This window comes from Pseudomonas sp. AL03 (assembly GCF_029960815.1).
Lineage (GTDB): Bacteria > Pseudomonadota > Gammaproteobacteria > Pseudomonadales > Pseudomonadaceae > Aquipseudomonas.
On the sequence record NZ_JASBRE010000032.1, the window covers coordinates 1 to 49,879 of the forward strand.

A 49,879-nucleotide genomic window follows, 5' to 3' on the forward strand; every position below is an offset into this window, starting at 1 on the left:
ACCTCTCTCGTTGGAATCAGGGTCAACATACAAGGAGCGAGGCTTGCCCGCGAAGCTTTTAGGCTTCACTCCCGCTGCTCAAACCCTTCCCCGATACACCCCAGACACCGCACGAACGCCGCTTTCGCCGGGTCGACCACCAACGCCTGCCCCGCATCGCCAACGCCGCCACCCAGCGCGGTAAACGGCAATGACACCACAAACGCCCCCGCACCGATCACCGTCGCCACGACCAGCAAGGGTCGGGCAATCAGCAAATCGCCGAGCATGGCGTACGCCGGGGGATTCTGGATGGTGTAACGCGGGTCGCCGCTGCCGGTGTTTGCCGCCAGCACTGGCGCGCCGATACTCAGCAGCAACGCGACGACAAGGGTTCGAAACAGGCTCATGACACGGTCCTTCGGCTAGGCAGTGAGCACTGACTATAGACCGCGTGAGGTATCAGCTCTGACAGCGCGGGCAAAAGACGCTGGCGCGCTGCCCGAGTTTCACGTCCCGCAGCTCCGTCCCGCAGACCTTGCACGGCTCACCGCCGCGGCCATACACGAACAGTTCCTGCTGGAAATAACCCGGCTGACCATCACCGCCGATAAAGTCGCGCAACGTGGTGCCGCCGCGTTCGATAGCGGCAGTCAGGATGCGTTTGATCTCGATCGCCAATTTCAGATAACGCGCCCGAGAGATGCTCTTGGCCTCACGACGCGGGTCGATACCTGCCGCGAACAACGCTTCGGTTGCGTAGATGTTACCCACGCCGACCACCACCGCGTTGTCCATGATGAACGGTTTGACCGCCATGGATCGACCGCGGGACTGCTGGAACAAGCGCTCACCGTCGAACAGGTCAGTCAACGGCTCCGGCCCCAGGCGAATCAGCAACTCGTGGTTGAGCGGGTCGAGGCTCCAGAGCATCGCACCAAACCGTCGCGGGTCGGTGTAACGCAAGGCCAGGCCGGATTCCAGCTCGATGTCCACATGCTCATGCTTGGCCACCGGCGTGCCGACTGCCACCAGACGCAGATTTCCCGACATGCCTAGATGGCTGATCAGCGTGCCGACTTCGGCATTGATCAGCAGGTACTTCGCGCGTCTTTCCACCAGCACGATGCGCTGACCCGACAGCCGCACATCCAGGTCTTCGGGAATCGGCCAGCGCAAGCGGCGGTCACGCACGATCACCCGGCTGACGCGCTGGCCTTCCAGGTGCGGCGCAATTCCGCGGCGAGTGGTTTCGACTTCAGGCAGTTCCGGCATGGTGCTCTCGAATCAGGCTGTGCACGCTCAGCGGTGAGTGCCAAGGTCGCGAATCGTTTGTTTGAGGGTCTCGAAGTCGTAGTCCGAGAGGCCGACATAATCGAGAACCAAAGGCCCGATGCTGTTCCACTCATGATCCTCGGTCTGATTGCCCAGTACTCGATAGGACCCACAAATGTGCTCGGCCATCTTCAGGATCGCCAGCAGATTTTTCAGCTGGCTGTTGCGCAACGACTCATCGCTGAAGATCGCCAACGCATTGTGGTGATTGGCGATGGCGGCGGTTACAGGCTCCGGCAGGCGCCAGGATTTGGCGGTGTAATAACCCACCACCGCGTGGTTGGTATTGAACACCCGATTCTCCGTGTCCACCACCCGGCATTCAGCGCTGGCGCTGGCATAGGCCTCTTCCAGAACGGTCATGTAGTTGGGAAAACGCTGGAGCATCAGTGGCACCCCGCAGTCATGGAACAGACCCAGGGCGTATGCTTCATCGCCGGCCTGGGCACCGATGCGCTTGGCCAGGGTCAGGCAGGTCATCGCCACGTCCTGAGCGGTGTCCCAGAAACGATTCAAGGTGACGATGGTGTCGTCATTCATCTCGCCCTTGATCGACTGCGCGTTGATCAGGTTGATGATCGAGCGGCTGCCCAGCAGATTCACCGCACGCTGAATCGAGGCAATCTTGTTGCTCAAGCCGTAATACGGCGAGTTGACGATTTTCAACAAGGCGCCAGAGAGGCCCGGGTCCTGGGAGATCAGCTTCGCGATCACCTCCAGATCCGGATCGGGCATGTACTGCTCCATCTGCAAATCCACCATGATCTGCGGCTGGGCCGGCACGCTGATGCCTTGCAGGGACTGTTGAATCTGTTCGGAAGTCAGCTCTTGGGCCATAAGTACACACTCTGGGACAGGCGGCGATTCTAACCCTTCTAAAGTTAGATCCGACACCTTGGCCGGTACATCGTCTGAAGTTTCATCAAAGCCCGGGCGTTCCTCACCGCATGTCTATCCGCCAAACCGTGGCCTTGCGCAACACGCTATACTCCCGCTCTTTTTTCCGGAGCGACGTCATGTCCCTGCCTAGCCTGCGCCTCAAAGCCAACGCCGACCGTCGCCTGCGAAATGGCCATTTGTGGGTCTATAGCAACGAAATCGATGTAGCCGCTACTCCTTTGCACGGTTTCAAGGCCGGCGACCAGGCGATCCTCGAAGCTGCCGGCGGCAAACCGCTGGGCATCGTTGCCATGAGCCCGAACAACCTGATTTGTGCCCGTCTGCTGTCGCGCGACATCAAGTTGCCGCTGGACAAGTCGCTGCTGGTGCATCGCCTGAACGTTGCCCTGTCCCTGCGCGATCGTCTGTTTGACAAGCCGTTCTATCGCCTGGTCTACGGCGACTCCGACCTGCTGCCAGGCCTGGTGGTTGACCGTTTCGGCGACATTCTGGTGGTACAGATCGCCTCGGCAACCATGGAAGCTCATAAAGAAGACGTGATCGCGGCCCTGACCCAAGTGCTCAAGCCTAGCGGCATTCTGTTCAAGAACGACTCCGCTGCCCGTGATGCCGAAGGCCTCAACCGCTACGTCGAGACCGTGTTCGGCCTGGTGCCGGAGTGGGTCGCGCTGGAAGAAAACGGCGTGAAATTCGAAGCGCCCGTCATCCAGGGACAGAAAACCGGCTGGTTCTACGACCACCGCATGAACCGCGCGCGTCTGGCACCTTATGCCAAAGGCAAACGCGTGCTGGACCTGTACAGCTACATCGGTGGCTGGGGCGTGCAAGCGGCTGCGTTCGGCGCCAGTGAAGTGTTCTGCGTCGACGCGTCGGCCTTCGCCCTCGACGGCGTGGAGCGCAACGCCGCGCTGAACGGTTTTGCCGACAAAATGACCTGCATCGAAGGCGATGTGTTCGAAGCCCTGAAAGAGCTGAAAGCCAGCGAAGAACGCTTCGACGTGATCGTTGCCGACCCGCCGGCATTCATCAAACGCAAGAAAGACATGAAGAACGGTGAAGGCGCCTACCGTCGCCTGAACGAGCAAGCCATGCGCCTGCTCAGCAAGGACGGCATCCTGGTCAGCGCTTCGTGCTCGATGCACCTGCCCGAAGACGATCTGCAAAACATCCTGCTGACCAGCGCCCGTCACTTGGACCGCAACATCCAGATCCTGGAGCGCGGCGGTCAGGGCCCGGATCACCCGGTTCACCCAGCCATCGCCGAAACCCGCTACATCAAGAGCATCACCTGCCGTCTGCTGCCAAACAGCTGATTACGCCGGTTTGACGGGGGGCCAACCGGCTCCCCGTTCTATTTCCGTTATTGAATTTTCCAACTTCCTACTCCCGCCGTCTTACTGACTTGCAGGACGTTTCGCGCTGTCTTTTATTTTAGCGGACAAGACTTACAAGATTCATCCAGCCCCACGATTGATCCGACAAAATTACTGGAACATTCCTACCCAATATCCCCTTGATAAGAACTCATTACAAACTATGATTAAGGTGTCACAAAGGAGTGACACTCACTATCAATTACAAGGAGTTCAAAACATGAAAGCAATTACTCTGGAAGCAAACAAAATCGCCAACCTGTCTTTTCTGGTTGCTCCAAAAGCCCGCTAAGTAAATGAGACGCTGGGGAGTGCCGGCTACCCAGCGTTTTCTAGAGTACGGACCAGAGTGAGTTGCAAAATATGCAGATTAACCCTTATATATTCATACTGCCTCGTTCGCCCGGCCAAATAGTCTGGGATTACAAGAATCACAAACAGTTCGAATTGAACCTGGAATATTCAACCCGCCTCGCACACCTTATCGACAAGCCTGAAAAGTTTGACAATAACAATACAATAGACAATCAATTTGTAAGCGCAGGAATACTAACACCCTTAATGCATGAGCCTATTGAATGGGGCTGGGATGAACTGTCGAAAATATTTCATATCGGCACCAAGAACATCCCGTGTGAATATGTTCCCCAAGATATTAATGAATGGTCAAGACACTATATGGACCATTGCGCCGAAGTACTGGCCACCCCTACTCCAGAGAGCAGCCTCACGGAGCGCCCGACAAGCGCGCGGATTACCCTGCCCCAACCTTCCTGCTTCCCGGTAAACGCTCTTGTAAAGACGTTGATCGAGCGAAAGACCTGTCGCACCTTCACGGGCGAAAGGGTTTCCCTCGATGATTTGAGCACTCTCCTGTATTTGTCCCTTGGCTATCTGCGTGAGCGCGAAAACGATATCGACGAAACCATCGCAGAAGGTCATGGCGCCCGGCGTAGCAGTCCATCCGGTGGCGGGCTGAATGCCTGCGAAGGTTTTCTTCATGTTCAGAACGTCAGCGGCCTGAATCCCGGGCTCTACGCCTACCACCCCACCGAACACGCATTGAGCTTCGTCAATCCGCTGCCTGACTCGCCTTTGGGGCAGTTGTTGTGTGGGCAGCATTTCATCAACAATCTGCCAGTCGGCCTGTTCATCACCGCTCGCTTCGACAAACTGTGGTGGAAATATGAACACTCGCGGGCGTACCGAATGGCCTACGTGGAAGCCGGTCATATTTCCCAGACCTTTCAACTGGTGGCCACCGCACTTGGGTTGAACACCTGGCTGACCGGTGCGTTGGCAGACGATCAGGTCGAAACGTTGCTGGGGATCGAGGACAGCGCCGAACAGCCGTTGTTTTTTGTTGCCTGCGGCCAGAGTGACGGACAAGCAATGTGCAAAGAATTGAAAGCGCTGCTGAACAACCGAGGCTCACACCAATGAGCGAGCCCCGCACAGACGACCTTTCCCTTCCCGACGCCTGGGCCCAGCGCTTCACCCTCGGCGACTGGAACACTCGAGCCTCGGTACGAACCAGCCAGCACTGCTATCAATTGCCATCAGACCTGGAACGGCAACTGGAAACACGACACTGGTTCCCGCCGGCCTTCCTGCCCTACCTGAGCCACCCGGCAATCGAAGCAGCAGGCAGCGCGATCGTCCATCGATTATCGGCCAATCATCTGGTGTATTTCCTCGACTACACCACCCGACTCGAACATCGGATCGTCAACCGCTCCGTGGAAACCATCGTCCACGATGAGCTCGGTGCGTCCATCCCCCGACGAATGAAAACGGCCGCCCTCCAGCTCTATACCGATGAGGGTTATCACGCCCTGTTTTCCAATAGCCTCGCCGAGCAGATAGCCGACCTCTACGGCATGACCCAACGCCCAGCGATGCCGCACCGCATTACCCGACTGAACGCCCTCATCGACCACACCCCCGACAGGCATAAGGCGCTGGCCTGGTTTCTCGTCGGCTTCGTGTCCGAGACAATCATCGCCAGTGAACTGCTCGAGGTTTGCCGCAACGGGCTGGTGTCCAGCGTCCAGGAAATGCTCAGGGACCACCTCACGGACGAGGCCCGACACAGTCGCTACTTTTCCGAAGTGTTTCATTATCTGTGGCTGACACTGAACAGCAGCCAACGCACCTTCGCCGCAAAGTTGCTGGTAGACGTCATCCCGATGTTCTTTGGGGTCGATGAGCGATGGCTGAAGGAAAGCCTGAACAGTGTGGGACTCGGCGAGAATTGTGTCGCAGAAATCCTCAATGCCCTGACAGGCCCGCAAGCCTGCCTTCAGCGCTCCCGATCGGGCGCAGGCGCGACGTTTCAGGCAATGGAAAAGGCAGGTTTTTTCGACCTGCCTTCCAACCAGCAGCTCTTCGTAAAGGCAGGACTTGTCGATGGATGAAGGAAAATCCGCAGTCAGTTTCAAAAACCGTCGAGCCACGGTCATTCTGTTGATGACCATGACACTGCTCGGTGTCTTCCCCCTCGATGTGGTGCTCCCGTCCTTTCCCGTTCTTTCTGACTACTTTCAGACTTCACCGTCCGAGATTGCCCTGTCCGTCAGCGTGTTCGCCATGGGTCTGGCGTTGTCCGTGGTGCTGGTCGGACCGTTGTCAGATTTGTGGGGGCGCAAGAAGCTGCTGCTGGCAGGTATCGCAATCGCGGTGGTCGGTGCGACGGGTTGCCTGGCTTCCAGCGAGTACAACTGGTTTCTGTTCTTTCGCGTGATCCAGGCGGTTGGTTGCGGATCGTTCGTGCTGTCACAGGCACTGGTTCAGGATTTGTTCGTCGGCAAGGAACAGGAGCGAATCAGAATCTGGATGGTGACGGGCGGCGGGGTGTTCATATCGATTTCGCCCCTGCTGGGGGCCTGGTTGCAATCGCAGCTAGGCTGGCAGGGCAGCTTTTATGTGTTTATCACGCTGGCCGTCATTGTCTGGCTCAAAGCCTGCTTTCTGTTCAAGGAAAACCCGCACCGTCATACGGCGTCGCACGGACGATTTTTCAGTGCCTATTGGCGGGTGTGCTCGGATCTACGCTTCATGGGTTACTGGCTAATTTCAGCGTTGGCCTTTGCCTGCCATTTTTCGTTCATCGTCATTTCACCGATCATTTTCATGGAAAGTCTGGCGTTTTCGTCATACGAATTTGCCTGGGCGTTATTGCTGTATGGCGTGGCCTATGTGTTCGGCGGGATTGTCGCCAGCGCCCTGCATCGGCACCTGCAAGCCAACACGCAGATAGCTATCGGTCTGGGTCTGATCGCGTTGTCAGGGTTGATCATGCTGTGGTTGGCGGATCAGTTCGGCCTCTCTGCTGCCGCGATACTGATACCCATGCTGATTTGTACAGCAGGCACCACCATCGCCAGACCTATCGCCAATTCCAAAGCCATGAGTCTCTACCCACAGAACGCCGGAACGTCTACCTCGGTCGGCGGCGTGCTGATTTTCATGTTCGGTGGCGTGATCAGCGTGGTGATCAATCTTGCGTACGACGACCTGACCACGGCGCTTGCCTTGTGTTTCCTGACCTTGAGTGCCGCGGGTCTTGGCTTGAATGTACTGATCACACGGCGGCATCTGGCGCTGAAGGTGGGCTGACACCTGCCGATCGTCATTCCGTACGTTGTGTCAGTACTGGATCAACACTTCCCGGCATTCCCTCCTGACGCCAGCCGTGTAGAATCGCGACATTCATCGCCAGTCATCCCCCGGCGGGTTTATGAGCTCAAGCTGAAGCGCGCGGCGATCCCGCAAAGTTATCGGCAACTTCCGGACACACGGCCATTTCTGAGTGTTCCAGACGTCAATAGAAGCTCACTTCCCTTTTGATACCTGATTAGCCGCCCGGAGTGCTTCATGCCTGATTACCGCTCGAAAACATCCACCCATGGCCGCAACATGGCCGGCGCCCGCGCACTGTGGCGTGCCACGGGGATGAAGGATGACGACTTCAAAAAGCCGATCATCGCCATTGCCAACTCCTTCACCCAGTTCGTACCGGGCCACGTCCACCTCAAGGACCTGGGCCAACTGGTCGCCCGCGAGATCGAACGCGCCGGCGGTGTAGCGAAAGAATTCAACACCATTGCCGTGGATGACGGCATCGCCATGGGTCACGACGGCATGCTCTATTCGCTGCCGAGCCGCGAGATCATCGCCGACTCCGTCGAATACATGGTTAACGCCCACTGCGCCGACGCGATCGTCTGCATCTCCAACTGCGACAAGATCACCCCTGGCATGTTGATGGCGTCCCTGCGCCTGAACATCCCGGTGATCTTCGTGTCCGGCGGCCCGATGGAAGCCGGCAAGACCAAGCTGGCCAGCCACGGCCTCGACCTCGTCGACGCCATGGTGATCGCCGCCGACTCCAGCGCTTCTGACGAGAAAGTCGCTGACTACGAGCGCAACGCCTGCCCGACCTGCGGTTCGTGCTCCGGCATGTTCACCGCCAACTCGATGAATTGCCTGGTCGAAGCCCTCGGCCTGGCATTGCCGGGCAACGGTTCGACCCTGGCCACCCACAGCGACCGCGAACAACTGTTCCTGCAGGCCGGCCGCACCATCGTCGAGCTGTGCAAGCGTTACTACGGCGAGAACGACGAGTCGGTGTTGCCGCGCAACATCGCCAACTTCAAGGCGTTCGAAAACGCTATGACCCTGGACATCGCCATGGGCGGTTCCACTAACACCATCCTGCACTTGCTGGCCGCGGCCCAGGAAGCCGAGATCGAGTTCGACCTGCGCGACATCGACCGTCTCTCCCGTCTCGTGCCGCAACTGTGCAAAGTTGCGCCGAACATCCAGAAGTACCACATGGAAGACGTGCACCGTGCCGGCGGGATCTTCAGCATCCTCGGCTCGCTGGCCCGTGGCGGCCTGCTGCACACTGACCTGCCGACCGTGCACAGCAAAACCCTGGCCGAAGGCATCGCCAAGTGGGACATCACCCAGACCAGCGACGAAGCGGTGCATCACTTCTTCAAGGCCGGCCCTGGGGGCATCCCGACGCAAACCGCGTTCAGCCAGTCGACCCGATGGGAGACCCTGGACGACGACCGTGAAAACGGCTGCATCCGCAGTGTCGAACACGCCTACTCGAAAGAAGGCGGCTTGGCCGTTCTCTACGGCAACATCGCGCTGGACGGCTGCGTGGTGAAAACCGCCGGCGTCGACGAGTCGATCCACGTCTTCGAAGGCAACGCAAAGATCTTCGAAAGCCAGGACAGCGCCGTACGCGGCATCCTCGCTGACGAAGTGAAGGCCGGCGACATCGTGATCATCCGTTACGAAGGCCCGAAAGGCGGCCCGGGCATGCAGGAAATGCTGTACCCGACGTCGTACCTGAAATCCAAAGGCCTGGGCAAAGATTGCGCCCTGCTCACCGACGGCCGTTTCTCCGGCGGCACTTCGGGCCTGTCCATCGGCCACGCTTCGCCAGAAGCGGCGGCGGGCGGCGCGATCGGTCTGGTGCAGGATGGCGACAAAGTGTTGATCGACATTCCGAACCGCTCGATCAACCTGTTGATCAGCGACGAAGAAATGGCTGGGCGCCGTGCCGAGCAAGATCAGAAAGGCTGGAAACCGGTGGAAAAACGTCCACGTAAAGTGACCACTGCACTGAAAGCCTACGCCCTGCTGGCGACCAGCGCCGACAAGGGTGCTGTGCGTAACAAGGCAATGCTCGACGGGCTGTAAGCGTCAGTCGCAGTAACAAAAATGCCCCGCCAAGTGCGGGGCTGATCGTTCCCACGCTCCTGCGTGGGAATGCCTCAAGGGACGCGGAGCGTCACGGGCTGCATTCCCACGCAGAGCGTGGGAGCGATCATCGAAGGGGTTACTGAATCTCTTCAGGCTTGACGATCACCCAGTTCTTGTCCGCCGTCACCGGCAACCCTTCCTTGGCCTGGGCCGCAGCGTGCTTGGCCATCATGCCGTTAATCTGGGTCATGTATTTGTCTTTGCGGTTGACCCACAAGTGGATGCCACCCTTGGCCACGTCTACGCTGTGGAACAGCATGAAACCATCGCTGGTCGGTGTATCGCCGCCGACCAGAACCGGTTTTTTCCACTCATCGATGTAGGTCAGAATCGCCGCGTGTTTGCCGGCCATCCAGGTCGCCGGAGTCCACAGGTACGGAGTCAGTTCGAGGCCGAGGTTAGCCTTCTCGTCATACTTGCCCGCGGTGATCTGTTTGCGCGCCGTGGTCAGCTCGCCGGTCTGGCGGTCCTTGAGTAGCATGGTCACGCCGATCACGTTCTGCGGTTTCACGTTGTAGCCGTACTTCGGATCGGCGGCGACCATCCGCACCAGTTCTTCGGAAGCGGCGGTCATCACGTAGACCTCGATGCCGTTCTCCATCAGCTTGTTGTAGAGCTCTTTCTGGCCGGTGAAGATTTTCGGCGGGTTGACGTCGAGGTTCTTGACCACGTCGCCTTCGTAGTAAGTCGCCGGCACCGGTTTACCGGACGCCATCAACTCATCGACGTAGCCTTTGAGTTCCTGGAGGGTGAAGCCGGAAAACACTTGGGCGACCCATGGGTAGCAAACCATGTCGTCGAGTTCGCAGAGGCGATAGTAGTAGCTGAACAGGCTTTCCTTGTGGTCGGCGGTGTCTTTGAAAGGCATCAGTTTCAGGGAAGGGTCGAGTTTCTCGCGGGTGATCAGGCCTTTGTTTTCCATGTACGGCAGCAACGACTCTTCGAGATCGTAGCGGTAACTGGTGTTGTCCATGTCGAACACCGCGTAGTTACCCTTGTTGGCGTTGGCGGCGATCATCGCGTCCAGCGCCTTGGCCTGATCGGCTGGCCAATGCTTCAAGTCCGTGGCGAATACCTGGCCGGCGAGGCTCAGGCCCAAACTCAATCCCAGTGCAGCAACCAGAAATTTCGGTGCGAGCTTCATCGGCATGCTTTCCTTATTAAAAGACCCTGATTCAAAGAGATCGACGCTAACAAATTAATGTGACAGTGCTCGCCTGCCCGCGACCGCTTGCGTCCCTATTGCGCCAGCTGCATCCCTGACAGCGACAGCTGCTTATTCCAAAAACGACAGTAATCAGATGTTTTGGATATTAATTCATTAGATATCAGCCTGTTACGCTCGCCGGTTCGCGGCTGCCCCGATCGTGATCCCGCTGGTGTTTTCCTCGATCCTCAGCGCCGTGGCCCACCGCACGCCGGTACTGACATTTGCCTTCACCAGCCGCTCCAGCGCCGCGACGATTCCGCTGAGCATCGAAGCGCAGACCAGCCGTTTGGGTATTCCACAGTCCATCGCCAGTTTCGCCGCGTCGTTCGGCGCGACCATTGGCCAGAATGGCTGTGCCGGTCTGTACCCGGCGATGTTGGCGGTGATGGTTGCGCCGACGGTGGGCATCAATCCGCTAGACCCGTTGTGGATTGCGACGTTGGTGGCGATTGTGACGCTGAGTTCGGCTGGTGTGGCCGGCGTCGGTGGTGGCGCGACATTTGCCGCGTTGATCGTGCTGCCGGCGATGGGGTTGCCGGTGTCACTGGTGGCGTTGCTGATTTCGGTCGAGCCGCTGATCGACATGGGCCGTACGGCGTTGAACGTGAGTGGTTCGATTACGGCAGGGGCGATTACCAGCCAGATGATGCAGCAGACGGATAAAGAACTGCTGGATGCGGATGAGCATGCGCAGTTGGCTCACGCTTAAGTCTTTCAGCGACTGAGCGGGCCTCTTCGCGGGCAAGCCTCGCTCCTACGGGATTACTGTCGAACGCAATTTTCGCAATCGACCCAATTCCTGTAGGAGCAAGGCTTGCCCGCGAAGCTTTTCAGGCCTTCTCCCAAACCTCGAAGTTGTACGCCGGCTTGTCATCCACAGCCGGATTCTCGGTGTTCGACACCAGTTTCCACGCCTTCAAATCAAACTCCGGAAACCACGCATCCCCGTCCGGACTCAACGCCACGCGCGTCAAATACAACCGATCAGCCTGAGCCAACCCTTGGGCATACAACTGCGCCCCGCCAATCAGCATCAGCTCATCGACGCCCTGCTCGCTCGCCCATTCCTGCGCCCGAACCACCGCCGCTTCAAGCGACGGATAAACCTCCGCGCCTTCCAGTTGCAGATCCGCCTGACGGCTGACCACGATGTTCAATCGGCCCGGCAGCGGACGACCGAGCGAATCCCAGGTCTTGCGACCCATGATGATCGGCTTGCCGAGGGTGGTGGCCTTGAAGTATTTGAAGTCCCCCGGCAGGTGCCAGGGCATGCTGTTGTCGACGCCGATCACACGGTTTTCACCGAGGGCTGCAATCAGGCTGAGGGGGAGTGATTTAGTCATGCCGGCGAGGATACCAGAGCCTCCCGTACCCCGATAAGCGCCACAGCGGTTATGCTCACCGTTCAATTGAGCGACGGGATGGCGCGTGACTGAACTGACTCCACTGCAAAACCTCTGGCTGACCGAGACGGTGCGCCTGCGTGAAGAACACGCCGGGCCCCTGGATGATCTGGAAGCCAACCGACTGGCCCGCAGCGCGGGCGGCGATCTGCCGACACGTATTGCGCGCCGCGCCCTGTGGCTGGCCGAACGCGATGGGCTGACCAGCGCCCTCAAACATTGGCTGCAAGGTGCGCGGCTGGCACTGTTGGTGCTGGCTGTTCTCGCCGTCGCCAGCGGCGCCGGCCTGGCGTTTGCCGCGCTGGGCGACGGACAAAACCCGGTCAATGTGTTCTGGGCCTTGGGCAGTTTGCTCGGGCTGAACCTGATTCTATTGCTGAGCTGGGCATTGGGCCTGGTCTTCGCCGGCGAACACGGCGCCACCCTCGGCCGCTTATGGTTATGGCTCAGCGAAAAGCTCGCTCGCGATGCCAAAGCCGCGCAACTGGCCCCGGCCCTACTGCTATTGCTGCAACGACAGAAACTCAATCGCTGGGCGGTCGGTGTGCTGGTCAACGGTTTGTGGTTGCTGGCGATGCTCAGCGCCCTGGTGATCCTGTTGATGCTGATGGCGACCCGGCGTTATGGCTTCGTCTGGGAAACCACCCTCCTCAGCGGCGACACCTTCGTCGTCATGACTCAAGCCCTCGGCGCCCTGCCGGCCGTGCTGGGTTTCAACGTACCGACCGTGGAAATGATCCGCGCCAGCGGCGATGCCGCGCTGAATATCGAGAGCGCCCGCCAGGCCTGGGCCACATGGCTGGTCGGCGTGTTGGTGGTCTACGGTGTTTTGCCACGGCTGTTGCTGGCGCTGTTTTGCCTGTGGCGCTGGAAAACCGGCCAGGCGGCATTGCACCTGGATTTGAACCTGCCCGGTTACACCCAGCTGCGCGAACGGCTGATGCCCACCAGCGAACGCCTGGGCATCAGCGACGCTGCGCCAGAGCAACTGCATCGTATTGAAAAGGGTGTCAGCGACCTGCCAAGCGATGGCGCGCTACTGGTGGCCATCGAGCTGGACGATCAACGCCCGTGGCCGCCGCCACTGCCGAAAACCGTGAGCAACGCCGGCATTCTCGACAGTCGCGAATCACGGCACAAACTCCTCGAACAGCTGAGCCGCTTCCCTCCTGCTCGTCTGGCCATCGCCTGCGATCCGCGACGCTCGCCGGACCGCGGCAGTCTGGCACTGATCGCCGAACTGGCGCGCAGCGCCAGCGCCACCCGCGTCTGGCTGCTGCAAGCACCGCCGGGCGAAGCGCTGGATGCCCAAAGGCTGGGTGACTGGCACGTGGCGCTGCAGCAGCTGGACTTGCCGTTTGCCGATTGCGCGCCGTTGAACTGGCTGGAGACCGGTCATGACTAATCCCTGGAAACCGCCCTTGAAGCTTGCGGTGGTCGGCCACACCAACGTCGGCAAAACCTCGTTGCTGCGCACCCTGACCCGCGATGTCGGTTTCGGGGAGGTGTCTCATCGCCCCAGCACCACACGACACGTCGAAGGCGCGCGATTGTCGGTGGACGGTGAGCCTTTGCTCGATCTCTACGACACCCCCGGTCTGGAAGACGCCATCGCTTTGCTCGACTACCTCGAGCGTCTGGAACGACCGGGTGAACGCCTCGACGGCCCGGCGCGTCTGGCGCGATTTCTTGAGGGCAGCGAAGCCCGGCAACGTTTCGAACAGGAAGCCAAGGTGCTGCGGCAACTGCTGACCTGCGACGCCGGTCTCTACGTGATCGACGCCCGGGAACCGGTGCTGGCCAAGTACCGCGACGAACTGGAAGTGTTGGCCAGCTGCGGCAAACCGCTGCTGCCGGTACTGAATTTCGTCAGCAGCGCCAACCACCGCGAACCGGATTGGCGTGAAGCGTTGGCACGCCTCGGTTTGCATGCGCTGGTGCGTTTCGACAGCGTCGCACCGCCGGAGGACGGCGAACGTCGGCTCTATGAAAGCCTCGCGCTGCTGCTGGCAAACGCCCGCCCACAACTGGAACGCCTGATCGCCGATCAGCAAGCCCAACGCCAGGCCCGGCAACAGAGTGCGGCGCGGCTGATTGCCGAATTATTGATCGATTGCGCCGCCTGCCGGCGCAGCGTGGTCAGTGAAGCCGAGCAAGAACAGCAGGCCATCAACGAACTGCGCAAAGCCGTTCGACAACGGGAACAACGCTGCGTCGAAGCGCTGCTCAAGCTCTACGCCTTCCGTCCACAGGATGCGGCGGCCAGTGATCTGCCGCTGCTTGATGGCCGCTGGGGTGACGACCTGTTCAACCCCGAAACCCTGAAACAGCTGGGCGTGCGAGTCGGTGGCGGTATCGCTGCCGGTGCGGCAGCCGGGGCCGGCGTCGACCTGTTGGTGGGCGGGCTGACCCTTGGCGTAGCAGCATTGGCCGGGGCCATTGCTGGCGGAGCTCTGCAAACCGCCCGCAGTTATGGCGGCCGGTTGCTGGGCAAGATCAAAGGCCAGCGGGAGCTGACCGTCGATGACAGCGTGCTGCGGCTATTGGCATTGCGTCAGCGGCAACTGCTGCAAGCGCTCAATGCGCGTGGGCATGCGGCGATGGACAGCATTCAGGTGGCCACGCCCCATGACAAAACCTGGCGCGAAGGCAAACTGCCCGAGCCACTGAACAAGGCGCGGGCGCATCCGCCGTGGTCATCGCTTAATCCTCATCCGAAGCTGAGCCAGGCAGAACGGCAGGAGCAGGTTGAGGCGTTGGCTGAGAAAGTGATTGAGTCTTAGCCCCCCTGTAGCAGCTGCCGAGCCTGCGAGGCTGCGTTCGGCGGCGGAGCCGTCGTAAAACCAGACAACGCGGTCTTTCAGGCAAACCGTGTACACAGGATTTGCGAGGACTTCGGTCGAGCGCGACCCCGGCTCGAACGCAGCCTCGCAGGCTCGGCAGCTGCTACAGGACCGCTACCTGCCGAGCTTCAAAAACTCCCGCGCCATCGAGGCGACTCGTCGCCGATCCGTGCGATCCGCCCGCCCGTCATTGTCCACATCCGAGCTCAATATCACTTCCAGTCCGCCATCATTATCAAGATCGTGAGCTGCTGCTTTGTAGTTAATCGTCGGCCCTTCATGAAAATGCAGGCGTACGGTTTCTGGCGTGCCGTCAGCGGATGGATTCTGCGAGAAGATTCGCAAGTGACGGTCCTCACCCTCCCCCCTGTTGTACCAGGCGCATTTCAAATACGTTTTGCTGAAAGACTTGAGCCGCTGTCGATCCGCCTCCGTCGCCTTGCGCTGCAACTGGTCATCTTCATAGAACTCAAAATAAACGATATCCGCCGCCCCCTGACCGCTTCGATCCTGTGCAATCACTTTCAAATAACGCATCCGTGCGCTTCCTTGGGAAAAGCCCAGACTGGCCCAATACTGCAAGGCAATCCATCCACCGTTTCCCTATTGCCTGTGAGACAACTCAACGCGCCTCGCCGGACAAGACAATCGCGGCCTTGCGCTTCAACACCTCAAGATCCATCACCGGCACCCCCATCTCCTTCGCCAACTCATCCCACTGCCTCATCCGCAAACTGACCGCACACAACGGATCTTGCTCGAAGGCTTCAGCCTCGGATTCGGTCATCTCCCCACCCTGATATTCCAGGGTCCGGCGACTGGCTTCGCTCAATCTCTCGTAATACCCAGGCTCTTTGAGCGTCAGGTAACGCTTGGCCTGAACGTGGTATTCCACAAGCCGCGCCATGCGCTCGCTGAAACCGGCGCGGCGCAAATAGTCCGCGCCCAACCGCTCGTGACTGACCACGCCGAAGCCGCCCATGTTCTCGGCACTCTCGGCGCAGATATGTCCGATGTCGTGGAAGAACGCCGCCAGCACCACTTCATCATCGAAACCCTCGGCCATCGCCCGTTCGGCCGCCTGTGACATGTGCTCGATCTGCGACACCGGCTCGCCGATGTAATCGCTCTCGCCAAAGCGCTCGTACAGCGCGAACACCTCGGCGACCACTTGCTCATTGCGGTCCATCAACGCTCTCCCAACACCGTCGCGACGTTACGTTCAGCCATCGCCGGCCCGACGCTCATGCCGACACCCGTGTGCATCAGTGCCACGCTCACACCCGGCATCGGACGCAGGAACGAGAACGGCCCCGGTCCCCGAGAACCATAGACACCCTGCCAGCGTTCCACCACTTGCACCTTGCAACCCAGGGTGTGTTCTGCGAGCTCAATCATCCAATGGTCCACCTGCTCGGCATTGAACGGCGACGGATCGCGGCCGTAATGGTGGGAGTCGCCGATGATCAATTCACCGTGAGGCGTCGGGCTGATCAGCAGGTGAATGCCGTTTTCATGCAGATGCGGTTCCTCTCGCAGGATTTGCGCGTGCACCGCCGCCGCTTCCGGCAGATCGGCGAAGGCGCCGTAGTGCACGCAGCTCAAACCGGTGAGCAAAGCGTGTTGCAGGTTCAGGTTGATTTGCGGTCGGGCGCGAAGCATTTGCAGGCGACAGATTTGCGGATTGAGTTCGGCGATCGGCTCGGCCAGCAGTGTCTGATAATCGTGACCGGAACAGACGATGATCTGTTCGGCGCTGAAGGATCCGGCGGTGCTGTGCAGGCGACCCGGCTCGACGTCACGCACCAGGGTGGAGAAGTGAAACGCGACGCCAAGCTCGCGGCGCAGGTAGTCGATCAGCGCCGGAATCACTTCGCGCGAATACAACTGCTGATCGTCCATCCCGAGCAACGCCGCGCGATGATGGCTGAACTGACCGCCGTAGACATCGCGTAACGCCGCACCGCGCAGCAGGTCGACGCGGTAACCGTGTTCCACGGCGCGACCCGCGCAGAAGGCTTCCAGCAGGTGTTCTTCCGCTTCGGTGCGGGCAAACAGGTACGAGCCGTTGCGCTTGAGTTGCAGACCGGCGAGCTGCGCCCATTGGCCCCAGATCTCGCGGCTGGCCTTGGCCAGTTCGAGCATCGGACCCGGTGGCTGGCCAGTGACCAGTGCCTGGCCGAAGTTACGTACCGAGGCGCCCAAAGGCGTTTCGCTGCGCTCGAAAACCGTGACTTTGAGACCGCGTATGGCGGCGGCGTAGGCGTGGGACAGGCCTAAAATTCCTGCGCCTACGATCAGCATGTCGTTGTGTTGTGTCATGGAGTTTTGTCCTGAATTCGAAGCCGCCTTCGCGGGCAAGCCTCGCTCCTACAGGGGAACGCGTATCCCTGTAGGAGCGAGGCTTGCCCGCGAAGGGGCCCTCACAGCCGATGAAGATCTTACTTGGCAACCACTTTCTCGGACTTGCCGTCATAGCGCTTGCGCCATTCGGTGAGGATTTCATCGCGATTCTTCGACGCCCAGGCGAAGTCGTTCTTGATCAAACGTTGCTCATAATCCGCCGGCAATTCGGTCTGCGGCTTGGCAATACCCGGCTGAGCGAGCACGGCGAAGTTCTCTTTGTAAAGCTCCATCGCCGCCGGACTGGCGGAGAAGTCAGCCAGTTTCTTCGCCGCCTCTTCATGCGGTGTGCCCTTGATCACGGCGGTGGCTTCGATCTCCCAGCCCAAACCTTCTTTCGGCAGGATGATGTCCAGCGGCGCGCCTTGGCGTTTCAGCTGAACGGCGGGGTATTCGAAGGAAATACCGATCGGGAATTCACCGGCCGCCGCCAATTTGCACGGCTTGGAACCGGAGTGAACGTACTGGCCGATGTTCTGGTGCAGGTCGTCCATGTACTGCCAGCCCTGCTTCTCGCCGAAGGTTTGCAGCCAGGCGCTGACGTCGAGGAAACCGGTGCCGGACGAGGCCGGGTTCGGCATGACGATCTTGCCTTTGTACTCAGGCTTGGTCAGGTCCTGCCAGCTCACGGGTTTGCTCAAACCCTGCTTCTCGGCCTCAACCGTGTTGAAGCAAATGGTCGCGGCCCAGACGTCCATGCCGACCCAGGCGGGCGGGTTAGCAGCATCGCGGTAGTTGCCGCCGATCTTGCCCAGGTCCTTCGGCGCATAGCTTTGCAGCATGCCTTGCTGATCGAGGATCGCCAGGCTCGAGGCCGCCAGGCCCCAGACTGCGTCAGCCTGCGGACGGGCTTTTTCGGCCAGCAACTTAGCGGTGATGATGCCGGTGGAATCGCGCACCCACTTGATCTCGACGTCCGGGTTGGCCTTTTCGAAGGCTTCTTTGTAGGTCTTCAGTTGTTCGGCTTCGAGGGCGGTGTACACCGTCAACTCGGTTTTCGCAGCGTAAGCGTTCAGGCTGAAAGCGGTGAGAACAGCAGCGGCCAGGGCCAGGGGCTTGAACATGTCGTTTTACCTTTTGTTTACCGGACGTTGAGTTGAGGGTGTGAATCAGTGACCGGGCGCGGTCTGCCGCCAGGCCTGGGAGCGGCGCAGCAACCCGCGCGAAGCCCAGGCCAGCAGCAGGGACACGCCCGCCGAGGTGAACAGAATCAGGGTCGACATCGCCGCCGCGCCGCCGACATTGCCGGCGTCGTCCATGTTCAGCACCGCCACTGCCGCGAGGAGGGTGTCGGGGCTGTAGAGGAAGATCGCCGCCGAGACGGTGGTCATGGCCGAGACGAACAGGTAGCGCACGATGTCCAGCAGCGCCGGCAGGCAAATCGGCACGGTGACGCGAAGGTAATGCCGATACAGCGGCGCCTTGAGCGACAACGCGGCAGCTTCGAACTCAGCATCGAGCTGACGCAGCGCGGTGGTGGCGGTCATTTGCGCGGTGGTCAAATAGTGCGCAATGGTGCAAACCACCAGCAGAGTCATGGTTCCGTAGAGCACATGCAGCGGGTTGCCGGTAAGGTTGAAGAAGAAAACGTAACCCAAGCCCAGCACCAGACCCGGCACCGCCATCGGTATGAAACTGAGCATGCGCAGGATCAGATTCAGTCCGCGCTGGCCCTTGGTTTTTTCCATCAGGTACGCGCCGGTGAAGATCAGCACGCTGCCGATCAACGCCGTGCACAGGGCCATCTTCACGCTGTTGCCATAGGCCAGCCAGCCGCCACCCGCCGTGTCGTTGAACTGGTAATGGTTGAGTGACAGCGACAGGTTGTACGGCCAGAATTTCACCAGCGACGAGTACACCGCCATGCCGAACACCAGCAGCAACACCGCGCAGATCAGCAACACGATCGTCAGGTAGCAGCCGTCCCGCAGTTTCGACGGCACCGGTTGAAAGACCTGCGCCCTACCGCTCATGGAATCGCCGTGACGCCGACGCAGCCAGGCGTCGACACCGAAGCTGAACAGCGCCGGCAGCAGCAGGACCATGCCGATCAACGCGCCGCGACCGAATTGTTGTTGGCCGACCACGGCTTTGTAGGCTTCCAGCGCCAGCACCTGATAATCGCCACCGACCACCACGGGCACGCCGAAGTCGGTGATGGTCAGGGTGAACACCAGACAGAACGCCGCGAACACCGCCTGACGCGTCGCCGGCCAAGTGATGCTGCGGAAAGCTTTCGCCGGACTGGCGCCCATGCTGGAGGCCGCATCGAAGAGCCGCGCATCCGCCAGGGAAAGCGCCGACAGCAAAATCATCAAAGCGTGTGGGAAGGTGTAGATGACCTCGCCCAGAACAATGCCCCAGAAGCCGTAGATGTTGTCCGAGAGCAAACCGCGCAGCATGCCCTGGTTGCCGAACAGATAGACCAGCGCAATCCCCGGCAACATCGATGGCGCCATCAGCGGCAACAACGACATGCCGCGCCAGATAGCTTTGCCAGGAATCAACGTGCGTTGCAGCGCGTAGGCAAACAGGTAAGCCAGCGGAACGACAATGGCCGCAACGCTGAGGGAAACTTTCAGGCTATTGCCGAGCAACCAGTGGAAATTCGCGCTGGTCACCAATTCACGGGCGGCCACCAGACCGCCGCCCTGCCCGGCTTCCGAACTGAAACCGCGCCAGAAGATCGCCAGCAACGGCATCAACACCGCAACGCCGAGCAACACCAGCAACAGGACTTTGCCGCCGACCACGAACACCCGGTCGCCGATCTCGGCACGGGAGGTCTGCCGAACCTGCTTGTGCGGTATCGGCAGCGCGAGGTTCGCGCTCATCAGGCAAACACCTGCAAGCTGCGCGGAGGCAAGGCGACCATGATCTGCTGCGCGCCAAGGCGCGGCATGGCTTCTGGCGCCAGTTCCGCGAGTAATGCGTGGCCCGGCAGTTGATCGAGCTCGAAGCTCATGCGGCAACGGTTGCCGAGGAAGGTGATCTCGCGAACCTTGGCCGGAAACAGGTTTTCTTCATGCACCGGCGGGTTGACGTTGATCGCTTCCGGACGGCAGAACAGACGACCCGATGCGGCGTTGCCCGAATCGGCGGCCAGGCGCATGTTCATCCCGCCGACCTGAGCGTGGCTGTCGCTGCTGCGGCGGAACGGCAGCCAATTGCCCTGGCCGACGAACTCGGCCACAAACGGTGTTGCCGGACGGTCGTAGATTTCCTGCGGCGTGGCGTACTGCTCAACCTTGCCGTTATTCATCACGGCGATGCGGTCGGCCATCAGCATGGCTTCGTCCTGATTGTGGGTGACCATCAGGGTGGTAACGCCAAGGTTGCGCTGCAGTTGGCGCAGTTCGGTGCACAGATGCTCGCGGACCCGGGCGTCGAGGGCCGACATCGGTTCGTCGAGCAGCAGCAACGAAGGTGCCGGCGCCAATGCCCGAGCCAGCGCGACACGCTGCTGTTGGCCGCCAGACAATTGGCCGGGGTATTTTTTCTCACTGCCGATCAGGCCGACCAGTTCCAGCATCTGACCGACGCGCTGGCGCACTTCTTCGCGACCAGTGCCAGCGAGGCCGTAGGCGATGTTCGCTTCGACAGTGAGATTGGGGAACAGCGCGTAGGACTGAAACAGAATGCCGTAGTCCCGAGCCTGAGGTGCCAGGTGGGAAACGTCGCGATCACCGAGGTACAACTCGCCGCTGTCCTGCTTCTCAAGACCGGCGATGCAGCGCAATAAGGTGGTTTTGCCGCAGCCCGACGGACCGAGCAAACACACCAGTTCACCGGCCGCCACGTCGAGGGAAACGTTATCCAGCGCGGTGAACGCGCCGAAGCGTTTCTGCACGCCGCGCACTTTCATCGGGGCGCCGGGGTTGGTCAGGGCAGTTGCGATCGAGTGGTTCATGGACAGGCCTCATCAAGCAGATGAAGGCCATCCTAGATTTGTAATGCGTCCGTGATGTGGCAGTGAGGCAAAAACGGCTGATAGTGGTATTCAAGGATTTGGGTTCATGTTCAAGAGGTGCGCTGCCTGAGCTGGCGCCTTCGCGGGCAAGCCTCGCTCCTACAGTTTTATCGCATTCCCCCGTAGGAGCGAGGCTTGCCCGCGAAGAGGCCGGCACAGTCACCGCAGGACCTAAGCAGGGGCCATTTCCTGCGCCAACCCCAGAAACGCCGCCGGCAGCCGCGCGCCTTTTCGTTCCTTGAGGCAGTACAAATACTCCGGAATCTGCGGCGCATTCTCGATGGTCAGCACGCGCAATTGCGGATCATGCGGCACTTCCTGCCGGGCAATAATGCTGATACCGATGTTGCGCAGCACCGCCTCACGGATCGACTCACGGCTGCCAATCTCCAGCAACGGCCCGAAACTCACCCCGGCACTGGCCAACAATTCTTCCGTCAAACGCCGAGTGGTCGAGCCCGACTCACGCATCAGCAAGGTATGCCCGGCCAACGCACTGAGCGGCACAGGGTCGTGGACCGCCAGCGGATGATTGCGATGCACCGCCAGCACCAGCGGATCGCTGCCGAGTACGCGGCGGATCAGCCGCGCATCGTCGAGCAACTGCGACGACGCCGCGATGTCCACACGGTACTCCTCGAGCGCCTCCAGCACTTGCTGTGAGTTGCCGATTTCTACCGATACCTCTACGTGCGGCAAGCGCTCGCGAAAAGTCTTCACCAGATCGAGGATGTAATAAGGCGCCGTGGCCGCAATGCGCAACGTGCCCTGGACCTGACCGCTGTTACGCAGGAAAAACTCGATGTCGGCTTCCTGCTGCAACAGCGCCTTGACCATCGGCAGCAACCGCGCGCCGTCATCGCTGACGCTGAGGCGACGGCCGCCACGGTAGAACAACTCAACCGAGTACTGACTCTCCAGATGCCGAATCTGGGTCGTCACCGTGGGTTGGCTCAGGCCGAGTTTTTTCGCCGCCAGGGTAATGCTGCCCAAGCGGGCCACCATGTAAAACGCCTTCAGCTCGGCACTCAGCACACCCGTCCCTCATCGTCTATTTGCGCAACAGGCGCAAACCGTTAAACACCACCAACAGGCTCACGCCCATGTCGGCGAACACCGCCATCCACATAGTGGCGATCCCAGCGAAGGTTACTCCAAGAAAGATCGCTTTGATGACCAATGCCAGGGCAATGTTTTGTTTGAGGATGCGGGAAGTCTGCCGTGACAGCCGGATAAAGGTCGGGATCTTGCGCAGATCGTCGTCCATCAGGGCGACATCGGCCGTTTCGATCGCGGTATCCGTACCCGCCGCCGCCATGGCGAAACCAATCTCGGCCCGCGCCAGCGCCGGTGCGTCGTTGATGCCGTCGCCGACCATGCCGACGTGATGGCCCTGTGCATAAAGGTCTTCGATGGCTTGCAGCTTGTCGGTCGGCAACAGATCGCCCTTGGCCTCGTCGATGCCCACTTGCGCGGCAATCGCCTGAGCGGTGTGGACGTTGTCGCCGGTGAGCATCAGGGTTTTGATGCCCAGATCGTGCAGTTGCTGGATCGCCTCGCGGCTGGACTCTTTGACCGTATCGGCGACGGCGAACAGTGCCAGCGGGCCGGACTTGTCGAGCAACAGCACCACGGACTTGCCCTGTTTCTCCAGCGCGAACAGCTTTTCCTCCAGCGCTGGAGAGCACAGGCCCAGTTCTTCCACCAGGCGGTGGTTGCCCAAGTGATACGTCTGACCGTTGATTTCGCCACGTACGCCGCGGCCGGCCAGCGCCTCGAAGTTATCCACAACGAGCGGTGCGAGTTGTTTATCCACAGCCGCATTGGCGATGGCCAATGACACTGGGTGATCCGAGCGACCAGCCAACGCCGCCGCAATCGCCGGGGCTGATTCTTCGACGGTCGGATCGAGGGACAAGTAATCGGTCTGCACCGGTTTGCCGTGAGTGAGGGTGCCGGTCTTGTCCAACGCCAGATAATCGAGTTTGTGACCACCCTCCAGGTACACGCCGCCCTTGACCAGAATGCCTTTGCGCGCCGCTGCTGCCAGGCCGCTGACGATGGTTACTGGCGTAGAAATAACCAGTGCACAAGGGCAGGCGACCACCAGCAACACCAACGCCCGGTAGATCCAGTCGAACCATACAGCGCCCATGAACAGTGGCGGAATCACTGCAACGGCGAGGGCCAGGATGAACACCGCCGGCGTGTAGATTTTCGAGAAACTGTCGACGAAACGCTGGGTGGGTGCCCGCGCACCCTGAGCCTGTTCCACGGCGTGGATGATCCGCGCCAGGGTCGAATTGTTGGACGCCGCGGTCACGGCGTATTCCAGGGACCCGGCCTGGTTGATGGTGCCGGCAAATACTTTGTCGCCGACTGTTTTCTCAACCGGCAGGCTTTCACCGGTGATCGGTGCCTGATCGATGGTCGAACTGCCCGAAACCACTTCACCGTCCAGACCAATCCGCTCGCCGGGACGTACCCGCACTCGCGCGCCCAGCTCAATGGTTTTGACGTCCCGCTCGATCCAACTGCCGTCGGCTTGCTGCACCGTGGCCTGCTCCGGGGTCATCTGCATCAACCCGCCGATGGCGTTGCGCGCACGGTCCAGCGACTTGGCCTCTATCAACTCGGCCACGGTGAACAGGAACATCACCATCGCCGCTTCCGGCCACTGGCCGATCAGGATTGCGCCGGTCACCGCGATGCTCATCAACGCGTTGATGTTCAGGTTGAGGTTCTTGAGCGCGATCCAGCCTTTCTTGTAGGTGGTCAGGCCACCGCTGAGGATCGAAATCAGCGCGATGATCGCCACCACCCAAGTCGGTGCGGCGTTAGTGAAGTGGATAACTTCGGCGGCCAGTGCGCCAACACCGGCCAGCGCCAAGGGCCACCAGTGCTTTTTCTCGGGGATTGGCGCGGGCGCTTCGGTGCCCTGCTCCATCGACTCGGCTTGCATGCCCAGGGATTTGATCGCGTCGATGATCGGCGCGGTGCTCGGCAGGTCATGGGTGACGCCCAATACGCGGTTGATCAGGTTGAATTCCAGTTGCTGCACGCCCACGAGTTTGCCGAGTTTGTTCTGGATCAGCGTTTGTTCGGTTGGGCAATCCATGGCGTCGATGCGGAAACTGCTCAGCCGCGTGCCGGCGGTCGGCTTGTCATTCAACTTGATCAGCGATGGCGCCACCACTTTGGAAGAACAGCAGGAATCACCATGTCCGCCATGCTCGTGGCTTGCATTGTCATGCTGGGGCACAGGCTGCAGTTTGTGGCTGTGATCGTGATCGTGATCGTGATCAGCCTCGGGTTTGTGCGTGTGAAGGGAATCGCTCATTGGGTCGCGTCCAGAAAGGTGCCTGTTGCCAAGTAAAGACCCTGTAGCCACTATAGGGTCAAGCACCCTTTTGGAGATTGCCGTCATGAAGATCGGAGAACTGGCCAAACTCACCGACTGCGCCGTGGAAACTATCCGCTACTACGAGCGCGAAAACCTGCTGCCGGAACCGGCCCGCAGCGACGGCAACTACCGCGTCTACACCCAGGCCCACGCCGAACGCCTGACCTTCATCCGCAACTGCCGCACCCTCGACATGACCCTGGAAGAAATCCGCAGCCTGCTGGCATTGCGCGACAGTCCGCAGGATCAGTGTGAAAGCGTGAATGCGTTGATCGACGAGCACATTTATCACGTGAAGGCGCGGATTGATGGGTTGCTGGCATTACAGGTACAACTGCTGGACCTGCGCCAACGCTGTGGCGAGGGGCCGGAAATTGATCAGTGCGGGATTTTGCAGCGGCTTGAGGTGAGCGGTGGGGTGGTGGCGACGGAGGTTGAGCATACTCATGTGGGCCGCAGTCACGGGCATTAAGGGCCTATGATCGTTCCCACGCTCTGCGTGGGAATGTATCCCGTGACGCTTTGCGTCACAGTGGACGCGGAGCGTCCATGGCGGCATTCCCACGCGGAGCGTGGGAACGATCAGATTGCGTTACGGCTTAAACCGCCATCGGCGCGGTCATTGGGGCGTGGTGCTCGTAGCCCTCAAGCGAGAAATCGCCCGGCTCGATCAACTCCAGCCACTCCGGCTGGTACACACCGGTCTTGGCAAACTCCGGCACACGCTCGGAAATCACCAGTTTCGGCATCGGGAACGGCTCGCGCTTGAGCTGTTCGTTGAGCATGTCCAGGTGGTTTTCGTAGACGTGGGCGTCACCGATGAAGTAGGTGAACCAGCGTGGCGTGTAGCCGGTCAGGCGACCGATCAGGCTCAGCAGCGCGGCGCCTTCGGTGAGGTTGAACGGCGTGCCGAGGCCCAAATCATTGGAGCGGATGTAAAGGGTCAAAGAAATCTCTTTGGTCTCGACATTCGGGTGGAACTGATACAGCAAGTGGCACGGCGGCAGGGCCATTTCATCGAGCTGGGCGACGTTCCAGCCGTGGAACAGGATGCGGCGGCTGCCCGGGTCTTTGATGATGGTGTCGACGCACTGGCGGATCTGGTCGATCGCCTTGTACAGCACCACGTAAGCCTGACCGTCCTCTTCGCCTTCAGCAATCTGGCGATACCCCTGGCTCAGGGTCTGCTCGATGGCGGCCTTGTTGCTGACCGGGATCTGCTTGTACGCCGGCCATTTGCGCCATTGCACGCCGTAGATCTCGCCGAGGTCGTCTTCGCCCTGACGGAACGGATTGGCCAGCCACTGGGCGTTTTCGTTAGCGTTCTGATCCCAGACCTTGCAGCCCAGCGCACGGAATTCGGCGGCGTTGTTCACCCCGCGCAGAAAACCACACATCTCGCCGATGGCCGATTTGAAGGCCATCTTGCGCGTGGTGATCGCCGGGAAACCTTCCTTCAGGTCATAACGCAGCATCGCGCCAGGGAAACTGATGGTGTTCACGCCGGTGCGGTTGGCCTGTTTGGTGCCGTTCTTGATGACGTGAGCGACCAGTTCGAGATATTGCTTCATGAATTACCTGTGTCCTTGAACCCGGGACCGTCGCCCCGGGGTTCGAATTTATACAGCCGCCGCTGGAGCCACCGGTGCACGGTGATACGCCAGCCAGATCAGGAACAGACCGCCGACGATCATCGGTACGCACAGTACTTGACCCATGGTCAGCCAGTTCCAGGCCAGATAGCCCAGTTGCGCGTCCGGCACCCGGACGAATTCAACGATGAAACGGAAGATGCCATAGAACAGCGCAAACATCCCGGACACCGCCATGGTCGGCCGCGGCTTGCGCGAGAACAACCAGAGAATGGCGAACAGTGCTAGGCCTTCGAGCGCGAACTGATACAGCTGTGACGGGTGACGCGCCAGTTGCGCCGGATCGGTCGGGAAGACCATCGCCCACGGCACGTCGGTCGCCTTGCCCCACAACTCGGCGTTGATGAAGTTACCGATGCGCCCGGCACCCAGGCCGATCGGCACCATCGGTGCGACGAAGTCCATCAGTTGGAAGAACGACTTACCGTTCTTTTTACCGAACCACATTGCTGCCAGCATCACGCCGATAAAGCCGCCGTGGAACGACATGCCGCCCTTCCAGACCTCGAAAATCAACGTCGGGTTGGCCAGATAAGCATTCAGATCGTAGAACAGCACGTAGCCCAGACGCCCGCCGACGATAACGCCCATCGACATCCAGAAGACCATGTCGGAGAGTTTCTCTTTGCTCCAGGTCGGGTCGAAACGGTTCAACCGGCGGGACGCCAGCAGCCAGGCGCCGCCGATGCCGATCAGGTACATCAAGCCGTACCAGTGGATTTTCAGCGGACCGATGGCCAATGCCACCGGGTCGATTTGCGGGTAAGGCAGCATTGCGACTCCTTGTTAGAGTTGAAACCAAAATTCCCGGGCGACGCTGCCACGCCAGGATTAAGCCAGGATTGCGGTACGCGTCAGAGCAAAAAGCTCAGGCCCACGCAGAACAGCAAAGCGGCAAACAGTCTTTTCAGCAACTTCGGCGACAGGCTGTGGGCCAGTCGCGCGCCGAGGCGGGCGAAGACCATGCTGGTCAGGGCGATCCCCAGCAGCGCCGGCAAATAAATAAAACCGAGACTATGGGCCGGCAGCAATGGATCGTGCCAGCCCAGAATCATGAAAAATAATGCACTGGACAAGGCGATCGGCAGACCGCAGGCGGATGAAGTCGCCACCGCTTGCTGCATCGGCACGCTGCGCCAGGTCAGGAACGGCACCGTCAGCGAACCGCCGCCAATCCCGAAAATCGCCGACGCCCAGCCAATCACACTGCCGGCCACGGTCAGACCGACTTTACCGGGCACCGTTCGGCTAGCCTTGGGCTTGAAGTCCAAGGCGAGCTGAACGGCGATGATCAGTGCAAATACGCCGATGATTTTCTGCAAGTTTGGCCCGGAGATCGCCTCAGCCGTCAACGCGCCGAAACCGGCACCGATGAGAATACCAAGGGTCATCCAGGCAAAAATTGGCCAACGCACGGCGCCGCGGCGGTGATGTTCGCGGATCGCATTGACCGAGGTAAAGATGATTGTCGCCAGGGACGTGCCGACCGCCAGGTGCGTGAGGATCGACGCATCGAAACCCTGCAAGGTGAAACTGTATACCAGCACCGGAACGATAATGATCCCGCCGCCGACCCCGAACAGCCCGGCCAGCACACCTGCACAGGCGCCGAGTGCCAGATAGAGAAGAAATTCCATGCGCATCCCCAAATGAGAGCGGCATGGTAACGGATGCATGGCCTCAAGCTCCACTGGATGGCGATGGATACCCGCACGATGACTGAGTAGAGTGGGCAGAAAACACACAAGGACCACCTTATGTGCCTGATTGTTTTCGCCTGGCGACCGGGTCACGCCCAGCCGCTGATCGTGGCGGCCAACCGCGACGAGTTCTACGCCCGGCCCAGCCTGCCTCTGGCGCAATGGCCCGAAGCACCGCACGTTCATGCCGGTCGCGATCTGGAGGCTGGGGGCACCTGGCTCGGTGTTGGCGCCAATGGACGCTTCGCCGCGCTGACCAATATCCGCGATCCGCATCAGCCACCTGCGCGCACGTCACGAGGAGAGCTGGTGGCGCGGTTTCTTAGCGGGGGTATGCCGATAGATGACTACTTAAGCGACGTTGTCGCACGTTCGCTGGAATATGCCGGATTTAATCTGTTGATCGGCAATGCCAACGAACTGTGGCACTTCAATGCCCGGGAGACTGAGGCGGTGATGCTGCCACCGGGGGTTTATGGGTTGTCGAACGCGGGACTGGATACGCCGTGGCCGAAACTGCTCAAGGCACGGGCAGCGCTGGAGGAAGTGCTGGAAGATCCGCAGCCCCAGGCGCTACTGGCGTTGCTGAATGATCCGCAGACGGCGACGTTTGCCGAACTGCCGGATACCGGGGTCGGGTTGGCAACCGAGACGCTGTTGTCGAGTGTGTTTATTGCCAGCCCGACTTATGGGACCCGGGCGAGTACGGCGTTGATTGTTCAAGCGGATGGGACGCGGTGGATGGTTGAACGGAGTTTCGGGCCGTATGGGGGGCATTTGGGGGAAGTTGAGGTCAGGGTTTAGATTTGTGGCGTATTCGAGGACGCCTTCGCGGGCAAGCCTCGCTCCTACAAGGATCACCTAATCCCTGTAGGAGCGAGGCTTGCCCGCGAAGAGGCCAATGCAGGCTTAGAGAGTTTTAGCCGAAGCCGGATTGATCATCCGCGCCAACCCAAGGTTCTTCAGCGCCAACTGCAGCGAGCTGTGGATAACTTGCGGGTTGTCGATGGTCATCAGCTCGGCCAGTAATTCCGTGGCCATGCTCAGGTTGATCTGACGCAGCATCCACTTCACTTTCGGCAAGTTGGTGGCGTTCATCGACAGGCTGTCGAAGCCCATCGCCATCAACAGCACCGCCGCCGCCGGATCGCCGGCCATCTCACCGCAGATACTCACTGGCTTGCCTTCGGCATGAGCGTCACGCACCACGCTCTGAAGGGCTTGCAGCACCGCTGGGTGCAGGTAGTCGTAGAGGTCGGCTACACGCGGGTTGTTTCGGTCCACCGCCAACAGGTACTGGGTCAGGTCATTGGAGCCGACCGACAGGAAGTCCACTTGCCGCGCCAGTTCCTTGGTCTGATAAACCGCCGCCGGAATTTCGATCATCACGCCGATCGGCGGCATAGGCACGTCGCAGCCTTCGTCGCGGACTTCACCCCAGGCCCGGTGAATCAGGTGCAGGGCTTCTTCCAGTTCGTGGGTGCCGGAGATCATCGGGAGCAGAATCCGCAGGTTGTTCAAGCCCTCGCTGGCCTTGAGCATGGCGCGAGTCTGGACCAGGAAGATTTCCGGGTGGTCGAGCGTGACGCGAATACCGCGCCAGCCGAGGAACGGGTTGTCTTCCTTGATCGGGAAGTACGACAGCGACTTGTCACCGCCGATGTCCAGGCTGCGCATGGTCACGGGTTGCGGGTGGAACGCGGCGAGTTGCTCGCGATAGATCGCCAGTTGCTCTTTTTCGCTCGGGAAGCGCTGGTTGATCATGAACGGCACTTCGGTGCGGTACAGACCGACACCCTCAGCGCCACGCTTCTGCGCCCGCGCCACATCCGCCAGCAGGCCAGTGTTGACCCACAGCGGCATGCGGTGACCATCGAGGGTCACGCACGGCAAGTCCCGCAGTGCGTCCAGCCCGAGGGACAGTTGCTTCTCTTCCTCGACCACTTCGGCGAACTGCTTGCGCAGCACTTCGCTGGGGTTGGTGTAGACCTCGCCGTGGTAGCCGTCGACGATCATCTGGATGCCGTCGACTTTCGAATACGGCAGGTCGACCAGGCCCATCACCGTCGGAATGCCCATGGCGCGCGCAAGGATCGCCACGTGGGAGTTGCCGGAACCGAGTACCGAGACCAGACCGACCAGCTTGCCTTCCGGCACCTCGCCGAGCATCGCCGGCGTCAGTTCTTCGCTGATCAGAATGGTGTTGTCGGGGTAAACCAGGGTCTGTTGACGCTCTTCCTGCAAATAAGCCAACAAGCGGCGACCAAGGTCTTTGACGTCGGAGGCGCGCTCACGCAGGTAGGCGTCGTCCATCAATTCGAAACGGTTGACGTGTTCGGTGACCACTTGACGCAACGCGCCCTGGGCCCACTGACCGGTCTTGATCACCGTGGTGATTTCGCTGCCGAGCGAGGCATCGTCGAGCATCATCAGGTAGACATCGAACAGCGCGCGCTCTTCCGGGCGCAACTGGTTCGCCAACTTGGCGGACAAGGCGCGCATGTCGGCGCGCACGCCTTCGATAGCCGTCTTGAACAGACCGAGTTCCGCGGCAATGTCGGTGATGGTCTTGTCCGGCACCACATCCAGATCGGCCGGCGGCAGCATGACCACCGCAGTACCGACCGCCGCACCCGGCGAACCCGGTACGCCGACGAACTTTGCTTCCTGAATACCTTTGCCCTGACGGCCCAGGCCACGAATCGAACCGGTGGCCTCGGCGTGAGCGATAACGCCGGCGAGCTGTGCGCTCATGGTCACGAGGAAGGCTTCTTCGCCCTCATCGAACTGACGGCGTTCTTTTTGCTGGATGACCAACACGCCGACAACGCGGCGGTGGTGAATGATCGGTGCCCCGAGGAATGAGGCGTAGCGCTCTTCACCCGTTTCGGCGAAGTAACGGTAGCGCGGGTGATCCGCAGCGTTTTCGAGGTTAAGGGGTTCTTCACGCGTGCCGACCAGGCCGACCAGACCTTCGTTGGGCGCCATGCTGACTTTGCCGATCGAGCGCTTGTTCAAGCCCTCGGTGGCCATCAGCACGAAGCGGTTGGTCTCGGGGTCAAGCAGATAGACCGAGCAGACCTGGCTGCCCATGGCCTCTTTGACGCGCAATACAATAATGCCCAACGCCGCCTTGAGATCCTTGGCGGAGTTAACTTCCTGGACGATCTTGCGCAGCGTATTGAGCATGGCTCGGGGTCGAACTCCGTCGTCAGTCGCGCGTTAAAAGGCGCGGGGCAAGCTCTTTGAGAGCGCGTCGATACACCTCGCGCTTGAATGTCACCACCTGGCCCAACGGATACCAATAACTGACCCAGCGCCAGCCATCGAATTCCGGTTTACCGGTCAAATCCATCCGCACCCGCTGCTCGTTGGAGACCAGGCGCAGGAGAAACCATTTCTGTTTCTGGCCGATGCACAGCGGTTGGCTGTGTGTCCTGACCAGACGTTGCGGCAAACGATAGCGCAACCAGCCCCGGGTGCAGGCGAGAATTTCAACATCTTCGCGCTCAAGACCCACTTCTTCGTTCAACTCGCGGTACAAGGCGTCTTCCGGCGTCTCCTGGGGGTTGATCCCGCCCTGTGGAAACTGCCAGGCATCTTGATTGATACGGCGAGCCCATAGCACCTGTCCGGCATCATTCGTGAGAATGATCCCGACATTGGGGCGGAAACCATCGGGGTCGATCACGGCAACAACCTCGCAAACGCATGTCGCCGCATTGTTCCACAAAGGTTGTGATAGCAGCAACGAACCGGTCTACCTTATGTGCACTCTTGTGAAAAGTCCGTATTCTGGACGCCTTTCTACAGACTTTTCAGCGAGTAACTGCAATGCGGCTGGCTTTATTCGACTTGGACAACACGCTCTTGGGCGGTGACAGTGACCACGCCTGGGGCGATTACCTGTGCGAACGCGGCTTCCTCGACGCCGTCGCCTACAAGGCGCGCAACGACGAGTTCTATCAGGATTACCTGGCCGGCAAGCTGGATAACGATGCCTACCTGAACTTCTGCCTGGAAGTCCTCGGCCGTACCGAAATGGCCACGCTGGATCAATGGCATCTTGATTACATGCGCGATTGCATTGAGCCGATTGTGTTGCCCAAGGCTATCGAACTGCTGGCCAAGCACCGTGAGGCCGGCGACAAACTGGTGATCATCACCGCCACGAACCGCTTCGTCACCGGACCGATTGCCGAGCGCTTGGCTGTCGAAACCCTGATCGCCACCGAATGTGAAATGGTTGATGGCCGCTACACCGGGCGCAGCACCGACGTGCCGTGCTTTCGTGAAGGCAAGGTGACGCGGTTGAATCGTTGGCTGGAAGAGACTGGGTATTCGCTGGAAGACAGCTATTTCTATAGCGACTCGATGAATGATTTGCCGCTTCTTGAGCAGGTTGCGAATCCGGTTGTGGTTGATCCTGATCCGAATTTGCGCGCCGAAGCCGAGAAGCGTGGCTGGCCGGTAATTACTCTGCGCGGCTGATACCGCCTGTAGCAGCTGCCGAGGTACGAGGCTGCGTTGCGGTCCGCAGGACCGCCCATGGGGCCGCTTCGCAGCCCATCGCAGCCTCGTGCCTCGGCAGCTGCTACCGATTCTGCGCTAAACCGGCTTCGCGCCCATCAACCCCGCAATCGCGATAAAACAGACGAAGCTGAACAGTGCGAGGGCAAAAGTGAATTTGCCGTTTCCACCAGGCGTCTTGCGCAGCTTGTTAAGCCGCACCAACAGCCAGAACCAGCCCAACGCCGCGACGGTGTAAAGCACACTGGACGCCAGCAACCAGGTCTGCCCCAGCGGCCAGCCCACCAGATGCACCATCCACCAGCCGGTAAACGGCATGCTCAGCAGCGCCAGCCCCATCACCAGCCAGATAAACACTCGCGGTCGCTGCAACGTGCGCGTGTGAGCCGTCGCATCACCGTTACGGCGCGTACGCCAGACCCAAATCGCCAGACCCAACGCGCTGATCAACAGCAGCACTGTTGCCACGATGTGAGCCACTTTCAGGGCGGTTAACGTTTCCATTGTTCGATTTCCTTATGGCTTGCCCATCAGCGTAGCCGCTCAGCCGAGAAACAACTGATAGGCCGGGTTGTCGCTTTCGTCCCAGTACGGGTAGCCGATTTCTTCCAGTGCTGCGGGCACCAGATGGCGTTCATCGTGAGGCACTTGCAGGCCCGCGACCACACGGCCATCCGCCGCGCCATGGTTGCGGTAGTGGAACATCGAGATGTTCCAGCGCCCGCCGAGCTTGTTGAGGAAGTTGAACAGCGCGCCCGGACGCTCCGGGAACTCAAAGCGCAGCACCACTTCATCGACCACATGGGCGGCACGCCCGCCAACCATGTGGCGGATGTGCAACTTGGCCAATTCGTTGTCGGTGAGATCAAGCACCGGAAAACCCTGCTCGGTCAGGCTGGCAAGCAGCGCACTGCGCGGGTCGGTTTCCGGATGCGTCTGCACGCCCACGAAGATGTGCGCTTCGCTGCCGGTGTTGTAGCGGTAGTTGAATTCGGTGATCTGGCGCTTGCCGATGGCTTCGCAGAACGCCTTGAAGCTGCCCGGTTTCTCGGGGATGGTCACGGCGATGATGGCCTCGCGACCTTCGCCCAGCTCGGCACGCTCGGCGACGTGGCGCAGGCGGTCGAAGTTGACGTTGGCGCCAGAGTCGATGGCCACAAAGGTGTGACCGGTGACGCCGCGTTGCTCGACGTATTTCTTGATCCCGGCCACACCCAAGGCGCCAGCAGGTTCGGTGATCGAGCGGGTATCGTCGTAGATGTCCTTGATCGCCGCACAGATCTCATCAGTGCTGACGGTGATCACTTCATCAACATAGTCTTTGCAGATATCGAAGGTGTGCTGACCAATCTGCGCCACTGCGACGCCGTCGGCGAAGAGGCCTACGGTCGGCAAGATCACGCGCTCGCCAGCGGCCATGGCCGCTTGCAGGCAGTTGGAATCATCCGGCTCGACGCCGATGATTTTGATTTCCGGGCGCAGGTACTTCACGTACGCCGCGATCCCGGCGATCAGCCCTCCGCCGCCCACCGGGACGAAAATCGCATCCAGACGCCCAGGGTGCTGACGCAGAATCTCCATCGCCACCGTGCCCTGCCCGGCAATGGTGTGGGGATCGTCGTACGGGTGGATGTAGACGTAGCCTTTTTCGTCGACCAGTTTCAGCGAGTAGGCCAGGGCTTCCGGGAACGAATCCCCGTGCAGCACCACTTTGCCGCCGCGCGAGCGCACGCCTTCGACTTTGATTTCCGGGGTGGTCTTGGGCATGACGATGGTCGCTTTCACGCCCAACACCTTTGCCGCCAGGGCCAGGCCTTGCGCATGGTTGCCCGCCGACGCGGTCACGACACCGCGAGCGCGCTCTTCATCGCTCAGCTGGGTCAGCTTGTTGTAGGCGCCGCGAATCTTGAACGAGAACACGGGCTGCAAGTCTTCGCGCTTGAGCCAAATATGATTGCCCAGCCGCTCGGAGAGCTGGCGGGCAGTCTGCAATGGGGTTTCTACGGCAACGTCATAAACGCGCGAGGTGAGGATCTTTTTGACGTACTGTTCGAGCATCGGAAAGCATCACTGAGCGGGTTGGGCAGGGCCAAGGAGTCTAACCCGGCTTTCGGGCGGGCGACCACACGAATCAAGAGGTTTTAGCCCGGCATGGGGCTATAATGCCGGCCTTTCCGTTCTCCCCTTGCCCGCTTCGGAGCCCGCATGACCCAGGATCAACTCAAACAGGCAGTGGCTCAGGCCGCCGTCGACTTCATCCTCCCGAAACTCGACGACAAGAGCATCGTCGGGGTCGGCACCGGCTCCACCGCCAACTGCTTCATCGACGCGCTGGCCCAGCACAAGGGCGCATTTGACGGCGCGGTCGCCAGTTCCGAAGCCACCGCCGCCCGCCTCAAGGGCCACGGCATTCCGGTGTATGAGCTCAATACCGTCAGCGACCTGGAGTTCTACGTCGACGGCGCCGATGAAAGCGACGAGCACCTGAACCTGATCAAGGGCGGCGGCGCAGCCCTGACCCGCGAGAAGATTGTGGCGGCCGTGGCCAAGACCTTCATCTGCATCGCCGACGCCAGCAAACTGGTGCCGGTGCTCGGTGCGTTCCCGCTGCCCGTGGAAGTGATCCCGATGGCCCGCAGCCACGTGGCCCGCGAGCTGGTGAAGCTCGGCGGCGACCCGGTCTACCGTGAAGGCGTGCTGACCGACAACGGCAACATTATCCTCGACGTTTTCAACATGCAGATCACCAACCCGGTGGAGTTGGAGACGCAGATCAACGCCATCGTCGGCGTGGTCACCAACGGTTTGTTCGCGGCACGTCCGGCGGATCTGTTGCTGCTGGGCACCAGCGAAGGCGTGAAAACCCTCAAGGCCTGAACCCCTGCACTTCCGTAGGAGCAGAGCTTGCTCGCGAAGAGGCCGTAACAGTCGACAGAGATGTTGAATGTTACGGCCTCTTCGCGAGCAAGCTCTGCTCCTACAGGGATTTGGGGTGTTGGTTAGGGTTGTGGTGGTTTTTTGAAGGTGTAAAACAGGTTCGGCTCGCTCACCAGGTACATCGTACCGTCGTCATCCATGGCGATCCCTTCCGCTTGCGGCACCGTCTTCTGCAACCCCTGACGGCCCTTGCTCAGTGACAGGGTGCTCAGCGGTCGCCCGTTCACATCCAGTTCCAGAATCAGTCGCGACTCATCCGACAACGCCAGCAGATGGCCGCTGCGCTCGTCGTATTGCAGGCTCGACAGGTCCGTCACGAACATCCCGGCATCGCGCTTGGGGTTGTTCACCACGTGCACCGCGTAGGATTTTTCCGGGTTGTAATGCGGAAAGCCCTGCACTTCATAGATCAGCATCGGGTCGCGTTCCTTGGCGACAAACAACCGCTTGCCCACCGAGTCGTACGCCAGACCTTCGAAGCCCTTATTGCTGCTCATGTGCACGCCAAGGGTCATCTGCTCGGCATCCGCTGCGTCGAGGAACGTTGTGTCCTTCTCCAGATGGATCTTGATCAGCCGCTGCTCGCGCTCGTCAGTGATCACGTACGTGTCGGCGCTGATGAATTCTACGGCTTCCGGATCGCCAAACCCGACCAGCGCAATGCGTCGAAGAATCTGGCCGTCCAGAGACAGCTCGATCAGCTCAGAGTTTTTGTTGGTGACGGTGAACAGGCTTTTGCGCACCGGATCGAAGGTCAACGCCGAAACATCGTCATCCAGCCCTTCAATGACTCGCGCCTCGACCGTTACCTGATAGTGATCCAGAGCGATGGACTGATCGTTCGTCGGCTGCCAGAGCGTGTGCAGATTGAACCAGCCGCGCTCGAACAGGCGCAGGTACTGGCCGACCGCAATCAGCGCGATCAGGGCAATCACCGACAGGATCAACATCAGGGGTTTGGGGCGGGCAAGTCGGCGCATTCAGGCAAGCTCGAGAACAGAACAGGCGGATGAAATACCACGCCAGCCTGAATTGAAGCTTAATGGCCAGTGGCCGCGGCCCCGCAGGTTTACCCCAACAAGCGACCGCGCGCCACCCTCACGACGGGCTTATTTCTGTTTTTCGAAACGGTAGAACAGGTTCGATTCGCTCACCATGTACAGCGTACCCGCATCGTCCATGGTCACGCCTTCGGCGCGAGGGATGGTTTTCTTCAGACCATTGAAGCCGCCCAGCAGGGTCATGAAGCTGACCTGCTCGCCCTTCTCGTCCAGCTCCAGCAGCAAGTGGGAGTCGGCGGACAACACCAGGGTGTGACCGGTGCGCGGGTCGATGGCCAGGGCCGAGAGGTTGCGGATGTCCAGTTCGTCATTGGCGAGTTTCTGCTTGTCGCCGGTGAGTGTCTGGCCATCGTTGCTTTTCCAGGTAAACAACGCCGGTGGACGCTCTTCACCCAGCAACATTTGCTGATTGCGCGAGTCCCAGACAATGGCTTCGAAGGCCTTGTTCTGGTCTTTCGAAGGGCCCAGGTCGTATTTCGGGAAGTTGGCGATATTCAGCTCGCGGGTGTCGGCGTCAACCTTGACGATGGAGAGCATGTGTTCGCGCTCATCGACGATGGCCAGCAGACCGTTACCCATCGCGGTCACCCCTTCCGGATTGCTCCAGCCCACCAGCGGCATCTTGCGCAGCACGTCACCCTGCAAAGTCAGTTCGACCAGGAACGGATTTTTGCCCATGACCGAAAACAGGGTTTTGGACTGCGGATCGTAGGCCAGGTCCGACGCTTCGTCCTTCTCCATGCCCGGCAGCACTTTGGCGTCGATCACGGCCCGGTAATCCGGCAGCCAGATGCTCTCCTGACGTTCGGTGGGGCTTTCGAAACGCTCCAGCACCCAGAGCACACCACGGTCATCCCAGTGCATCGCAAACGCGAGGCCATATGCGGCAGCGACCCCCAGCAAAAGCCAGGAATACCAACGCATGACAAAGCGCGAGCGGCGGGCAGTTTTAAGCGTGGGCAGCGGTTGGGTGACCATCGAGGGATGCGTTCCAGAAATTCAGGCTAAGGGTAATAGCATAATTGGGACCGGCTCAGACGCCGCAGGTCCCGGAATTATCCAGACGAGATGTGAAAAAAACGGGAAATGACGGGAAAGCCCTTTTACTGCCGATCACAAAAACCAATGTGGGAGCGAGCTTGCTCCCACAGGGTTTTGCGGTGTCTTGACTAGCGGACGCTGCTGGTGAAGCTGCTGGCGCCTGGCAATTCCAGCACCAGCTCATCACCGACATTCAGCGGACCGACGCCAACCGGCGTACCCGTCAGGATCACGTCACCGGCCTGCAGCGAGAAGCAGCCGGCCATGTGCTGGATCATCGGCACGATCGGGTTGAGCATCGCGCTGCTGTTGCCGTCCTGGCGGACTTCACCATTGATGGTCAGGCGGATGCCGATGTCGGTCAGGTCAGCGAACGTGCTGCCGGACACGAAGGGCGCAATCACCGCCGCACCGTCGAAGGACTTGGCGATTTCCCACGGCAGGCCCTTGGATTTCAGCTCGGCCTGCTTGTCGCGCAGCGTCAGGTCCAGAGCCGGAGCGAAGCCGGAGATAGCATCGAGTACTTCTTCACGGTTTGGCTTGGTCGACAATGGCTTGCCGATCAACACCGCGATTTCCGCTTCGTAATGCACCGAACCCCGTTCGGCCGGAATGCTGAAACCGCCTTCCAGCGGCACGACGCAACTGCCCGGCTTAATGAACAGCAGCGGTTCTGTAGGCACCGGGTTGTCCAGCTCCTTGGCGTGTTCGGCGTAGTTGCGGCCGATGCACACCACCTTCCCGAGCGGAAAGTGAATACGCGTACCGTCGACATACTGGTGCTGATAGCTCATTACCGACTCCTGTTTCGTAGCTCTTAAATTCAAAAGTCAAACAGCGAAAATCTTGCCCGGGTTCATGATGCCGTTCGGGTCGAACACCGCTTTGACGGCTTTCATGTACTCGATCTCAACCGGTGAGCGGCTGTAGGTCAAGTAGTCACGCTTGGTCATGCCCACGCCATGTTCGGCGGAAATCGAGCCGTTGTACTTCTCGACGGTTTCGAACACCCACTTGTTGACGGTCGCGCACTTGGCAAAGAACTCGTCCTTGCTCAGGTTTTCCGGCTTGAGGATGTTCAAGTGCAGGTTGCCGTCGCCGATGTGGCCGAACCAGACGATTTCGAAATCCGGGTAGTGTTCGCCGACGATCGCGTCGATTTCCTTCAGGAACGCCGGGACTTTCGACACAGTGACCGAAATGTCGTTCTTGTACGGCGTCCAGTGCGAGAGGGTCTCGGAGATGTATTCGCGCAGCTTCCAGAGGTTCTGCAGCTGGGTTTCGCTCTGGCTCATCACGCCGTCCAGCACCCAGCCCTGCTCGACGCAGTGCTCGAAGGTTTCCAGGGCGTGGTTGGCCACTTCTTCGGTGGTCGCTTCGAATTCCAGCAGCGCGTAGAACGGGCAATCGGACTCGAAAGGCGCCGGCACGTCGCCGCGCGCCATCACCTTGGCCAATGCTTTGTCGGAGAAAAATTCGAAGGCGGTCAGGTCGAGCTTGCTCTGGAACGCGTGCAACACCGGCATGATCGAGTCGAAATCGGCCGTGCCGAGGACCATGGCGGTGAGGTTTTTCGGCGCGCGGTCCAGACGCATGGTGGCTTCGACCACAAAACCGAGGGTACCTTCGGCGCCGATAAACAACTGACGCAAGTCGTAACCCGTGGCGTTCTTGATCAGGTCTTTGTTCAGCTCCAGCAGATCGCCTTTGCCGGTGACGACTTTCATGCCCGCGACCCAGTTGCGGGTCATGCCGTAGCGAATGACCTTGATCCCGCCGGCATTGGTGCCGATATTGCCGCCGATCTGGCTGGAACCTGCCGAAGCGAAGTCCACCGGGTAGTAAAGGCCTTTTTCTTCGGCGACGTTCTGCAGGTGTTCGGTGACCACGCCTGGCTGGCAGACCGCTGTGCGGTCGGTCAGGTTCACGTCGAGGATCTGGTTCATGTAGTCGAAGGACACGACGACTTCGCCATTGGACGCCACGGCAGCGGCGGAAAGCCCGGTGCGACCGCCGGACGGCACCAGCGCAATTTTATGTTCATTGGCCCAACGGACAATGGCCTGAACCTGCTCGGCGGTCTTGGGGAACACGATGGCGGTTGGGGCCGGGGCGAAATGCTTGGTCCAATCCTTACCGTAAGCATTCAGGGAGTCGGCATCGGTCAGCACCTTGCCAGGCTCAACCAGGGTCTTCAGCTCTTCAATCAGGGCAGGATTGGTCATCGACAGAACTCTCGAACAATTCATGGTCATCCTGAGAACGCTTCACGTCGCAGGAATGAGTGTTTAGCGGGGTGCATATGCTAGCATACCGACCCCGCAGCATAGTGCCCAACGGCTGTTCTGCGGCGACGGCATTCTTGTCGTCCGGGTCAGCGTTCTGTGCCCTGTTTTATACGTACGTTCCTCTTTTGACGAGTGGCTGTTGCCGTCAAGCAAGGCGCCGCGACGAGTCATAGCTGGCTATGGCGAGGAGCGGCAACGCAGCATGACGACAACAGACGCCGTCAAAAAGGAACAGTACGTATAAGACAGGGCACCCTGACTATTTCCTGCCATTTTTCTCCGGGATACAGGTTTACGCAGATGAGCAAGACTTCTCTCGATAAGAGCAAGATCAAGTTCCTTCTTCTCGAAGGCGTCCACCAATCGGCTGTCGACGTCCTCAAGTCGGCGGGCTACACCAGCATCGAGTACCTCACTGGTTCTCTGCCGGAAGCCCAGCTGAAGGAAAAGATCGCTGATGCGCACTTCATCGGCATTCGCTCCCGCACTCAACTGACCGAAGAGATCTTCGATCAGGCGAAGAAACTGGTGGCTGTCGGCTGTTTCTGCATCGGCACCAACCAGGTCGACCTCAACGCGGCTCGCGAACGCGGCATCGCGGTGTTCAACGCACCGTACTCCAACACGCGTTCCGTAGCGGAGCTGGTGCTGGCAGAGGCGATCCTGTTGTTGCGCGGCATTCCTGAGAAGAACGCTTCCTGCCACCGTGGCGGCTGGATCAAGAGCGCAGCCAACTCCTTCGAAATCCGCGGCAAGAAGCTCGGCATCGTGGGTTACGGTTCGATTGGTACTCAATTGTCGGTCCTGGCTGAAGGCCTGGGCATGCAGGTGTACTTCTACGACACCGTGACCAAGCTGCCATTGGGCAACGCGACGCAAGTTGCCAGCCTGACCGAGCTGCTGGGCATGTCCGACATCGTCACCCTGCACGTTCCGGAAACCGCTGCGACCCAGTGGATGATCGGCGAGAAGGAAATCCGCGCGATCAAGAAGGGCGGCATCCTGATCAACGCTGCTCGCGGCACCGTGGTCGAGCTGGACGCCCTGGCGGACGCAATCAAGGACAAGCACCTGATCGGCGCGGCCATCGACGTATTCCCGGTGGAGCCTCGCTCCAACGATGAAGAGTTCGCAAGCCCGCTGCGTGGCCTGGACAACGTGATCCTGACCCCGCACATCGGCGGTTCCACCGCTGAAGCGCAAGCCAACATCGGTCTGGAAGTGGCAGAGAAGCTGGTCAAGTACAGCGACAACGGTACGTCGGTTTCGTCGGTGAACTTCCCGGAAGTAGCGCTGCCGGCTCACCCTGGCAAGCACCGTCTGCTGCACATCCACGAGAACATTCCGGGTGTGATGAGCGAGATCAACAAGGTCTTCGCCGAAAACGGCATCAACATTTCCGGTCAGTTCCTGCAGACCAACGAGAAAGTCGGCTACGTCGTGATCGACGTCGACGCCGATTACTCGGAAATGGCGCAAGAGAAGCTGCAGCACATCAACGGCACCATTCGTTGCCGCGTGTTGTTCTGATAGCGACTTGAGTGACAAAAAGGGAGACTTTCGAGTCTCCCTTTTTCATGCGCGCGACAACGTTACTTGACGTTGACGGTGATTTTTTTTGAAACGATTGGCGGATCGAACGGCAGGTGACCGCTGTCGCCCAACTCGAGCTGCAAGGTGTGCTTGCCCGGTGTCAATTTGACTTCAGCCTGGGTCTGCGCCTTGCCGAAGTGCATATGGTTGGCATCATTCGGAATCGGTGCGTCTTTGGCAGGCAGCTTGTCGACATCGATCAGCAAATGGTGATGGCCGGTGTTTTTGGTGACATCGCCCGCGGGCGCCAGCGCGACGTTCTCGACGGCGAACTTGACGATGAAGGTTTGCGGGACCGTGGCACCGTCCGCGGGAGAAACGATGGACACTTCTGCACCCTTGGGAGCCGGTGTGGCAGCCGTTGCCAGCATCGAAGCCCCCAGCAACAGGCCAGCCAATGCTGCTCGTGACATAAAGGTTTTCATTCTCTTCTCCAGTTTTTTCGTAAAATCCGCGTGACCATGACAACTTCACGGCCATTCGTTGTCGAAGGTATTCGACAACCATAGCAAAGCGAGCCTGAACCAGAGCATCGCGATAATGAATCCAAAGGAGTGACCATGCGTTTTTTGCCTGGCCTGATCTGCCTGCTACCTCTTTTGAGCCCTTTGGCTCATGCCGAACTGATTGACGATGTAAACGACCGTGGCGAATTGCGCATTGCTCTTGAGGCTAATACACCGCCGTTCAATTTCAAGGATGATGGCAAACTAACGGGCTTCGAAGTCGAATTGGGCCAACTGCTGGCCAACGAATTGGATGTACGGGCCGACTTCGTCATTACCGACTCCAGCGATCTGTTGCAAGGCGTTGAAACCGGCAAGTACGACGTCGCCATCAACCACATAGCAGTGACCCCGGACCTCAAGGATCGTTTCGACTTCAGCGAACCTTACAGCTACACCCATGCGCAATTGATCGCGCAGAAGGAAGAGCAACCGCGCTCGATGCTGCTGGTGCAAGCCTTGACCGAAGAGAAGCCGAAAGTCGGCCCGACCGTGAGCCTGGCGATTCCGTTTCAGAAGGGTAACCCGGCGTTTCATGCCAGCCTGGAAAACGCGCTGCAGCGGATCAAGGCGGATGGGCGACTGGAAGCGTTGTCGCAGAAGTGGTTGGGGGCGGATACGAGTGTGGCGCCCAAACCCTGATTTCAGGCTGGCTCCCACAGTGGTTTGTGCAGGTTGTTAGCTGAGTGTTGCCAGAGCCTGCGACGCTTCAGCCAACTCCAGCTCGCTGAAAACCTGGACACCGTGACGCTTGAGCAACGCCGCAGTAACACCTTCACCACTGACCTTCACACCACTAAACGTCCCGTCATAGGTCAACAAGTTCCCGCAAGACGGGCTATTGGCCTTGAGCACGGCGATCCTGATGCCGAGCTTTTGCACCCGTTCCAACGCCTGATAAGCCCCCGAGAGAAACTCGGCGCTGACGTCCTCGCCCTCGGTGGTGATCACAAAGGCGTGGCCATCAAGCACTTCACCACCCTGCCCGCCCGGAATCTCCGCCGCCGCCCTTGGCGTCGGCAAGCCACCGGCCACCTCCGGACACAACGGCACCACCCGACCTTCATCAAGCCACTGCTGAAGTTGATCGAAAGGCCCGCTGGCGCCGCCGTCGTAACGTACGCGGTGGCCCAGCAGACAGCGGCTTACCAGAATTTTCTGCATGATCAGAACGGCTCGTTGCCACGACGCCGGAACCAACCGGTCAACGACAGGCGATCTCGGATCGCGGGCAGGACTTCGTGGGGCACCTCGCCCGACAGGAACACCACCAGGCATCCGCCGGTAGGGACTACATCGTATTCGACACCTTCATCAAGGTACAGGCGCAACTGGCCGCCGTGCTCGGGCAGCCAGGCGTCATTGAGGTAAACCACCGCCGACACCCTGCGCCGGTCATCGTCACGAAAACGGTCGACATGCTTGAGGTAGAAAGCGCCGGGCGGGTACAGGGCGAAATGGCTTTCGAAATCTTCCAGGCCCAAAAACAAACCGCGATTCATCGCCTCGCGCAGGCTGTCCATCAACTCAAGATAGCTGTCGCAAGCATCGGCCTGGCCGGGCTCGATCCACTGGATATGGTCACCGCGAATCCCCTCGCGAATTTCGGTTGTCGGCCCGCGCCCCACGGCGGCCGGGACCAATTCACCCTCGGCAGCACGTTTACGGCACTCAGCCGCCAATTCCAGGGTCAGAGCCTTGGGCAGGAAAATATTCTGCTGCGACCAGCCGTGTTCAGCCAGGTCGTCGACGATACGTAACAGCAGCGGGTGATCAGAGGGTATTGGCATGGCGCGCATAGTATTCCTGTGCCCGAAAATCCGACAGAGCCGCGCAGCGGCTTGATACGAATTCTCGACAAGTCCGTATGCCGCACGGAGAATAGTCGCCTGCTGACAGGAGTCCCTATGCGCCGTTTGCTTTTTTCAATGCTGATGTTCTGCGTTATGCCTGCTTGGGCAGACGGCCACGACCAGTTGTACAAGGTCGCCGGTTGGCCAGAACAACGCGCGCATTTCAACGACGCTCTCTCGGCCGCTCAGCAGCGGTATCAGAACAGCCTGCCACCGGCCGTTTTCCAGGCGTTGGTGAACAACAGTAATCAGCGCTTTGCCCCTCAGGCCGTGGACCAGCGCGCCGAGGCGCAATTGCGCAAGACCCTTGCCGATCCAAAACCCGCGCTGGCGTTCTTTCAGTCACCCCTGGGCAAGAAAATCGTTGCCGCCGAATTGCTCGCGACCCGTCGTGATCAGCTGGCAAAAAACGCCAAGGGTTTACCCAAGATCCAGGCCAGCGACAGCCGCCTGTTGATCATCGGCCATCTGGCACAGGCCCTGCCCGCTCGCGAGGCTGGCGCTGAAGTCAGCCTGGCGATTGCTGGTGTCGCGGCCGACAGCCTCAGTTCGATGATCCCCGGCCTGCTCGGCGGTGGTCAGGCTCAAGGCATGTTGAACGGCCAGCGCCAGCGCTTGATGGACCAGATTGGCAGCGACCTGAACAACACACTGTTGTATGTCTATCGCGACCTGTCGGATGAAGAACTGGAAGAGTTCGCGACCTTCGCCGAGTCCACCGAGGGCAAGGCTTATTACCAGGCAGCATTGGCGGCGATTCGGGCGGGGCTGGCGGTGGGGCAGAGTACGCCGAGCCTCACCCAGTAATCTGCAGCGCCTTTGAGATTGCTTTCGCGGGCAAGCCTCGCTCCTACAGGGAAATGCATTCCAATTGTAGGAGCGAGGCTTGCCCGCGAAGAGGCCATAACTGCCGCTAGAGATTCCGGCCTTTAATTCGTTTAGTCAAAAACCCGAAATACTCCCGCCGCAACGCCAGCGTCTCATTCGCCAGGTGATGCCGCGCCTCGGGCAACATCAGCACCTGCGGCCGATCGAACTTGCCCCGCAACACCTCAAGGTTATGCCCCCAATCCACCGTCATGTCCGCCTGCCCCTGAACAATCAACGGTCTCCGCGGACTGTTCGGTGCAGCTTCGATGCGTTTGATCCACCGCGCCAAAGCACCGACCCAGGCAGTCGGCAGACGTAGCGGCTGCAATGGATCGGCTTGCAGGAAGGGCAAAAAATCCGGGTCGTTGGAGTTCTCGCTGAAGCGCCGGGCGATGGCTTTGACGAAAGGTTTGAGCAGGTAATAGCTGAGCTGCGACCAGCCCCAGGCGCGCGGCCTCACCAGGGGTGACAGCAGGATGACTTGCCCCTGGGCCGGACTGCTGGCGCCCTGATTGAGCACATGATCAATCACGATCGCGCCGCCAGTGCTTTGCCCGCACAGGTGCCACGGTTGCGGCAGATCAAGGGATTGCGCCTCGGTGAACAATCTTTGCAATGTGTCCTGATACTCGGCGAAATCCTTGATGCTGGCCCGTTCGCCACTGGACAGCCCGTGTCCCGGCAGGTCGCAGGCAATCACCGCAAAATTCTGATCCAGCGCCCACTCGATCACATGCCGGTAAAGTCCGGTGTGATCGTAAAAGCCGTGGAACAAAAACAGCGTCGCCTTCGCCCGCTCGGGCCACCAGACCTGGCTGACCACTTCATAACCATCGACCTCGAAACGCCCAAGGCCACTGCGCACGCTACGCCCGGCAAAATCCAGCCCGTAGAAGCGCTGGTAAGCCAGCGCTTCTACCGACAGCGGCTGCCTGTCGGACAGTGGCCGCAGGCTGGCACGCAGATGATCGGGGTCGAAAGTGGCAGACATGAGCAATTCCAGAACGTGAAACGGACTTTATGGGCCTGCGATATTCATCTGTCGCGGCAAGCATGGCAAGCTAGCGCACCTTCGAGGACCGAAATCCATGCGCTCGCCCTACCGCGCCACACTGCTTGCCAGCCTGCTCGCCCTCGTGTGTGCCGGCGTGCTGTGGGTTGCTTACGACTGGTTTCAGGGTCGCTACCTGCGAGCGTTTAGCGAGCACACTGCGGTGTTCTCCGGTGACCCGCTGCGCCTGCCCGACAACCTCGCCGGCCCCGGCGCCATCCGCCTCGTGCACTTCTGGGACCCGGCCTGCCCGTGCAATGTCGGTAACCAACAGCACCTGAGCGAACTGGTTGAGCACTATGTACCGCAGGGCGTGGAGTTTTATGCGGTACAAAAGCCTGGCAGCCACGGTCAGTTACCGAGCACTTTAAGCCGCCTGAAAAGCATCACCATCCTCCCAGGTTCCGAACAGATCCCCGCCAGCCCGGCCGTGGCGATTTGGGATCGCAGCGGCAAACTGGCGTATTTCGGCCCGTACAGCGAAGGCCTGACCTGCAATTCGAACAACAGCTTTATTGAACCGATCTTGCAAGCGTTGAACCAAGGCCGCGCGGTGGATGCCACGCATACATTGGCGGTGGGTTGTTACTGCCCGTGGCCCGTCGACACAACGAAGTAAGGCTGACTGGAGACGCGAATCCCTCCTAAGTGCGATGGCCATACCGGCAAGCCGTGTTAAACAGTGCAGCCAGGGAACTGCTGCCACTTATAACAACAAGGAATCACCATGAAACGTAGCCTGACTGTTCTGGCCCTGCTGATTGTCGCGCTCGCCGCAGGTGCAGGTTGGTACGTCTACAGCAAGCAACCGACACGCCAGGGCATGGTGGAGCTGCAACACCTGCAAGGTTCGGTCACCGTGCGCTACGACGGGCGCGGCATCCCGCACATCCGCGCGGAGAACGAAACCGACCTGTACCGCGCCCTCGGGTACGTGCACGCCCAGGACCGGCTATTTCAGATGGAAGTCCTGCGCCGCCTCGCCCGCGGAGAGCTGGCCGAGGTACTGGGCCCGAAACTGCTCGACACTGACAAGCTGATGCGCAGCCTGCGCATTCGTGAACGCGCCGACACCTACCTGGCGAATCTGGACAAACAATCGCCGGCCTTTATCGCCATGCAAGCCTATCTGGACGGCATCAACCAGTATCAGGACAGCCATCCAAAACCCGCAGAGTTTGATGTTCTGGGCATCCCCAAACGCCCATTCACGGCTCAGGACACCATCGGCATCGCCGGCTACATGGCCTACAGTTTTGCCGCGGCGTTTCGCACCGAACCGTTGCTGACCTACGTGCGCGATCAGCTGGGACCCAACTACCTGACTGTCTTCGATCTCGACTGGCAGCCCAAAGGTGTGCTCAACGGCAGCACGCTGCCCCTCGCCAGTACCGACTGGAAAGACCTCAACACCCTCGCCCGCCTTAGCGAACAGGCACTCGCCGACAACGGTTTGCCGCAGTTCGAGGGCAGCAACGCCTGGGTCGTCTCTGGAGGCCGAACCAAAAGCGGCAAACCGCTGTTGGCCGGCGACCCGCATATCCGCTTTTCCGCGCCGTCGGTGTGGTATGAAGCGCACCTATCGGCGCCCGGCTTTGAGCTCTACGGCCACTATCAGGCGTTGATGCCGTTCGCCTCCCTCGGGATGAACCGCGATTTCGGCTGGAGCATCACCATGTTCCAGAACGACGACCTCGATCTGATCGCCGAGAAGGTCAACCCGGACAACCCCAATCAGGTCTGGTATCGCGGCAAGTGGGTGGACATGGTGACCAGCGAACAGCAGATCGCGGTCAAGGGCCAGGCGCCGGTAACACTGGTGCTGCGCCAGTCGCCCCACGGTCCGATCGTCAACGATGCGCTCGGCAGCAGCGTCGGCAAAACACCGATCGCCATGTGGTGGGGTTTTCTCGAAAGCCAGAATCCGATCCTTGAAGGCTTCTACCAGCTCAACCGCGCCGACACCCTAGCCAAGGCGCGCAGTGCCGCGGCGAAGATTCAGACGCCGGGTCTGAACATCGTCTGGGCCAACGCCAAGGGCGACATCGGCTGGTGGGCAGCAGCGCAACTGCCAAAACGTCCGGCGGGTGTGCGTCCGGAGTTCATCCTCGACGGCAGCACCGCCGAAGCGGACAAGGAAGGTTTCTACCCGTTCAGCGCCAACCCACAGGAAGAGAACCCGGCACGCGGTTACATCGTTTCGGCCAACTTCCAACCGGTGTCGCCAACCGGCATGGAGGTTCCCGGTTATTACAACCTGGCCGATCGAGGTCAGCAGCTTAATCGCCAGCTCAGCGACAAAACCATCAAGTGGGATCTGGACGCCAGCCAGAAGCTGCAACTGGGTACCACCACCGCCTACGGCCCGCGCCTGCTGGCGCCACTGCTGCCGATATTGCGCGAAGTAGTGAGCGATCCCGCCGAGCTTAAACTGGTTGAGCAACTGGCCCAGTGGAAAGGCGACTACCCGCTCGATTCCACCAGCGCCACGCTGTTCAACCAGCTCCTGTTCAACCTGGCTGACGCGACGATGCACGATGAGCTGGGCAATGACTTCTTCGAAACATTGCTGTCGACCCGGGTGATTGATGCGGCATTACCGCGACTGGCCGCGACCCCCGATTCGCCGTGGTGGGACAACCGCAACACCCTCGGCAAGGAAACCCGCGCCGATACGGTCAAGGTTGCGTGGCAAGCGAGCATCGCTCACCTCAAGACCACCCTCGGCGCCGATTTCGCGCAATGGCAGTGGGGCAAGGCGCACACGCTGACGCATGGCCATCCGCTGGGGCAGCAAAAGCCTCTGGATCGTCTCTTTAATGTCGGCCCGTTCGCGGCGCCAGGCACTCACGAAGTCCCGAACAACCTTTCGGCCAAGATCGGTCCGGCGCCGTGGCCGGTGACGTATGGTCCGTCGACCCGCCGCCTGATCGACTTCGCCGACCCGGCCCACAGCCTGACCATCAACCCGGTCGGCCAGAGCGGCGTGCCGTTCGACAGCCACTATGACGACCAGGCTGAGGCGTTTATCGAAGGGATCTACTACCAGGCGCATCTCAATGATGAAGAAGTCACGGCCAATACTCGCAGTACGTTGAAGCTGTTGCCGGCGCGGGCGGCACCCTAAAAATCAAACCATCGCCGCAAAGTTCAACCTGAACTGCTGCGGCGTCACCCCCAGCCTGCGGTTGAACACACTGCGCATGTGCTGGGCATCGCGAAACCCGCACTGATAGGCCACGGTTTTAAGCGGTGAATGTGTGCTTTCAAGCAGCACCCGCGCTGCATCCACCCTGGCCCGTTCGACGAATTCCGCCGGGGTGATTTTCGCCTCTTTGGTAAACACCCTGGAAAAGTTGCGGGCACTCATGTTGGCGGCGTTGGCCAGGTCGGCAATCGTCAGGTCGCCCGTCAGGTTGGCCAACACGTAGAGCTGCACCAACGCAACGGCAGAAGTGGGTTCGGCGTGTGGCGTGAGGAATGGACTGAACTGTGACTGCCCGCCGGAGCGCTGAGTGAACACCACCAATCGTTTTGCCACACTCAATGCGACTTCCGGCCCGTGATCCCTGGCCAGCAAGTACAGCGACAGATCAATCCCCGCCGTGACACCCGCCGAGGTGTAGAGCTCGCCGTCCTGCACGTAAAGGCGATCAGCATCGATCTGAGTCGACGGGCACAACTGCGCCAGCGCCGCGGCGTCGCCCCAGTGGGTGGTGACCGTTCGCCCTTCCAGCAACCCGGCCCGGGCAAGCATGAACGCGCCGTTGCAGATCGAGCCAAAACGCTGCGCCAGCGCGCAGGCATCGCGCAGCCAGGCATCGAATGCCGCACCGAAATCCATGAACGGCAACTGCGGCCCACCGGCCACCAACAGCAAGTCATACGCCGCCAGCGCTTCGCTGAAATGCCGATGGGCATTGAGTGTCAAACCGTTCGAACACGGCATCACCCCGCGCTCGACGCCGATCACCTCCAGTCGATAGTGATCGCGCGGTTCGAGGAAACGATTGGCTTCTGAAAACACATCCATGGGACCGGTGACGTCCAGGGACTGAACGCCTGCGAACACCACGATGGCAACGGTTTTACTCATGGCAAGATTCGCCTTCCAAGTATTGAAATGAAAGTCGGCCATCACACGATCTGTAATTGGATGGACTCGCCCAAGCCGAGGCGTCAATGCGCCACGGTGGC

Annotated in this window: 46 protein-coding genes; 17 read left to right on the forward strand and 29 right to left on the reverse strand. The window is 60.1% G+C overall.

Going from position 1 to position 49,879, the window contains the following annotated elements; all coding sequences use genetic code 11:
• Positions 1 to 65 precede the first annotated feature (65 nt).
• Genes QK293_RS23385 through QK293_RS23395 form a run of 3 tightly spaced genes read right to left on the reverse strand, consistent with a single transcriptional unit; the run spans position 66 to position 2,097 of the window.
• Entirely contained in the window at positions 66 to 389 is a 324-nt protein-coding gene (locus QK293_RS23385) for a multidrug transporter (protein WP_282381571.1), read from the reverse strand.
• 52 nt (positions 390 to 441) lie between these two features.
• Complete coding sequence (gene mutM / locus QK293_RS23390; protein WP_282381573.1) at positions 442 to 1,254, reverse strand: bifunctional DNA-formamidopyrimidine glycosylase/DNA-(apurinic or apyrimidinic site) lyase; 813 nt, start codon at positions 1,252 to 1,254, stop codon at positions 442 to 444.
• Between the two features lie 27 nt (positions 1,255 to 1,281).
• Positions 1,282 to 2,097 (reverse strand): HDOD domain-containing protein, encoded by an 816-nt coding sequence (locus QK293_RS23395; RefSeq protein WP_282381663.1) that lies wholly within the window; start codon positions 2,095 to 2,097, stop codon positions 1,282 to 1,284.
• Between the two features lie 233 nt (positions 2,098 to 2,330).
• Between QK293_RS23395 and QK293_RS23400 the strand changes: the two genes are divergently transcribed.
• The 5 genes from QK293_RS23400 to ilvD all read left to right on the forward strand — a co-directional run bounded on the left by QK293_RS23400 (position 2,331) and on the right by ilvD (position 9,305).
• Positions 2,331 to 3,527 carry a class I SAM-dependent rRNA methyltransferase gene (locus tag QK293_RS23400; protein ID WP_282381575.1) on the forward strand — a complete coding sequence of 399 codons (1,197 nt, stop codon included), beginning with the start codon at positions 2,331 to 2,333 and terminating at the stop codon, positions 3,525 to 3,527.
• Positions 3,528 to 3,950: 423 nt separating this feature from the next.
• The gene (locus QK293_RS23405) at positions 3,951 to 5,030 is read left to right on the forward strand and encodes a SagB family peptide dehydrogenase (RefSeq protein WP_282381577.1); all 1,080 of its coding nucleotides are present in this window, start codon (positions 3,951 to 3,953) and stop codon (positions 5,028 to 5,030) included.
• Positions 5,027 to 6,004, forward strand: coding sequence for a diiron oxygenase (locus tag QK293_RS23410; protein WP_282381579.1), 978 nt, complete (start codon positions 5,027 to 5,029; stop codon positions 6,002 to 6,004). Before QK293_RS23405 ends, QK293_RS23410 begins: the two co-directional genes overlap by 4 nt.
• Complete coding sequence (locus QK293_RS23415) at positions 5,997 to 7,205, forward strand: MFS transporter (protein ID WP_282381582.1); 1,209 nt, start codon at positions 5,997 to 5,999, stop codon at positions 7,203 to 7,205. Before QK293_RS23410 ends, QK293_RS23415 begins: the two co-directional genes overlap by 8 nt.
• Positions 7,206 to 7,463: 258 nt before the next feature.
• Complete coding sequence (gene ilvD, locus QK293_RS23420; protein ID WP_282381584.1) at positions 7,464 to 9,305, forward strand: dihydroxy-acid dehydratase; 1,842 nt, start codon at positions 7,464 to 7,466, stop codon at positions 9,303 to 9,305.
• Positions 9,306 to 9,444: 139 nt separating this feature from the next.
• Here ilvD and QK293_RS23425 read toward each other — a convergent pair whose 3' ends face one another.
• Positions 9,445 to 10,512 (reverse strand): haloacid dehalogenase-like hydrolase, encoded by a 1,068-nt coding sequence (locus QK293_RS23425; protein ID WP_282381665.1) that lies wholly within the window; start codon positions 10,510 to 10,512, stop codon positions 9,445 to 9,447.
• A gap of 181 nt (positions 10,513 to 10,693) precedes the next feature.
• Between QK293_RS23425 and QK293_RS23430 the strand changes: the two genes are divergently transcribed.
• A complete protein-coding gene (locus QK293_RS23430; RefSeq protein ID WP_348775355.1) occupies positions 10,694 to 11,287 on the forward strand; it encodes a cation:dicarboxylase symporter family transporter in 594 nt (197 codons plus the stop codon).
• A 121-nt stretch (positions 11,288 to 11,408) separates the two neighbouring features.
• On the opposite strand, the gene QK293_RS23435 is transcribed toward QK293_RS23430, so the two are convergent.
• Positions 11,409 to 11,921: a dihydrofolate reductase gene (locus tag QK293_RS23435; RefSeq protein ID WP_282381586.1), complete on the reverse strand. Its 513-nt coding sequence runs from the start codon at positions 11,919 to 11,921 to the stop codon at positions 11,409 to 11,411.
• Positions 11,922 to 12,006: 85 nt separating this feature from the next.
• Between QK293_RS23435 and QK293_RS23440 the strand changes: the two genes are divergently transcribed.
• Positions 12,007 to 13,386, forward strand: coding sequence for a DUF2868 domain-containing protein (locus QK293_RS23440; RefSeq protein ID WP_282381588.1), 1,380 nt, complete (start codon positions 12,007 to 12,009; stop codon positions 13,384 to 13,386).
• Positions 13,379 to 14,764 (forward strand): GTPase/DUF3482 domain-containing protein, encoded by a 1,386-nt coding sequence (locus QK293_RS23445; protein ID WP_282381590.1) that lies wholly within the window; start codon positions 13,379 to 13,381, stop codon positions 14,762 to 14,764. Before QK293_RS23440 ends, QK293_RS23445 begins: the two co-directional genes overlap by 8 nt.
• 174 nt (positions 14,765 to 14,938) lie before the next feature.
• Here QK293_RS23445 and QK293_RS23450 read toward each other — a convergent pair whose 3' ends face one another.
• From QK293_RS23450 to QK293_RS23485, 8 genes are all read right to left on the reverse strand, one after another.
• Positions 14,939 to 15,361 (reverse strand): hypothetical protein, encoded by a 423-nt coding sequence (locus tag QK293_RS23450; RefSeq protein ID WP_282381592.1) that lies wholly within the window; start codon positions 15,359 to 15,361, stop codon positions 14,939 to 14,941.
• Positions 15,362 to 15,446: 85 nt separating this feature from the next.
• On the reverse strand, positions 15,447 to 16,013 hold the full coding sequence (locus tag QK293_RS23455; RefSeq protein ID WP_282381593.1) for a phosphonate degradation HD-domain oxygenase: 567 nt from the start codon (positions 16,011 to 16,013) through the stop codon (positions 15,447 to 15,449).
• The gene (locus QK293_RS23460; protein ID WP_282381595.1) at positions 16,013 to 17,146 is read right to left on the reverse strand and encodes a TIGR03364 family FAD-dependent oxidoreductase; all 1,134 of its coding nucleotides are present in this window, start codon (positions 17,144 to 17,146) and stop codon (positions 16,013 to 16,015) included. Before QK293_RS23460 ends, QK293_RS23455 begins: the two co-directional genes overlap by 1 nt.
• Positions 17,147 to 17,265: 119 nt before the next feature.
• Positions 17,266 to 18,291 carry a putative 2-aminoethylphosphonate ABC transporter substrate-binding protein gene (locus tag QK293_RS23465; RefSeq protein ID WP_282381597.1) on the reverse strand — a complete coding sequence of 342 codons (1,026 nt, stop codon included), beginning with the start codon at positions 18,289 to 18,291 and terminating at the stop codon, positions 17,266 to 17,268.
• Between the two features lie 45 nt (positions 18,292 to 18,336).
• Positions 18,337 to 20,061 (reverse strand): putative 2-aminoethylphosphonate ABC transporter permease subunit, encoded by a 1,725-nt coding sequence (locus QK293_RS23470; protein ID WP_282381599.1) that lies wholly within the window; start codon positions 20,059 to 20,061, stop codon positions 18,337 to 18,339.
• Positions 20,061 to 21,137, reverse strand: coding sequence for a putative 2-aminoethylphosphonate ABC transporter ATP-binding protein (locus QK293_RS23475; protein ID WP_282381601.1), 1,077 nt, complete (start codon positions 21,135 to 21,137; stop codon positions 20,061 to 20,063). Before QK293_RS23475 ends, QK293_RS23470 begins: the two co-directional genes overlap by 1 nt.
• A gap of 231 nt (positions 21,138 to 21,368) precedes the next feature.
• Positions 21,369 to 22,232 carry a LysR family transcriptional regulator gene (locus QK293_RS23480; protein ID WP_282381604.1) on the reverse strand — a complete coding sequence of 288 codons (864 nt, stop codon included), beginning with the start codon at positions 22,230 to 22,232 and terminating at the stop codon, positions 21,369 to 21,371.
• A gap of 16 nt (positions 22,233 to 22,248) precedes the next feature.
• Entirely contained in the window at positions 22,249 to 24,537 is a 2,289-nt protein-coding gene (locus tag QK293_RS23485) for a heavy metal translocating P-type ATPase (protein ID WP_282381606.1), read from the reverse strand.
• Between the two features lie 85 nt (positions 24,538 to 24,622).
• Here QK293_RS23485 and cadR point away from each other — a divergent pair, with 85 nt between their 5' ends.
• Complete coding sequence (gene cadR / locus QK293_RS23490) at positions 24,623 to 25,072, forward strand: Cd(II)/Pb(II)-responsive transcriptional regulator (RefSeq protein ID WP_282381608.1); 450 nt, start codon at positions 24,623 to 24,625, stop codon at positions 25,070 to 25,072.
• A 127-nt stretch (positions 25,073 to 25,199) separates the two neighbouring features.
• Here cadR and QK293_RS23495 read toward each other — a convergent pair whose 3' ends face one another.
• The 3 genes from QK293_RS23495 to QK293_RS23505 all read right to left on the reverse strand — a co-directional run bounded on the left by QK293_RS23495 (position 25,200) and on the right by QK293_RS23505 (position 27,889).
• Complete coding sequence (locus tag QK293_RS23495; RefSeq protein ID WP_282381610.1) at positions 25,200 to 26,171, reverse strand: thymidylate synthase; 972 nt, start codon at positions 26,169 to 26,171, stop codon at positions 25,200 to 25,202.
• Positions 26,172 to 26,219: 48 nt separating this feature from the next.
• Complete coding sequence (lgt, locus tag QK293_RS23500; protein WP_282381613.1) at positions 26,220 to 27,026, reverse strand: prolipoprotein diacylglyceryl transferase; 807 nt, start codon at positions 27,024 to 27,026, stop codon at positions 26,220 to 26,222.
• Between the two features lie 80 nt (positions 27,027 to 27,106).
• Complete coding sequence (locus tag QK293_RS23505; protein ID WP_282381615.1) at positions 27,107 to 27,889, reverse strand: sulfite exporter TauE/SafE family protein; 783 nt, start codon at positions 27,887 to 27,889, stop codon at positions 27,107 to 27,109.
• A gap of 120 nt (positions 27,890 to 28,009) precedes the next feature.
• On the opposite strand from QK293_RS23505, the gene QK293_RS23510 reads away from it, so the two are divergent.
• Positions 28,010 to 28,756: an NRDE family protein gene (locus QK293_RS23510; RefSeq protein ID WP_282381617.1), complete on the forward strand. Its 747-nt coding sequence runs from the start codon at positions 28,010 to 28,012 to the stop codon at positions 28,754 to 28,756.
• Positions 28,757 to 28,861: 105 nt separating this feature from the next.
• Here QK293_RS23510 and ptsP read toward each other — a convergent pair whose 3' ends face one another.
• Positions 28,862 to 31,141 (reverse strand): phosphoenolpyruvate--protein phosphotransferase, encoded by a 2,280-nt coding sequence (ptsP, locus tag QK293_RS23515; RefSeq protein ID WP_282381620.1) that lies wholly within the window; start codon positions 31,139 to 31,141, stop codon positions 28,862 to 28,864.
• A 22-nt stretch (positions 31,142 to 31,163) separates the two neighbouring features.
• The gene (locus tag QK293_RS23520) at positions 31,164 to 31,643 is read right to left on the reverse strand and encodes an RNA pyrophosphohydrolase (protein WP_095083604.1); all 480 of its coding nucleotides are present in this window, start codon (positions 31,641 to 31,643) and stop codon (positions 31,164 to 31,166) included.
• Positions 31,644 to 31,786: 143 nt separating this feature from the next.
• Between QK293_RS23520 and QK293_RS23525 the strand changes: the two genes are divergently transcribed.
• Positions 31,787 to 32,443: an HAD family hydrolase gene (locus QK293_RS23525; protein WP_282381627.1), complete on the forward strand. Its 657-nt coding sequence runs from the start codon at positions 31,787 to 31,789 to the stop codon at positions 32,441 to 32,443.
• A 117-nt stretch (positions 32,444 to 32,560) separates the two neighbouring features.
• Here the strand turns inward: QK293_RS23525 and QK293_RS23530 are convergent, their stop codons facing one another.
• Both QK293_RS23530 and ilvA read right to left on the reverse strand, forming a co-directional pair.
• Positions 32,561 to 32,986 carry a DUF2269 domain-containing protein gene (locus tag QK293_RS23530; protein ID WP_282381629.1) on the reverse strand — a complete coding sequence of 142 codons (426 nt, stop codon included), beginning with the start codon at positions 32,984 to 32,986 and terminating at the stop codon, positions 32,561 to 32,563.
• A 39-nt stretch (positions 32,987 to 33,025) separates the two neighbouring features.
• On the reverse strand, positions 33,026 to 34,540 hold the full coding sequence (ilvA, locus tag QK293_RS23535) for a threonine ammonia-lyase, biosynthetic (RefSeq protein ID WP_282381631.1): 1,515 nt from the start codon (positions 34,538 to 34,540) through the stop codon (positions 33,026 to 33,028).
• 147 nt (positions 34,541 to 34,687) lie between these two features.
• Between ilvA and rpiA the strand changes: the two genes are divergently transcribed.
• Positions 34,688 to 35,359 (forward strand): ribose-5-phosphate isomerase RpiA, encoded by a 672-nt coding sequence (rpiA, locus tag QK293_RS23540; protein ID WP_282381633.1) that lies wholly within the window; start codon positions 34,688 to 34,690, stop codon positions 35,357 to 35,359.
• Between the two features lie 122 nt (positions 35,360 to 35,481).
• Here rpiA and QK293_RS23545 read toward each other — a convergent pair whose 3' ends face one another.
• The 4 genes from QK293_RS23545 to QK293_RS23560 all read right to left on the reverse strand — a co-directional run bounded on the left by QK293_RS23545 (position 35,482) and on the right by QK293_RS23560 (position 39,746).
• Positions 35,482 to 36,399, reverse strand: a complete 918-nt coding sequence (locus QK293_RS23545; RefSeq protein ID WP_282381635.1) for an SdiA-regulated domain-containing protein — start codon at positions 36,397 to 36,399, stop codon at positions 35,482 to 35,484.
• A gap of 129 nt (positions 36,400 to 36,528) precedes the next feature.
• Complete coding sequence (locus tag QK293_RS23550; protein ID WP_282381637.1) at positions 36,529 to 37,458, reverse strand: SdiA-regulated domain-containing protein; 930 nt, start codon at positions 37,456 to 37,458, stop codon at positions 36,529 to 36,531.
• A 191-nt stretch (positions 37,459 to 37,649) separates the two neighbouring features.
• Positions 37,650 to 38,315, reverse strand: coding sequence for a fumarylacetoacetate hydrolase family protein (locus QK293_RS23555; protein WP_282381639.1), 666 nt, complete (start codon positions 38,313 to 38,315; stop codon positions 37,650 to 37,652).
• 36 nt (positions 38,316 to 38,351) lie between these two features.
• The gene (locus QK293_RS23560; RefSeq protein ID WP_282381641.1) at positions 38,352 to 39,746 is read right to left on the reverse strand and encodes an FAD-binding oxidoreductase; all 1,395 of its coding nucleotides are present in this window, start codon (positions 39,744 to 39,746) and stop codon (positions 38,352 to 38,354) included.
• A 363-nt stretch (positions 39,747 to 40,109) separates the two neighbouring features.
• On the opposite strand from QK293_RS23560, the gene serA reads away from it, so the two are divergent.
• A complete protein-coding gene (serA, locus tag QK293_RS23565) occupies positions 40,110 to 41,339 on the forward strand; it encodes a phosphoglycerate dehydrogenase (RefSeq protein ID WP_282381643.1) in 1,230 nt (409 codons plus the stop codon).
• A gap of 62 nt (positions 41,340 to 41,401) precedes the next feature.
• Here serA and QK293_RS23570 read toward each other — a convergent pair whose 3' ends face one another.
• A complete protein-coding gene (locus tag QK293_RS23570) occupies positions 41,402 to 41,827 on the reverse strand; it encodes a DUF4399 domain-containing protein (protein ID WP_282381645.1) in 426 nt (141 codons plus the stop codon).
• A gap of 135 nt (positions 41,828 to 41,962) precedes the next feature.
• On the opposite strand from QK293_RS23570, the gene QK293_RS23575 reads away from it, so the two are divergent.
• On the forward strand, positions 41,963 to 42,550 hold the full coding sequence (locus QK293_RS23575) for a transporter substrate-binding domain-containing protein (RefSeq protein WP_282381647.1): 588 nt from the start codon (positions 41,963 to 41,965) through the stop codon (positions 42,548 to 42,550).
• 36 nt (positions 42,551 to 42,586) lie between these two features.
• Here QK293_RS23575 and QK293_RS23580 read toward each other — a convergent pair whose 3' ends face one another.
• Together QK293_RS23580 and QK293_RS23585 are read right to left on the reverse strand one after the other, a co-directional pair.
• Complete coding sequence (locus QK293_RS23580) at positions 42,587 to 43,072, reverse strand: DUF523 domain-containing protein (RefSeq protein ID WP_282381649.1); 486 nt, start codon at positions 43,070 to 43,072, stop codon at positions 42,587 to 42,589.
• Between the two features lie 2 nt (positions 43,073 to 43,074).
• Positions 43,075 to 43,707: a 2OG-Fe(II) oxygenase gene (locus tag QK293_RS23585; RefSeq protein WP_282381651.1), complete on the reverse strand. Its 633-nt coding sequence runs from the start codon at positions 43,705 to 43,707 to the stop codon at positions 43,075 to 43,077.
• Positions 43,708 to 43,815: 108 nt separating this feature from the next.
• Here QK293_RS23585 and QK293_RS23590 point away from each other — a divergent pair, with 108 nt between their 5' ends.
• Positions 43,816 to 44,568, forward strand: coding sequence for a DUF2059 domain-containing protein (locus QK293_RS23590; protein WP_282381653.1), 753 nt, complete (start codon positions 43,816 to 43,818; stop codon positions 44,566 to 44,568).
• Between the two features lie 106 nt (positions 44,569 to 44,674).
• Here the strand turns inward: QK293_RS23590 and QK293_RS23595 are convergent, their stop codons facing one another.
• Positions 44,675 to 45,622: an alpha/beta hydrolase gene (locus QK293_RS23595; RefSeq protein ID WP_282381655.1), complete on the reverse strand. Its 948-nt coding sequence runs from the start codon at positions 45,620 to 45,622 to the stop codon at positions 44,675 to 44,677.
• A gap of 97 nt (positions 45,623 to 45,719) precedes the next feature.
• On the opposite strand from QK293_RS23595, the gene QK293_RS23600 reads away from it, so the two are divergent.
• Positions 45,720 to 46,301, forward strand: a complete 582-nt coding sequence (locus QK293_RS23600; RefSeq protein ID WP_282381657.1) for a DUF6436 domain-containing protein — start codon at positions 45,720 to 45,722, stop codon at positions 46,299 to 46,301.
• Between the two features lie 108 nt (positions 46,302 to 46,409).
• Complete coding sequence (locus QK293_RS23605) at positions 46,410 to 48,809, forward strand: penicillin acylase family protein (RefSeq protein ID WP_282381659.1); 2,400 nt, start codon at positions 46,410 to 46,412, stop codon at positions 48,807 to 48,809.
• Between the two features lie 3 nt (positions 48,810 to 48,812).
• Here the strand turns inward: QK293_RS23605 and QK293_RS23610 are convergent, their stop codons facing one another.
• Positions 48,813 to 49,778, reverse strand: a complete 966-nt coding sequence (locus tag QK293_RS23610) for a DJ-1/PfpI family protein (protein WP_282381661.1) — start codon at positions 49,776 to 49,778, stop codon at positions 48,813 to 48,815.
• Positions 49,779 to 49,879 lie beyond the last annotated feature (101 nt).

Excerpts from the sequence above, each read along its gene's own strand:
- QK293_RS23385 (WP_282381571.1), bottom strand. The coding sequence starts at position 389 with ATGAGCCTGTTTCGAACCCTTGTCGTCGCGTTGCTGCTGAGTATCGGC.
- mutM (WP_282381573.1), bottom strand. The coding sequence starts at position 1,254 with ATGCCGGAACTGCCTGAAGTCGAAACCACTCGCCGCGGAATTGCGCCG.
- QK293_RS23400 (WP_282381575.1), top strand. The coding sequence starts at position 2,331 with ATGTCCCTGCCTAGCCTGCGCCTCAAAGCCAACGCCGACCGTCGCCTG.
- QK293_RS23405 (WP_282381577.1), top strand. The coding sequence starts at position 3,951 with ATGCAGATTAACCCTTATATATTCATACTGCCTCGTTCGCCCGGCCAA.
- QK293_RS23410 (WP_282381579.1), top strand. The coding sequence starts at position 5,027 with ATGAGCGAGCCCCGCACAGACGACCTTTCCCTTCCCGACGCCTGGGCC.
- QK293_RS23415 (WP_282381582.1), top strand. The coding sequence starts at position 5,997 with ATGGATGAAGGAAAATCCGCAGTCAGTTTCAAAAACCGTCGAGCCACG.
- ilvD (WP_282381584.1), top strand. The coding sequence starts at position 7,464 with ATGCCTGATTACCGCTCGAAAACATCCACCCATGGCCGCAACATGGCC.
- QK293_RS23425 (WP_282381665.1), bottom strand. The coding sequence starts at position 10,512 with ATGAAGCTCGCACCGAAATTTCTGGTTGCTGCACTGGGATTGAGTTTG.
- QK293_RS23435 (WP_282381586.1), bottom strand. The coding sequence starts at position 11,921 with ATGACTAAATCACTCCCCCTCAGCCTGATTGCAGCCCTCGGTGAAAAC.
- QK293_RS23445 (WP_282381590.1), top strand. The coding sequence starts at position 13,379 with ATGACTAATCCCTGGAAACCGCCCTTGAAGCTTGCGGTGGTCGGCCAC.
- QK293_RS23450 (WP_282381592.1), bottom strand. The coding sequence starts at position 15,361 with ATGCGTTATTTGAAAGTGATTGCACAGGATCGAAGCGGTCAGGGGGCG.
- QK293_RS23455 (WP_282381593.1), bottom strand. The coding sequence starts at position 16,013 with ATGGACCGCAATGAGCAAGTGGTCGCCGAGGTGTTCGCGCTGTACGAG.
- QK293_RS23460 (WP_282381595.1), bottom strand. The coding sequence starts at position 17,146 with ATGACACAACACAACGACATGCTGATCGTAGGCGCAGGAATTTTAGGC.
- QK293_RS23465 (WP_282381597.1), bottom strand. The coding sequence starts at position 18,291 with ATGTTCAAGCCCCTGGCCCTGGCCGCTGCTGTTCTCACCGCTTTCAGC.
- QK293_RS23470 (WP_282381599.1), bottom strand. The coding sequence starts at position 20,061 with ATGAGCGCGAACCTCGCGCTGCCGATACCGCACAAGCAGGTTCGGCAG.
- QK293_RS23475 (WP_282381601.1), bottom strand. The coding sequence starts at position 21,137 with ATGAACCACTCGATCGCAACTGCCCTGACCAACCCCGGCGCCCCGATG.
- QK293_RS23485 (WP_282381606.1), bottom strand. The coding sequence starts at position 24,537 with ATGAGCGATTCCCTTCACACGCACAAACCCGAGGCTGATCACGATCAC.
- cadR (WP_282381608.1), top strand. The coding sequence starts at position 24,623 with ATGAAGATCGGAGAACTGGCCAAACTCACCGACTGCGCCGTGGAAACT.
- QK293_RS23495 (WP_282381610.1), bottom strand. The coding sequence starts at position 26,171 with ATGAAGCAATATCTCGAACTGGTCGCTCACGTCATCAAGAACGGCACC.
- lgt (WP_282381613.1), bottom strand. The coding sequence starts at position 27,026 with ATGCTGCCTTACCCGCAAATCGACCCGGTGGCATTGGCCATCGGTCCG.
- QK293_RS23505 (WP_282381615.1), bottom strand. The coding sequence starts at position 27,889 with ATGGAATTTCTTCTCTATCTGGCACTCGGCGCCTGTGCAGGTGTGCTG.
- QK293_RS23510 (WP_282381617.1), top strand. The coding sequence starts at position 28,010 with ATGTGCCTGATTGTTTTCGCCTGGCGACCGGGTCACGCCCAGCCGCTG.
- ptsP (WP_282381620.1), bottom strand. The coding sequence starts at position 31,141 with ATGCTCAATACGCTGCGCAAGATCGTCCAGGAAGTTAACTCCGCCAAG.
- QK293_RS23525 (WP_282381627.1), top strand. The coding sequence starts at position 31,787 with ATGCGGCTGGCTTTATTCGACTTGGACAACACGCTCTTGGGCGGTGAC.
- QK293_RS23530 (WP_282381629.1), bottom strand. The coding sequence starts at position 32,986 with ATGGAAACGTTAACCGCCCTGAAAGTGGCTCACATCGTGGCAACAGTG.
- ilvA (WP_282381631.1), bottom strand. The coding sequence starts at position 34,540 with ATGCTCGAACAGTACGTCAAAAAGATCCTCACCTCGCGCGTTTATGAC.
- rpiA (WP_282381633.1), top strand. The coding sequence starts at position 34,688 with ATGACCCAGGATCAACTCAAACAGGCAGTGGCTCAGGCCGCCGTCGAC.
- QK293_RS23545 (WP_282381635.1), bottom strand. The coding sequence starts at position 36,399 with ATGCGCCGACTTGCCCGCCCCAAACCCCTGATGTTGATCCTGTCGGTG.
- QK293_RS23550 (WP_282381637.1), bottom strand. The coding sequence starts at position 37,458 with ATGGTCACCCAACCGCTGCCCACGCTTAAAACTGCCCGCCGCTCGCGC.
- QK293_RS23555 (WP_282381639.1), bottom strand. The coding sequence starts at position 38,315 with ATGAGCTATCAGCACCAGTATGTCGACGGTACGCGTATTCACTTTCCG.
- QK293_RS23560 (WP_282381641.1), bottom strand. The coding sequence starts at position 39,746 with ATGACCAATCCTGCCCTGATTGAAGAGCTGAAGACCCTGGTTGAGCCT.
- serA (WP_282381643.1), top strand. The coding sequence starts at position 40,110 with ATGAGCAAGACTTCTCTCGATAAGAGCAAGATCAAGTTCCTTCTTCTC.
- QK293_RS23570 (WP_282381645.1), bottom strand. The coding sequence starts at position 41,827 with ATGAAAACCTTTATGTCACGAGCAGCATTGGCTGGCCTGTTGCTGGGG.
- QK293_RS23575 (WP_282381647.1), top strand. The coding sequence starts at position 41,963 with ATGCGTTTTTTGCCTGGCCTGATCTGCCTGCTACCTCTTTTGAGCCCT.
- QK293_RS23580 (WP_282381649.1), bottom strand. The coding sequence starts at position 43,072 with ATGCAGAAAATTCTGGTAAGCCGCTGTCTGCTGGGCCACCGCGTACGT.
- QK293_RS23585 (WP_282381651.1), bottom strand. The coding sequence starts at position 43,707 with ATGCGCGCCATGCCAATACCCTCTGATCACCCGCTGCTGTTACGTATC.
- QK293_RS23590 (WP_282381653.1), top strand. The coding sequence starts at position 43,816 with ATGCGCCGTTTGCTTTTTTCAATGCTGATGTTCTGCGTTATGCCTGCT.
- QK293_RS23595 (WP_282381655.1), bottom strand. The coding sequence starts at position 45,622 with ATGTCTGCCACTTTCGACCCCGATCATCTGCGTGCCAGCCTGCGGCCA.
- QK293_RS23600 (WP_282381657.1), top strand. The coding sequence starts at position 45,720 with ATGCGCTCGCCCTACCGCGCCACACTGCTTGCCAGCCTGCTCGCCCTC.
- QK293_RS23605 (WP_282381659.1), top strand. The coding sequence starts at position 46,410 with ATGAAACGTAGCCTGACTGTTCTGGCCCTGCTGATTGTCGCGCTCGCC.
- QK293_RS23610 (WP_282381661.1), bottom strand. The coding sequence starts at position 49,778 with ATGAGTAAAACCGTTGCCATCGTGGTGTTCGCAGGCGTTCAGTCCCTG.